The sequence below is a fragment of the Acinetobacter sp. 2JN-4 genome (assembly GCF_003687745.1).
GTDB lineage: Bacteria > Pseudomonadota > Gammaproteobacteria > Pseudomonadales > Moraxellaceae > Acinetobacter > Acinetobacter halotolerans.
The window spans coordinates 1-57671 of the sequence record NZ_RDNY01000010.1 but is presented as its reverse complement, the minus strand read 5'-3'; the positions used below and the strand labels follow the sequence as shown (position 1 = coordinate 57671).

The window sequence follows — 57671 nt, the reverse complement described above, 5'->3', positions numbered from 1 at the left end:
TTCCTTAATACTCGCATTATCGAACATTGCGCCATCAGCTCCTGCATAGAGTTTTTTTGAATATTCTGCGTGATAACTTGCCTTCCAATTTTGTAAAATATTCGGCAAATTAAAGGCATAGAAATACGTTCTCGACTCATTCGGTTGATAAACATTTACTGTTTCATCATTTAAACAATAATCCGATTCTGTTGTTTTTGGCGTTTTTGTACCTGTAAGCTGGAAAGCAGCCTTACAACTATTGATATATTCATAGACTGGTGATGAAGTGGTATTTTTAACAATAATTTGAAGCTTAAATCTTGTCGGGCTTGAATCCTTCATACCAAATAGATCTACCCGATCTCCCATTATCATTGGAATATGAGGAGAATAATGGCGTACAAACTGAATGGTACGTTCTATTTCATTACAGTTTTGAGTGATAGGATTCGGATAAGCAACCGCATATAGCAATCCATCCTCTTCCATTCGATCAGGCTTGACATCAGGTTGAGGTTTTGGGACTGGGCTTTCGGTACCTACAGATAATCCGCCTGTCCCTGTTCCGCCTAAGCTTACCCCAACATTAAAATTTCCATTTTCATCTTTACACCCAGTAAAAACAAAAGTCCCTATTAAAACCAAGCAAAGTTTGGAATGTATAGATGTCATGCATATTGCCCCAATAAGCATTGTTATAGATATGTGGCAGATGACGTCCTATCATCTGTTTCCCCACCAACATTTTAGCAGAAACCGTGGTATATCATATAACTAAGATATATCAACAGCTCCTAAATTAATTCAATATACGCATTAAAAAAAGGCTGTCTTCATGCTGGAAAAGACAACCCAAGAGGAGCTTCAATAACAGAGAATTTGAGTAGACATATAGCCAATCAGTAAAACTCAAATTCTCATATTTTTAATCTTCATTTAGATCATGATAAATCTAAAATGCATAACTCAAACCAACACGTCCTCCAACTTCATTTCCACCAGCGAAGCCAACAGCACCGCTCAAAGAAACTCGATTCGAAATAAATGAAGTTACAACACCAACAGAACCAGCAGTTTCACCCTCGAAATGACCTACACCAGCAAACAATGCCACTTGACCAGAACGAATGTTTGGAACCGCTTGTTGGGCTGCCAGTGCAATAGCTACACCACGATAAGCAGTTTTCTCGATATCATCCAAACGACGACTCGCATGATCAATACGACCATCTAAACGCTTGACTTCAGCAGTACGTGTCGCTGCCTCTAGATCAATACGCTGACTTAATGCAAGGTCAGCATCTGCACGAGCTTGTGCTTCGGCTGCATCACCTGCGATACGGGCTTGTGCTTCTGCATTGATCGCGGCTGTACGAGCTGCGGCTTCTGCTGCATCACCTGCGATACGGGCTTCAGCTAAAGCTTGATCTCCTAAAATACGTGCAGCTTTTTCAGTTTCATCAGCAGCAGCACGAAGTTGTGCTTCGTTATCAATTGCCGCTGTACGCGCTGCGGTCTGATCCGCATCAGCAGCAGCACGAAGTTGTGCTTCGTTATCAATTGCAGCTTGCAAATCAGTATCAGCAGCAATTCGTTGATTTTTTTCTGTCGTAAGTTGCGCATCTGCATGAGCAATCAGTTCTGCACCAGAAGTTAAACCAGCAATTGCATCATTAAGTTGTGAGACATTGATTGCATCGTGGTCATTTATACCATCAGCTACTTGACTGATCGTACGAACAGCCCCAGTAAAGAAACCACCAAAACTCACAGTGTCCTCAGTACTGCCACCACCGCCGTTGTGAGTATCAGCATTATAACCAATGGCAACAGAGTTTTTATCATCTGCCCATGGCTGTCCCGCCTTCGTTGGATCATTCGAACCGATTACAATCGTGTTTTCTGCGCTGCCTGTTGTATTGTGACCAATATGAATCGCATCCAACCCACCGCCATGCGCATCATGACCGATATTCAGTGCATTTTCACCACTTGTTTCTGCGTTATAACCTAAAGTCGTTGCATTCGTAGCATTTGACCATGTTTGGCTACCAATCGCCGTTGCTCCATCTGCACTAGTCCCTGCAAAATCACCAAAAGAGCTCGATTGATTACCATGTACAACACTATGTCCACCAACCGCAGTCGCATTTTCATCATGGACACGTTGGCTATTACCCACAGCGATACCGTTGGCTTCGTCTGCTTGCACGGATGCGCCTACTGCAATACTATTATCGCCTTTGGCGTAAGTTGAACGACCAATTGAAATCGTAGAATCTCCGCCACCTGTCGTACCCTCCCAGTTATTGAGTGAACCAGAAGCATAACTTTTTTCTCCCGTGGCTTGACTATCGTAACCGATTCCAACACTGGTATTAGCGACATCATTAAGTTGACCAATCAGAACACCATTGGCTGAGGGGTCAACATTATTATAATTCGTTTCCCCGCCCATCGAGTTACTAAAACCTGAGCCCGTTCCTGTCGGCCCTTCCCATACAGGTGCTGCATACGCACTACTTGCCACCAAGGCAGTTGCGATTATTGATAATTGAAAAGTTTTTTTCATTACATCATCCTTTTATTGTGACTAAATTTGACTCAGTTTTGATATAACCAAGCCCAACTTAGTTCCCTCCGATGACATAAGCGACGCCCGCACGACCGCCAAACTTGCCGCCTTCTGCAACACCTACTGCACCACTTCCAGATAAACGATCGCTAAATGATGTCACGACACCAAATGCGCCTGCAGCTTCACCTTCGTAATACCCCATACCGCCAAATACAGCGACTTGCCCTGATTGAAGACTTGGAATGGCTTGTTGTGTTGCTAGAGAAATAGCGATACCGCGATTTGCAGTGGTTTCTACACGGTCTAAACGTTGATTTAATTGATCAACACGTCGATCTAAACGGTTTACTTCAGTGATACGCGTTGCTGTTTCGTTATCGATACGTTTTCCTAACGCAATGTCAGCATTTGTACGTGCTAAAGCTTCCGCTTCATCACCCGCGATACGTGCTGCTTTTTCAGTATTAATTGCAGTGATACGTGCTGCTTTTTCAGCCTCATCACCTGCGATACGTGCTGCTGTTTCTGCTTCATCACCTGCAATACGTGCTGCTGTTTCTGCTGCATCTGCATTTGCACGGATTTGAGCTTCATTATTAATTGCTTGAGTACGTGCAGCTGTTTCAGCTGCATCTGCATCTGCACGGATTTGAGCTTCATTATCAATTTTGGCTTGTAAGTCCGTATCTCCAGCAATGCGTTCTGCTTTTTCAACAGCAATTTTATCGTTAATGGCATCGAGATCAGCTTGGCTCGGTGCTGTATCAATATCAGCAAGTGCCGCATTTAACTGTCCAAGATTTACCGCATCATGATTGTTAATACCATCTGCAACATAAACCACACGACGATCACCCATTGCGACGGTATTGTCTTCATCTGCAACGGTATTTGCTCCAATCGCGACAGAATTTGCACCCGTTACTTTTGCACCTGCACCTATTGCAACTCCCCCCTCAGAAATTGCTTCTGCACCACTACCAATTGCAATCGAATTTTCCCCACTTGCGACAGCATTACTGCCTGTTGCAATGGCATTATCTGCTGTTGCTTTTGCACCAAAACCAAGACTTGTTGCATACTCGCCCGTTGCTTCTGATGTAGAACCAATAGCTGTTGCACCTGTACCATTTACAGTAACTGAGTCACCGAAAGCACTCGCTTGCGCACCTGTAAGGTCAATATTTCCACCGACTGCAGTACCGTTATTATCGGCAATGGTAATGTTATTCCCGACTGCTGTATTACCAAGTCCTTTGGTCGTGATATCACTCCCCACAGCCACAGCATTATGTGTTTCAGTGGTGTTGTTATTCCCGATCACAGCAGAAGCATTCCCATCTACAGTGTTTCCTGTACCACCGATGAACCCTTCTACACCAGCCCCCTTGTTGTCTGTACCTACTACAGTTGTATTTGCAGCAGCATTATTGGTACCAACAACTGTCGTATCTGGCCCAGTCGCAGTATTTCCTGTACCAATATTTGTTACAGCAGCATAAGCATTTGCAGTCAACAACGCAGTGGCAATCACCGATAATTGAAAAGTTTTTTTCATTACGCATCCCTTTATAAAGACTAATTAGTATTGATAAATATAGATTTTAAAAGTTTTAAACCTCGATTTTAAACATTCTGTGGAATGAATCATTAAAACCAATATTTAATGTGTAATATGCACATAACAAAAAACTAACATATTGATCGCCCCTGCGCAATAGTCGTAAAAACATTCAAAAAACCAACACAAAATAATATTAAGCGATTGATTTAAATTAATATATAAACAAAACAGAAAGAAAGAAACGGAGAGGAGATGGTAAAAAATATTTTTAATTATGTGCAATATGTACATTATTTAATTTTAATGATACATTCCGTGCAGTAAAGTTCGGATGCGTCAGTTAAAGCCTCAACGAACAATGGTTTGAAAGGAATTTAAATTATTTTTTGATTCTTCAAAGTCATAAGTACCAAGATAGGAAACAACAAGTAACTTCTATGCGAGCATATTCGTTAGATCTTCGAAAAAAAGTGATGGCGGCTTACCGTCAGACAAAACATAAATCTAATGTTTGCAAACAGTTCAATATTGCAAGATCTACTTTAGACAATTGGATTTTATTGGAGCAAACAACACAACAGCTAAACCCCTTCCCTGCAATTTGCAATGGGAGAGCATTTACAATCAAAGATTTAAAAAGTTTTGAAACGTTCGTAATGAAAACACCTTATAATAAAATCAAAGACTTACTTGATCCTTTTGAACAAAATTTTGGTTATCGAATATCGTATTCAATTTTATGGAGAGGATTAGAAAAAATTGGAAAAGTAAAAAAACGAAATTTATAATATTTTTTAATTATCTATTCATCATATTGATAGACACCAAGTCTAAAGCGCTTGTTAGCATCAGTATCACCTTCATCATTCTTACAATAATCTATTGCTGCTGATACAATCGCTTTGGACATTAGATTCCATAAATCAACACTTAATTGATTGAGTTTCTCTACAGAGTCTTGACTCAACTCATCTGCAAATATCGCTTGCTCTAAAAAATTGCTATTTTTAGTCAAGTTGCTTATACCTGCAGATAAATGATCAGAAATATTTTGCGTAAATAACTGTTTACTTTCATCCGCTTGAGGATCTGGTGTAAAGCTTGAGTTTTGCAACACGATTTTATCTTTATCCTCAACCACAATTCCTAAGCGTTTTAGTTCTAACAAAATCGACTTTGGATGTTTTTCTGAGGAAATCTGCTTAACTAAGCTTTCGAAACTATCTTGATTACCATGAAAAGGAATCTGCTGAGGCAGTTTTTGATTAATCCACATCCCCACTACACGCGCAGGAACACTGATTGGTAGTTGTAGGCCGAACTGATCTACAAGTTGATATTCACCATAAGATTGACAGAAATTTCTAACATCACGGCGGTTTAGTCCAGATAACAAACTAATCGCAGAATCAGTTTTCTTTTGTTTAATCACATCTAATTCTTTTATTGCTTCATTATAAAACAATGCTTTTAATGCAGTAGAAAACTCATTATAGCCAACACCAGATTTTATCAGCCAATGTATTAATTGAGGCATAATACTGACAACATGCTCTAAAGTCGTTTCCGTATCATGAGACAACATCGTGTCCTCAGAAACAGCCAAAGCTGAGGTGTCTTTACTCATGCAATCTCCACATTTGACCCAACATCAATAGCAAATAGACTCTTCTTTATTCTAACTGAATTCAACCCTTGTTAGGATTATGATTGTAGTGTTTTTTTCAAAAAAAAGAGGGGAATTTATCCAAAAGCAAATTAAATAAATATAAAATATTTAAAATTCAACAATATAAAAACTTAAAGGGTTTTAAGATTAGGTCCGAATTAGGTTTTTATAAATCTAGACTCTCATTAAATGACCTATATATTATTTAGATGCCAACTATACACAGCTCTAAGACTGAACACCGACGGATTATGTTTACTTAAAGCCCAATTACCAAGCGTATTAAAAATATGAATCAGACATACTTGATTTAGAACATAAGATTTACATGAAACTTTTGATCAAAATTACAGCTTGACAGCAAACCAATACCTATTTAATATGTGCAAAACACACATTTTTATCAAAAAATATATCTCGCTCCACATAATGATTGAAAAATGAATAGGTGTAACTATGAACATGAAAAAAGAAATAATTTTTGGAGTTTCCTTCATATCTTTATTGTCCCTCTTCACTATCGTATTAATACTCATTGAGTAAACCAATATTTATCAAACAATTAATCTAAAATTATTAAATTTTAAACATTTGATTTTCATTACTTTTTCAATGAATTCGTTTTATCTTCAAATACAACGATCCAAATAAGCGGCTTTAGCTCATCCAGTGATTGAGTTAGGATGAATATCTTTCGATGGACAAATCCAACCTTTTCCGCCGCTATAAGAGTAAAAATATGTCACAACAAGATTTTGAAAATGGATTAAAAGTTCGTACTGAAGTCATGGGCGAAGCATTTGTGAAACGCGCACAGGACAATACTGTGCCGTTCACGCAACCCCTACAGGACTGGATTAATGAACATGCTTGGGGTTCAACTTGGCAACGTGAAGGTGTATTGCCACGTAAATATCGCTCATTGATTACCATCGCGTTTCTAACTGCACTCAAAAGCCCAACTGAGCTGAAAGGCCATATTCGTGGCGCTTTAAACAATGGGGCGAGTATTGAAGAAATTCAAGAAGTCTTACTACATAGTCTACCGTACTGTGGTGCACCTGCAACTCAGGAAGCATTTCGAGCGGCACTTGAGGTGATCAATGAATATCAGGGTGAACCATAAATTAAATCCTCATACATGATCGAAATCGCTAAAATAAATGAGTACATAACATATTTGAACGCCGAATGATTTTTCATTTGGCGTTTTGCATTTAATTTCTAGTCAAATGATGCACCCCAAGATTATTCAAACAATAACACTGGCCCAAAACAACAGCCAAATGCCCTATTTACGTTATTTTGTGCCCACCTCTTTAGATTTATGCTTAAAAAAATAATTAGTTAAGTCCTAAGTCTTATATTGATTTCGATCCAGCACTTAGAAAAAGCTGAAATGATATTTGAAAGTGATCTAATTTTTTCATGTTTATTCTCTGACTAAATTACTTCCAATATCAATCTAATAAAGATTAGGCACGATTAGTACACTTTTTGCCATCATCTTTAGCGCATGGAGTGACTAAGATGTGATAGATGATGAATGAAATTTGAATAAAATGGAGCAATCAATTGAGCAGAAAAATACAATCCAATCCTGATGGCATACAATTCCCAATACCGTCTGGTAAAAAGTCCCCCAGCACGACACATACCGCAAAACAAATTTTAAAGTCAGCACTGCAAAGCGTAGACTCCCCTTTCGTCTCACAACTCGCCAATGAAAAAAACTGGAGAAAAAATTATCCTGTTTACTTTCAAGAGTTAGTCAAAACAGGTATTGAATCTGTAGATCATCCTGCACGTATCGCACAGCAAGGATTAGATACTGCTAAAGCATTATTTAACTTTAATCGAGCTGAAAAAAGTAACACTTTAAGCCAGGCAATGGTCAATATTAAAGATCAACCTTTTGAAAAATTCATATTAAAAGGCACAGGTAGCTCGACGATTGAACCTTGGTTTATTCCCTATAATGGTAAGAAATTACAAGGTGCTGCGTTACTGCAACAAATTGACCTTTGGGAGCAACAACAGGTTATCGAACCCTGTCATGCCAAAGCATTACGCTTACTGCATGAACACCCTGAATGGTTTGATTTATCTGCTCGCACCATGGTGTTATTTGGTGCTGCCTCTGAAGCTGGGCCTCTCAGTTGGCTAGCGAAGTGGCGTGCCAATATTGTCGCGATTGATTTACCCAATCCTGCAATATGGGAAAAAATTACCAATACCGTCAAACAAGGCAATGCAACCTTGATCGCCCCACAAATCAGAACGGCAAACAACGAGCAACAACTCGGCGCAAACTTACTCACCCAAACACCGGAAATTGCCAATTGGTTAAACACCTTTACTGAAACTTTAGATTTGGCAGGGATCGCTTATTTAGATGGCGAAAAACATGTCCGTGTTTCTATCGCGATGATTAGTATTATGGAACAAGTCAGCCGTCTAAAAACAGATAGCAGCATTATGTTTATGCTGACACCGACGGATATTTATGCGATTCCGAAAGCGGTGGTACAGTCTGTCCAACAAAACATCAAACAACGGCCAATGTTGGAAAAATTACTGACCAAGTCCATTCACGGTATCTCTTTGACTAATTTTTTCAAACCTAATATTGATCAGTTAATCACGTCAGATAATGGTCAACAATACGGCATTTCAGATTGTATGGTGATTGAACAAGGTCCTAACTATGCCTTGGCTAAACGACTGCAACAGTGGTTTGCGATTTCTGCACGTGCGCGTGGTCAAAAGACAGTGATCAATATTGCACCATCTACAACCACTCATTCTGTAGTTAAAAACCCGATTTTGAAAGCTGCTTTTTCTGGCGCAGATTTATTTAAGGTCGAAACCTTTAGTCCTGAAACCACCAATGCGATTATGGCGGCACTGTGGGTTCATGATCTGAACAATCCTGAGAGTGCAACTAACCCTGAAAAAGTGTTAGCTCATCCACTCGAACTGATTATGGAAAATGCCAACCACGGTGGCCTATGGCATGTACCGTACTTGGCCAGAACTGCACTGCCTTTTGCCGCAGCTTATGGCTGGGTAAGAGAAAAGTTTTGAGCGCATAAAATCTAAATAAGGAGTAAATCCGTTTTATACAGATTTACTCCTTAGCCGATTAATCTTGGCAAAACTGATTATTTTTATCATATTAAGATTAGATATAACCTTGGTAAATAAGGTTATATCTAATCTATAGAAATGAGCTTAAAAGAGCTATTCAACCATTAGTTTACTGCTTCAGGCGCATCTTCTACACCACTATTTATGACATGTGAACAGACTAAATTTCCTTGTTCACGCGCAGATCTCCATGCCGCATACGGCCCTTCAATTTCAGCCTTAGTATGTTTTTGTAAAGCTAAAACAGAATCACCAATTGCCAATAACTGACTACGCATCAAGCTAAAATCAATCGCCTCCTTGCCAAAGAATGGTGCCCACAATGACCACGGCCCTGAAATCGTTGCCATTGTTGGAATCAGCGTCTGATGCGATGCATTTCCGATCCCACCAAAATCACACTGTTTAGGTGATCTTTCAGGATGAGGTACATCCTGACCTGTAGTCACAAGTAGAGTCGGCAAATTCCGTCTTTTTGCCGCTTCGATTGCAACCGTTTGCATTAATTGATGGTCTTCTGGAACGAACCAAGCTTGCGGCTCCGCTTTTCCAGAGAATGCTAAAGTACGCCCAAAACCACCATCCTCTCTAGGTTTTGCGATTATTTCTTTCGTCCCCAGATGCTCTACGGCAAAAACGAAACTTACTTTGTCTTCTTCATATTCTTCATTGAGTTTTTCCATATATCTAAAAGTTCCTTCTTTAGACATATGAAGATGACCAGTATTAAATGCAAACTCATAGGTTTTAGGACGACAGTTCAATGGTAATTTAGCAAAGTACTGCGCCAAAGCCATTACCCCACCTACACCATTTTCCTGTATCCAACTATTACCATCTGTATTCACAACAAATACGATTTTTTCATTACTTAAGCCAGGTAAAGTGGCAATCACATTTCTAGTTGTCGCAGCATCTCTTTCAGCTTGAACAACGATCCGAGCTTGGCTCTTATTTTCTGCCAAAGCTTTTATTTCAGCAAATTCATCTGACCCAACAAAAACAGCTGGAAGTCGATAATGCAGACCTTCGTGCGGATCAAAGTAATCTTTGACTTGATCTTGAGGTACATCAAAACCAAGAATAAGACCTGCCGCGCCTACTTTTCCAGCATCAACTAAATCTTTATTCATTAATTTTGCAGCTAAAAACGGTCGATCATATCTTTGCGTTTTAAGCTCATTCATTGATGCAGTTAAATATTTTGCAAACTGAAATAAAAATGCATAAGGTGGTGCAACGACATTTGCGTAAATCGGATCTTGAGAAGTTGGTATTTGGCGTACAATAATTTTGCCTTTATGTTCTGCTGTAATTGCTTGATCACTGGCTAAATAAACCAATTGCCCAGTGTGACCAGCCAATGATGTACCTAATGAATAAGGAACAGCCCCAGCAATTGCAATATCGTTACCATCCACAGACAGCTGCCCCGAACGAAATAAACTACGTCCTTTGCCATTTTCAGCCGCAATCATCGGTTGCCAACGCTGAATTTCATAACTATCTGATTGTACTTGCATGCCGGGTATTTTCTTTGCTTCAAGCTCAATCCATTTCACCAATTGCTGATGTGCCTCACTACCAGTAGAACGCAATTGAGCTAAATCAGGACCAACTTGAACAAGTTTTTCTAAAGTGCTCGCATCGGCAAATAATTTCTCATCAACTATGGTTGGGCAAGAATCCCCTGTAACAGGAGGACTAATTGAAACTCGATCATTGTCACTTCCACAACCTGAAATTGAAAACCCAAGTACGATTACACCGATTGATTGCTTATATATCTGCTTTACTTTCATATTCACTCCCTTCACTCACTCAAATCAAGCACATTTTTGCGATGAGAAATCGACAATTTAAATGCCATTTTGAGTGATAATATCCATATCAATTGCTTACTTCGGTCTTTGCTCAAATTCGTGGTTCAACCAAAACTAGATCAAAGACAATAATTGAATGACTCCAATAAGTAAGCGTTTAAATAGTTTATAAAGTCACATTTCAATCATATGATTAACCAATAAGTGAAAAATAACGCTTCTGAGTCATATGATTTCTAAAATAGGACAAAGCTATAAAAAATGTTATAGGCCTGTTAAAAATTAACCATTAATTGCTTGGTTGTTCGTATTTTTTCGATATTGGATGGGGGTTAAATTTGTTTGCAATTTGAACCATGAGATAAAAGAATGGCTGGTATAAAAGCCAAGTGCTTTCGAAATAAAAACAACCGAGTGTTGATAACTCTCTAAATAATTGACAGCCAACTCCAATCTCACTTGATCCAACAATTGACTATATGAACTATTTTCTTGATGTAGTTTTCGACTTAATGTTCGGACATTTACGCCTAACTGCCCCGCAACATTTTCACGAGATAAACGATTATGGTGGAGGAGTAAATAAATTTGTGCTCGAACCTGCTGGACAAAAGTTTGCTCGACTCTTTGTTGCTCTAATAGTTTTGAAGCGAATAATCGCACACTATCATATAAACCTGCATTTCCTGTTTTCAAGCTCATATTTAAAGATTTAGGCAATAACAACAAAGCCGTTTCTTTTTGATCAAAATGAACAGGGCAGCCAAAAAACTCATCATAATAATTTTGTAAGTCAGGTTTTGCTAAGCTATGCGTGAAATGAACCGCTTTCAGTATAGCGAAATCCTCATTTCGAACGAGACGAATTAAGCTCAACCACCACGATAAATTGTATTCATTGGCACAACGCGTAAATAATGGATCATTAGATCTACATTTCCATTTCCAATAGACAACCTCTGATTCAACTTGAAGGGAAATCTCCCCAATACATCCTATAAGAGGCTGGAATTCTTTTAATGTCTCAATGGCATGATTCAAACTTGACGCTAAAGGGACTAAATGTCCTAAAACACCATAAGCTGTAGAGTCCATTTTTTGGAAAAAACTTAAAGCAATTAATGGATCTTTTTGGCTACTATAACTATAGATGTAGGCAATAATTTTTTCAAAATGGCTGAGCGGAATACATTGATTCGAATCACCTAATTGTTCTTCTGTCAGACCGCCTTGCAATAACAGCGCTTCTCTATTGATTCCAAAAAAACTGGCATGCTCTAAAATATGGTTTACAAGACCCACCAGCACCTTGCTTCCAATAGTATCATCCATTTTTTTTGGAAAATCAGTGGTCATCCTTGCCATCCTAAATCATCTTTTCTTAAATCCTGAGTAGCCACTCATAACCTCGATACAATTTATTTTTATTTCAGTATTTATATGTGACCATTTATCTAAGTTTAGTTGAAACACGGATTAACACAAAATTAATTCTAATATATCCTTAAAAATTCAACGATAAACATCGCATTCCTCATTGCCAAAAATTGTGATGACCTTTCAAATGATTGTTGTCATGAATTTAGATCATCTAAAACACTTCAAACCTTCTCTCTCCAGCATCTTTGCTTACAAATACGAGGGGAAATTCATCTCAACGTCTCTTTGCTTGATCTAGAAACCACCACGAATAAGTCTGCGTGATTTCAATAGAGATCGTGGTGTGATAAAGGTGGGGAAATATCCGATCAATGAGTAGTATCAACTTTAAAACGTATAGCACCCTCAATGTAATCTTTTAGATACCGACCAATTAATTTATGGTCTTTCACATTTGTCGGCCAAAATTGTTCAAGACCTATATCACTGATAACATTTAGAATTGTGTTGAACGTAAAAAGTACTTTTAGTGAAAGCGCATCAGGTTCGGCTTCTGGCAAAGCAAGTTGTAATAAGCTCACTGCCTTATTTGAGATTGGAACTAAAGTATTGGCAACAATAATCCGCCCTTCATCTCCAGCACTAATCGTTTTAGAGAAAAATTTAAGATAATGTATTCCATTTTCCAGTAAAAGAATTTTCACCATCGGTTTCATTAATGCATCGACAACATCTGAAACTTGCATCTGTTCAGGTTGAATGGCATTTAATAACGCTAAACTATCCACTACATAGGATTTCATAACATGATCTAATGCCGCCTCTACCAATCCCCATTTAGATTTAAAGTGATAGTAAAGTGCTGATTTATTTGCAACGCCAGCAGTTTCATTAATTTTTTGTACTGACAACGTCTCAATATTATTCTGTGAAAAGAGAATGATTGCCGCTTCTATAAGTTTTTCTTTAGTTTGGTTGCTCATTACATTCCACAGAGAAAAAAGATATAAAGATCAAAAGCAGTTTTATATCACAGATGATAAAAATAAACCAATCCTAGTGTTAAGATTGGTTTATTGTTATGAATTAAACAATTAATTATGGACAGCCTTTAGCTTCAAAATCTGCCTTAGTGGTATAACTGATATCTGGTAAATAATCACCCATCACTGTCTTTTCATCGCCCCAAATTTTGGTGTTTTGGATTGCTTGATTAAAGTCTGGATACGGTAATAAGTTTCTCATAATCAGGAAGCCCACATCGTTATGACCTTTTTCAATGGCATCTGGCCCTGTATAACCATCACCACGTTCACTTAAAGGTAAATAGGTAATGCCACATTGCTCTGTTGCATTGGTTGGTCGATCTTCAGGGAGTGATACCACAATGGTATAAAAACCATCTTTGTCTTTTTGCTTAATTTGCTCATCATAAATACAGAAGTTCGTCGCTGTCGTAATAAGTTCATTAGTACATATTGACCAATAACGAATATCGCCTTGAGCTAAAGTGGTTTCATTGCCAGAAGTTGCTGCAATTTGTGGAACTTTACCCTTAAGTACAACAACCTTGCCTAATTTACGGCTAATCACTGAAAAGGTGTATTCATTATCTGGGGTCGCCCATTGATTCAACTCACGTTCTGTTTGAAAACCTTCACACTGATCCAAGTTGTATTTATAAAGGCAACGAAGATTTGCCACACGATTATAAGCGGTATACCACGTTGGAATTACTTGTGCAGGGAAACCTTCATGAGGTTGTTTATCATATAAACTCAGAACAAGTTCCAACGGTGATTTAACATTATCTAAAACTTTTTTCTTCACTTTAAGCACATTACAAACCTCTGTGCCTGTTTTCACTTCACCATTGGCGAGTTGTACTTTAAAACGTGGGAAATCCACTCCACCTTTTACGTTAAAGCCTTTATTCGGCACATAAACACGATAAATTAACGCTACATCGTTACTGTCGGTTTTTGGCGCGTATAGGGTATTTTCTTTAGGAGATGTTGGTAAATCGCCTAAAACTAGCTCAGCTTTATATCCTCTTTCTTTATTCAATCGATTATTGCCTACAATAAAAGGATTGGTCACACCTTGATTGGGTTGAATATTCACATCGACCAAAGAATTGACTCGTTCGCCCTGAGCAGTATAACTGACAAGTGATGTATGTCGGGCATAGGGATAATCTCCATCAATCAAGACTTTTGCACCTTCTGGTACTGAAAATTCACTCGACCAATAGCTTACATTAGAATCAGGTAGCGCGTAATTCATTGGATTTTCACCACCTGTTCCATCTTGACTCGAAACAGCATCTTGCCACATACAATCTGTCAACTCTGATTGTGCCTGATTGCTCCCTGTTTTGATGTTATCCGAACCGTCGCTATTACAAGCACTTAAACCCACCGAACCAATAACAGTCAGTAGTATGCCAATTTTTAATTGACTGAATTTTTCCATATCTCATCTTCCTTCTGAACCAATATCGATTGGTTACATCATTATGTTTATTGATCTCAAACTGTCCTTTTGAGATTTAATCCATGTAGATTAAAATAATAATCCATTCGGATTAAATTTCAAGCAATTTTATTAAAAGAATTATCAATCTTGCAATTTAAAATAACAACAAATTGATATTTATCAGTATTATTTAGAATAAAACTTATAAGCATCCAATAACTGGACCAAATGATATCCAACGAAACATCTGCACAAATAACGCCATCTTTTGTGCAGATCCATTCAATAAACATCCTAAATTGATCATTTTGGGGGATAAGTTAAGCAGATGAGTCACTGAGCTCATCTCATTTTTCTTCTAAGATGCGGCTACTGAATAGCAACCTTAGAGTTTTAGCTTACAATGACTCAATTGCCGAAAGTTAGACAACGTTTACTTCACTCCAAAACTGCACAAAAAATGCTGAATAGTTCTACGAGTCAGCAAACACGTCATATTGTTTCCAATGCAGCGGATCGCTTGTTACGCGGACATCAACTTGCCTTATCAGGTAAAACACCATTTGACGTTGTTTATCAACGTGAAATCATTAGCTTACGTTATTACGCAGCAGACGCAGGCGCAGCGCAAAAACACCGAATTCCATTGGTTATTGTGCCGCCTTTAGCTGCAAATATGCTGATTTACGATTTATTTCCTTCACGCAGTTTAGTCCGTTATTTTCAATCACAAGGTTTTGAGCTGTACTTGATCGATTGGGGTACACCGAGTTTGCGCCAAGCCAAATACAATTTAGGCACTTACGTAAAAACGTTTATGCCTGACTTTATCGAACAAATCAGAGAACATAGTGGTCAGAAACAACTGTCACTGTATGGTTGGAGTTTAGGCGGTGCCCTTTCACTCTGCTACACCTCGCTATTTAAAGATAAAAATATAAAAAACTTAGTCATCTTGGCCTCACCGATCAACACTCACCAATCGGGTTATATGGGCAAGCTATACCAACGCTTAACCATTCCTGCGCAATGGATTCGCAACAACACCAATTTTCGTATTAAACAAATCCCAAGCCGTGTCTTTCATATTCATGGCTGGCAGAACACCCTTGGTTTTAAACTAACAGACCCTATCGGGAACTTTAAAAATTATTGGGAATTGGTCAGAAATCTGAATGATCGCCAATTTGTGATTAACCATGCGACCTCAAGTTCTTTCGTCGATAATATGCTGGCCTATCCAGGTGGTGTTATGCGAGATATTATTTTACGCTTCTGGATCGATAATGAGTTATCGACAGGTTCAGTTCAATTCGGTGAACAGACTGCAAACTTAAAAGATATCGACTGCTCAGTACTCGCGGTCGGTGGTAATACCGATATCATCGTTACCACTGAAGCGATACGCCCTTTAATGGACCTCATTAGCAGTGAAGATAAGCAGTTTAAAATCGTTGCAGGCGGACATATGGGACTGGTCTCAGGCAATCAAGCACCTCAAACCGTTTGGCCTGTAGTGACTGATTGGTTAGCCAAACGCTCTCTTTGATCATTTGCATACGTCGGTAAGGTTGCGATCCTTTAAAATCGCAACCTTGCCTTCAGCCTAATCGAAAAATGCTTGGGCCGCTAAGCCAAGCTTTGCTGACGATGCAATACCAAACTTTCAATATTAACGGGTGTTCCCAATAAATACCCTTGTAACTGATGGCAGCCCAGCTTGGTTAAAATATCAGCTTGCTGTTGAGTTTCTACCCCTTCTGCTGTTACCGTCAACCCGAGTTTCGCAGCAAGATGAATAATACTTTCTAAAATGGCTTCTTCTTTAGAGTTAGGTTGTAAATCGATGATAAAACCCCGATCTATTTTCAACTCATCTACAGGTAAGTCTTTTAAATACAAGAAGCTTGAATAACCTGTACCAAAATCATCGATAGCAATACGGATACCCAGCTGACGTAAACGCTCCAAGGTACGAATGCTCGAATCAATATGATGCATTGCAGTTGACTCAGTGATTTCTAAAATCAGATGCTGAGGTTGAATAGCATATTGTTCGATCAGTTGTTCTAAGACACCAAAGAGTTTTTTATTTTCAAATTGAAGCGCCGATAAATTGACTGCAATGGGATAAAATGGACTATTTTCTTGTTCCCATTTCTGAATTTGCTGACAAGCCTGTTCCAAAGCCCAATACCCCATGGGAATAATTAAACCAGTTTTCTCCGCCCCATCAATAAACATGTGTGGCGTTAGCAATCCTAAACTTGGGTGATTCCAACGAATCAGTGCCTCAACACCACATACCTCATAATTTGCCGTAAATTTAGGTTGATAAAATAAAATGAACTGCTGCTCATCAACTGCTTTATACAAATCATTGATCAATTTTGATTGACTACGGACATCTTGTTGATCGGTCATCGCATGAAACATGGTGTAGGTATTACGTCCCTGATCTTTAGACATTAACATGGCAATATCTGCATTAATCAATAGATCTTGCACATTGGTTCCATGCTCAGGATACATCGCAATTCCAAGACTCGCAGAGATATTAATATCTTTACCTGCAATCAAATAAGTTTCCTGAATGAAGTACAAAATACTTTCTGCAAGTTGCATCGCACCATTGTTGTCGGTATTTTCTGAAATCAAGACAAACTCATCACCACCAATACGGAATAATCTTTGATTGGCATTGAGTTGATTATGCAAGCGATTTGCCATTTGAATCAGTAATTGATCACCAACATGGTGACCAAAAGCATCATTGACTGATTTAAAGCGGTCTAAATCGATATATAAAAAAGCAACTTTTTGTTCACGCAACCGATGATGAGTAAAAACAACCTCAGCATAATCCGTTAAATACAACCGATTTGGCAATTTGGTTAATGCATCATGTAAAGACTGTGTCGCAAGTTCTTTATTGATCAATGTGAGTTGTTGATTGCGTTGCTCTAAACGAGCTTCCAATATGGCTACCGCGAAACCAGCGACAAAAACTAAACTGGTAATGACAATAATCGTGAATAATAAAACGCTTTGTTCAGTTTGTGCAGGAGTAATCACTTTAACGAGATTTTCATTAAAGTACGTTGCAGCCATGCCGATATAGTGCATGCCAACGATACTCAATGCCATTAACACAGCGACAATTACTTTTAAACTAATTCTGTAGCTCACCGCAGCTTTATATTTAAAAATAAAAAAGAAACTTAAGCCAGAACCACTAATTGCGATCAAAATCGAGCAGATCACAAGCAATGGATCATAATACATCTGATGATATTCAACGGTGAGCGCCATCATCCCCGTATAATGCATGCCAGATATCCCAAGCCCCATAAACACAGCGCCGAGAATCAAACGAGCAAGAGGTAAAGTTTGACGTGAAGTCAACCATACCGCAAAGACAGAGGCGACCGCTCCAATAAGATAAGAGAGAACCGTCAAACCAACATCAAAATGATACCCTTCTGGCAAATGGCTAGCCAGCATCCCCACAAAATGCATCGACCATATCGCTAGGCCTAAGATTAGACCACTCGTTACTAAAATGCTTTTTTCAAACTTTTTATAAGCAGCTTTAAAAACGAGCTCTTCCATTGAAACTGCAGCGTAACAAATCACAACTGCAACCAGAATGGAAACGATGACCAATGTGCTATCGTAATCAACGTGAACCATAAAGGACTTCCATGATTATTCAGTACTTTTTTTTATTTACTGAGCAAATTGCTCAAAATCAGAACGATCCTTCACACTCAAAAAAATATGAAGTTTATCTTCATAAACTTTTCCTAACAATAACATCATCTAGCATAAGGTCAAGTCTTTTTCACTTTATAAATCAATAGAATAAAAACATAAAATACAGTTTATTCCTATAAAAAATATTGTTTCCCCCGTTCCATTTTTTATCTAAAGACTTACTTTATTTTTTACTCAATTATTTTAAAGTTTAAGTGATTACTCTTTTGATGTTGTGAATCGTGCAGATACCCCAAAGTATGCAACGATATTGCCTCGACCAGATACGAAATATACGCATTAAATCGATTAAAACATAAACAATATTAAGCCTATTTTTTATTTATATTGTTATAACTCTGTTATCAACAGCTAATAAAAAACCCTTGTATCAAAACAAGGGTTTTTTAAAGATGGAACTAAAATTTAGTTCTGTTCTTTATCAACGATTTTATTCGCTTGAATCCAAGGCATGAAAAAAAATGGGAAGCAACGCTTCCCATTTTTTTGCGGCACGTAACCTTAGTTTTTCTCTTTATCTACGATCTTGTTCGCTTGAATCCAAGGCATCATCGCACGTAACTTGTTACCTGTTACTTCGATACCATGTGCAGCGTTTTGACGACGACGAGCAGTCATAGATGGGTAGTTTAACGCACCTTCTTGGATGAACATTTTTGCATATTCACCTGACTGGATACGCTTCAATGCATTACGCATTGCTTCACGAGACTGTTCGTTGATAACTTCAGTACCCGTTACGTATTCGCCATATTCAGCATTGTTTGATACTGAATAGTTCATGTCCGCGATACCGCCTTCAAACATCAAGTCAACGATTAACTTAAGTTCGTGTAAGCATTCGAAATACGCCATTTCTGGTGAATAACCCGCTTCAACCAAAGTTTCGAAGCCCATTTTCACCAATTCAACCGCACCACCACAAAGAACTGCTTGCTCACCGAATAAGTCAGTTTCAGTTTCTTCACGGAAAGAAGTTTCGATGATACCGGTACGACCACCGCCTACGCCAGAAGCATAAGAAAGTGCAACGTTACGTGCATTTCCAGAAGCGTCTTGGTGAATCGCGATTAAATCAGGAACACCTGAACCACGTTGGAATTCTGAACGTACAGTATGACCTGGTGCTTTTGGTGCAACCATAATCACGTCTAAGTCTTTACGTGGAACAACTTGGTTATAAAGAATAGAGAAACCATGAGCAAAGGCTAAAGTCGCACCTTCTTTGATATTTGGTTCAATCACATCACGATAAAGCTGAGCTTGGAACTCATCTGGAGTCAAAATCATGACTAAGTCAGCTTGAGCAACAGCAGCTGGAACTTCAGAAACTTTAAGACCTGAATTTTCAGCTTTTTTCCAAGAAGTAGAACCTGCACGTAAACCGACAGTGACATCTACGCCAGAGTCTTTTAAGTTAAGTGCATGAGCATGACCTTGTGAACCATAACCAATAATTGCAACTTTCTTGCCTTGGATGATTGATAAGTCACAGTCTTTATCGTAAAAAATTTGCATCTGTTTTCTCCGCTAAAATTTTTGTCATTTCCCTTGTTGTACAAGGACAGATTTGGTCGCTCCCGATTTTGGCATTGCTTTGGCCAAAATTGGGAGAAATATATACTAAATTGTTAAAACCTTTTCACCACGTGCAATGCCCGATACGCCAGAACGCACCACTTCAAGAATGGTGTTTTCTGCGAGTGCATCGATAAAACCATCGATTTTATCTGTGGTACCTGCGATCTGAATGGTATAAGTCGTTGGCGTTACATCAACGATTTGAGCACGGAAGATATCAGCAGTACGTTTGATTTCAGCACGCGCTGCTCCCAACGCTTTTACTTTAATCAACATCAACTCACGTTCAATGTGTGCACCTTCAGATAGGTCAACCACTTTCACGACTTCAACCAGTTTGTTCAACTGCTTGGTAATTTGTTCAATTTTATGGTCATCACCATAAGTCGTTAAGGTCAGACGAGATAAGGTTTCATCTTCAGTCGGTGCAACATTTAAAGTTTCAATGTTGTAGTTACGTTGGCTGAATAAACCCACCAAACGAGAAAGCGCACCAGCTTCGTTTTCAACGAGTACCGAAATAATATGTCTCATTAGGTACGCTCCCCTTTTCCTAACCACATGTCTTGCATCGACTGACCTGCGATCAACATTGGATAAACATGCTCAGTCCGATCGACCATGACATTAATGAATACACATTTATCATTAATCGCCATCGCTTCAGCGAGTTTAGACTCAAGCTCATCTGCATGATCGATTTGGATACCGACATGACCATAAGCTTCCATTAACTTAGCGAAATCAGGCAATGAATCGACATAAGAACTTGAATGACGTCCTTCGTAGTTCATATCTTGCCACTGTTTCACCATGCCTAAAGCTTGGTTATTTAAGCAAAGAATTTTCACATTTAAGCCATATTGCTTACATGTTGATAACTCTTGGATACACATCTGAATCGATGCTTCACCTGTAATACACACCACTTGCTGATCAGGGAATGCAAGCTTCGCTGCCATTGCATATGGCAAGCCAACACCCATGGTGCCTAAGCCACCAGAGTTAATCCATTGGCGTGGACGTTTATATTTATAGTAGTTCGCACCAAACATTTGATGCTGACCAACGTCAGAGGTAATGATCGCCTCACCATTGGTAACACGGTCCAGTGCTTCAACCACTTGCTGTGGTTTCATTTCACCATTTTTAGCCGCCTCATAACGCAAACCATGCACTTTACGCCACTCATTAATTTGAGACCACCATGCCGCAATCGCTTCAGGGTTTGGCTTAGAGACATTCATTTGCTTGAGTTGTGCCAACATTTCTTGCAACACAGGCTCTACCGCACCCACGATCGGGATGTGCGCCATAATAGTTTTTGAAATGGTTGCTGGATCTACATCAATGTGTATCACTTTAGCATTGAGACAGAATTTAGCAGGGTTGTTGGTTACACGGTCATCGAAACGCGCACCAATCGCTAAAATCACATCTGCATTGTGCATCGCCATATTGGCTTCATAGGTTCCATGCATCCCCAACATACCCACGAACTGTGGATCATTTCCAGGGAAAGCACCTAAGCCCATCAAAGTATTAGTAACTGGATAACCCAATAAGTGTGCAAGTTCAGTCAACAACCCAGACGCATTACCTTGAACAACACCACCACCTGTATAGATCATTGGGCGTTTCGCGGTAATCAGCTCATCAATTGCTTTACGAATCTGACCTGAGTGACCACGTGATGGCGGTTGATAAGAACGCATCTTCACTTTTTCAGGATATTCGTAGGCAAATTTATCTGCTGGATTGGTTGCATCTTTAGGAATATCGATCACAACTGGACCTGGACGACCAGAAGACGCGATATAAAATGCTTTTTTAATAATGGCAGGAATTTCGCTGGCATGACGCACTTGGAAACTGTGTTTTACGATTGGGCGAGAAATCCCAACCATATCTGTTTCCTGAAAGGCATCTTCACCAATTAAATGACTCGCAACCTGACCAGACAAAATCACCATTGGGATTGAGTCCATATATGCAGTTGCGATTGGAGTTACAGTATTTGTTGCACCTGGACCAGAAGTAACAAGAACAACACCTGTCTTCCCTGTTACACGTGAATAAGCGTCTGCCATATGACCAGCAGCTTGTTCATGACGTACAAGGTAATGATTGATTTTGTCTTGTTGAAAAAGCGCGTCATAAATATGTAAAACTGCGCCGCCTGGATAACCAAAAACATGCTCTACGCCTTCGTCCGCGAGGGCACGAACGAGCATTTCACCACCAGATAAAAGTTCCAACGTGATTCACCCTATATTTACACAATCTATGGGAGGCATAAATTGTGTTTCATTCATTAACTTATGCACTTTTTGTATGTGTGCGTATTCTACTCGTTTTTGCTGCAATAGGAAAAATTTTCTGACTCATCAGCCGTATAAGCTGTTATTACATCTCGAATCAAAACATGTTGGGATAAACATATTTCAAAAAATCATTCTCTCGGCTAGAAAGAATGTCCATTGCAAGCCATGACATTTATTCGAAGGGTGATCAAATAAGCGCATATAAAACTAAAGCAAGCATTTTTGTAGCTTTCTTAAGCAAAGTCAAGAATAAAGCAACAGTTTTTATATAATATTTCTTGGCTGTTGTTTTTTTATTCAAAATACACAAAATAATTTGATCATTTTAAATGCCCATTTGTCCAAAATTGATTTTCTTTTGATCGAAAACGAGGCATGTTACTTTTTTGATTTATCGCTGTTAATCGAATTTAAATAGCATTCTCTTGGGGAGAAAAATATGAGTGTATCTTATTTTAAAACAAGTTTATACACAGCTACAGCAACCCTGCTATTACTGTGTACCAATCAAGTTCATGCACAACAATATTATAAATGGGTGGATGCAAATGGCTCGACTCATTACACCACCACAGCTCCGCCTAAAGGTGCGAAACGTTTGGATAAAGTCGCAACCTACACCACCAACAATACGCAGAAACCAGCTCCAAAAACACAGGATACAGCGAAAGAAACGCATGATGCATCGCATCACCAAGCAGCAACGACAGAGTCATCACCAACACCAGCCCCATCTGAGGCTTCAACCACCTCTGAGCGTTAATCAAAACATTCACAAAGATTGTAACTCGATCATCAAGGCATTGGCATGATAGCAGCGCCTTGATGATAAAATCCTCATCGAATCACTGACATTTCACCCAGTTTTGCGCTATGCTGTGCAGCAATTATTTTCCACTTATTTTGTTGTATCGCATATCCCTATGACGACTTCTCACATTGACGCCGAATATCAAGCAAGTGCCATTGAGCCTCAAGTTCAACAAGACTGGGACAATCGCAAAGTTTTTAAAGTTGCAGACACTGTAGAGGGTAAACATCGCTATATCCTATCGATGTTCCCCTACCCAAGTGGCAAACTGCATATGGGCCATGTGCGCAACTACACGATTGGCGATGTGATTAGCCGTTTTTACCGCCTAAAAGGTGAAACCGTTCTACAACCAATGGGTTGGGATGCATTCGGTTTACCTGCGGAAAATGCAGCGATTGCCCATCAAGTTGCACCAGCAAAATGGACCTTTGAAAACATCGCTTATATGCGTGACCAATTAAAAAAATTGGGTTTATCTGTCGATTGGGATCGTGAATTTGCAACCTGTACCCCTGAGTACTATCACTGGGAACAATGGTTATTCGTTCAGCTTTATAAGAAAGGCTTGATCTATCGTAAGCTTTCAACTGTGAACTGGGATCCTGTAGACCAAACCGTTTTAGCTAATGAACAAGTCGAAAATGGTCGTGGTTGGCGTTCAGGTGCATTGGTTGAAAAACGCGATATTCCAATGTACTACTTCCGCATTACGGACTATGCACAAGAATTACTAGACGATTTAGATACCTTAAAGGATGGCTGGCCTCAACAAGTCTTGACCATGCAGCGTAACTGGATTGGTCGTTCAACAGGGATGGAAATCACTTTCCCTTCTGCAAGTCCTGACGTGTATGCAGATAGCTTAACTGTCTATACCACGCGTGCAGATACCCTGATGGGTGCAACTTATGTCGCGGTTGCTGCTGAACACCCAATGGCTCTGAAAGCAGCGGAAAGCAACCCTGTACTTGCTGCATTTATTGAAGAATGTCGCATGGGGTCAGTGGCTGAAGCTGATTTAGCCACTGCTGAAAAGAAAGGCATGGCAACGGGCTTATTTGTGAAGCATCCAGTCACTGGTGAAGAGTTACCAGTGTGGATCGCAAACTACGTGTTGATGTCATACGGTTCGGGTGCGGTAATGGCTGTGCCTGCACATGACGAACGTGATTTTGAATTTGCCAATAAATTCAACCTACCAATCAAGCAAGTCATCGATGCGAAAGGCGCTGATGATGCTGAATACACTGCAACTGAATGGCAGGAATGGTATGGCTCTAAAGAAGGCAAACTGGTCAATTCTAGCGAATTTGATGGCTTAACCCTCCAAGCCGCTTTTGATGCATTCCTTGCTAAATTAGAACCACAAGGTTTAGCGAACGCGAAGGTTCAATTCCGTTTACGTGACTGGGGTGTATCTCGTCAGCGTTATTGGGGTTGTCCAATTCCAATGATCAACTGTAATACATGTGGTCAAGTCCCTGTTCCAGAAGATCAATTACCAGTGGTATTACCGACTGATGTGGTTCCAGATGGTTCTGGCAATCCATTGAACAAGATGCCAGAGTTCTATGAAACCAAATGTCCAAACTGCGGTGGCGATGCACGTCGTGAAACCGATACATTGGATACTTTCGTAGAATCATCTTGGTACTATGCACGTTACGCATCTCCTGACTTTACGGGCGGTCTAGTTAAACCTGAAGCTGCGCAAAACTGGCTTCCAGTCAACCAATACATTGGTGGCGTTGAGCACGCGATTCTGCATTTACTCTATGCACGTTTCTTCCATAAATTAATGCGTGATGAAGGTGTAGTACAAGGCAATGAACCATTTACCAACTTGTTGACGCAAGGCATGGTCTTGGCAGATACCTTCTATCGCGAAGCTGAGAATGGTAAGAAGACTTGGTTTAACCCTGCTGATATCGAGTTAGAACGTGATGAGAAAGGTCGTATCCTTTCAGCTAAATATTCAGGTGATGGTCAAGAAGTTGTGATCGGCGGACAAGAGAAAATGTCCAAATCGAAAAACAATGGTATCGACCCACAAGCGATTATTGATCAATACGGCGCAGATACTGCACGTGTATTTATGATGTTCGCTGCACCACCAGATCAATCATTAGAATGGTCTGATGCAGGTGTTGAGGGTTCAAACCGCTTCTTGAAACGCGTATGGCGTTTAACGTCTGGTTTCTTGGAAAAAGGCAATCAAGCAACGGCGATTGATCACAGCAAACTTTCAAAAGATGCGCAAGACTTACGTCGTAAAACCCACGAAACCATTCAAAAAGTGGGTGATGACATCGAACGTCGTCATGCTTTTAATACTGCAATTGCAGCGTTGATGGAATTACTCAATGCCAGCAATAAGTTTGAAATCAAAGATGACAATGACGTTGCCGTTGCGCGTGAAGCCATTACGACATTGTTGACTTTACTTGCGCCATTTGCACCGCACTTGAGTCAAACCTTGTTAACTCAGTTTGGAATGGATTTAACCACAGTTGAATTCCCACAAGTGGATGAGTCTGCGTTAACCCGTAATACACAAACGATTGTTGTACAAGTGAATGGTAAACTTCGTGCTAAGTTAGACGTCGCTGTCGATATCTCTAAAGAAGACTTATTGGCTCAGGCAAAAGCGTTACCAGAAGTTCAACAATTCTTAACCGGTCCAACCAAAAAAGAAATCGTTGTCCCGAATAAATTGGTGAATTTAGTCGTTTAAACTGTAGGGGCGTATTATATACGCCCTCATTGTCTATGAGGAATGGATATGCACTTAGCACAACGTTTAGCTGCTATTGTTTTAACCTTAGGTCTAAGTGCAGGCTTAGTCGGCTGTGGCTTTCACTTAAAAGGCAACAATCCAGCAGCGACACCACTGGTCTATAACAAATTGACTTTAGTCTTGCCTGACAATACCGATGAACTTGAAAACCGTCTGAGTATTTATCTGAGTGCAACAGGTGTACAACTGAGCAATTCAAACGATGCTTATGTACTGCGCATTTTGGACTACACTCCTCGCCGCCAATTACTGAATGGTAAATTGACCGAGGTACTGCTTCGTTTAACAGTGACATTCCAAATTGAAGACCGTCAAGGCAATAAAATTACTGAACCGCGTACTTTAACTGCATCACGCACTTACCAATACGATGTGGCAACAGTCAACACGGATAATCAACAAGAGGTTTATCTGAATCGTATTGTGATTGATGATGTGGCTCAGCAAGTGACGCGTCAGATCGCAGCAAATCGCCTACCTAAAGCTCAATCATAATCGGTATCTATGAAACTAGATTATGTTCAGGCGTTAAAAAGGGTTAAAGATGCTCGTGGTGCATGGATCATTCATGGTCAAGAACCTCTACTCGAGCAGAATCTGCTCGACACCTTTCGTAAGAGCTGGCAGCAACAAGATGTTGAACGCCAGCGTTATGATATTAGCAGTGTCAATGATTGGAAAAATGTCTTTAATGCCCTGAATAGTTTGTCATTATTTTCTCAACAACTGGCAATCGAAGTTCATGGCAATATCAAACCCGATGCCAGCGCTTTAAAACAACTCAAAAATTATATTCAACACAATGAACATAATTTATTACTGATCGTTTTACCTAAACAAGACAGTGGCAATCTCAAATCTGCATTTTTCCAAGTAGTCGAAGCCAATGGTGTGGTGGTACCGCTCACTGCGACATACCCTCAAGATCGACAACGTATTTTGAATATTGAAGCAGAAAAACTGGGTATCCAGTTGGATCAAGCGGCATGGCAATGGCTGATGCAGCATCATGAACATAACTTATTGGCTGCTAAAAATAGCTTGATGCGTGTTGCTGACACCTTCCCTGATATCCAACACATTCAGACTGAACAATTGTATGCCTGTTTACAGGATCAGTCGCGTTATAGCACTTATGATTTAAGTGATGCCTTACTGGCAGGGAATTTAGCGCAATCCGTTAAAATTTATCAGTATCTGCTTGCCGCAGGTGAACCTGATAGTCTGATTTTATGGACGCTGAGCAAAGAAATGCGTTTATTGATGCAACTGTTTGAGCAACCTCAGAATGCCCTGCAACTCGGTATCTGGAAAACCAAAGTTTCACAATATCAACAAGCCTTACGTCGCCTGAATCCACAACAGTTCCTCACATGGCCTGATTTATTGTTGCAGATTGACGCAGCCATCAAAGGCATGTCCACGCAAAATACCAACCACTTAATGTTGCAAGCGATTAGCAAACTTTGTGGCACAACTTTATTTATCCAATCTTCGTAAATACATGCGTAACATGCGATAAAAACCAGAAATAAAGAGAATAATTCTCATTATAGATTAAAAATATTCACGCTTTATCCTTATTTCACTTTTATACTAAACAAAATTTTTAATTACGCGCTTGTACCATGCCAAAAATGATTTCTAAAAAAGTTAGTCCTGTAAAAACAATCATCATTGTGGTCAGCATTCTAGTGATCGCCTTACTCAGTTGGCTGATGTTAAAGCCTAAAGAAACTTCACCGCAGTACATTACTGCTGAAGTAAGTCGTGGTGATATCGAAAGTTCAGTTTTAGCGACAGGCGTATTAGAAGCGACGAAGATGGTCAGTGTCGGCGCGCAAGTTTCAGGTCAAGTTAAAAAGATGTATGTGCAACTTGGTGATCAAGTTAAACAAGGACAACTGATTGCTCAAATTGATTCTGTTCGCCAAGAAAATGAATTGAAAACAGCCGAAGCCAGCATTAAAAATCAACAAGCGCAATTGGCAGTTCAACAAGCCAATCTTGCTAAAGTTGAGGCGGAATACAAACGTCAACAAACAATGTTTAGTCAAGATGCCACCTCACGTGCTGAGCTAGAATCTGCATTAGCGAGTTACAAAACGGCTCAAGCACAAATCGCGGCCATCAATGCGCAGATTGAACAATCGCGCTTAACCCTTGCAACAACAAAAGAAGACTTGGGATATACTCAAATTGTCGCGCCGATGGATGGTACGATCGTGGCAATTGTGACCGAAGAAGGTCAAACGGTGAATGCCAATCAAACGGCACCGACCATTGTGAAACTTGCAACACTAGATACCATGACGGTTAAAGCGCAGATTTCTGAAGCAGATGTGATGCGCGTTGAAAAAGGTCAAACGGTTTATTTCACAACTTTAGGCAATAGTGAGAAAAAACATTACGCAAAATTACGCCAAGTCGAACCTGCACCCAATTCAATTAATACAGAAAATACCAACACCAGTTCGTCATCTACCAGCTCTGCTGTGTACTACAATGCGCTGTTTGATGTGCCAAATGAAGATGGCAAATTACGTATTGATATGACAGCGCAAGTTTATATTGTCTTGGCTGAGGCAAAAAATGTACTGACTGTACCTGCTGCTGCATTACAAACAAGCAAACGTCCGAATCGAAAAGACCGCGGAACAGATAAAACAGAAACCAAGGATGGCGCAAAATCGCAACAACCGAAACGCCTTGATTTGACGGCGGATGAACAAGCATTAATTAAGCAAGGCAAAGCATCAACCAGCATGATTCGTGTACTACAAGCAGATGGCAGCATCCAACCACAACCTGTGTTAATTGGTCTCAATAATCGTGTCACAGCGCAAGTCATCAAAGGCCTGAAACAAGGTGATCAGGTGGTGATTGCCGATGCTTCAGATAGCTCAAATGAAGCGGCAAAACGTAGTAGCCAACGTGCGATGAGAATGTAATATGACTCAAGATCAAATACATTCAGTTCAGCCCCTCCTCGAGGTCACTGACCTCACGCGAGAATTTCCTGCGGGCGAAGGAACAGTACAGATCCTCAAAGGCATTAATTTAAAAATTTATGCCGGTGAATTGGTCGCGATCGTCGGTCAGTCGGGTTCAGGCAAATCAACCCTAATGAATATTTTAGGATGTTTGGATAAGCCGAGCGCTGGAAGTTATCTGGTGAGTGGACGAGAAACACGTCAGCTCGAACCCGATGAACTGGCGCAGTTACGTCGAGAATATTTTGGTTTTATTTTCCAACGCTATCATTTGCTAGGTGATCTTAGCGCTTCAGGAAATGTAGAAGTTCCAGCCATTTACGCAGGTGTAGAGAGTCATGTACGCCAACAACGTTCTGCTGAATTATTATCCGAGCTTGGGCTTGAAGAGCGTCTAGATCATCGACCAAGTCAGCTTTCAGGCGGGCAACAACAACGTGTTTCAATTGCTCGTGCCCTGATGAATGGCGGCGATGTGATCTTGGCAGATGAACCTACAGGTGCATTGGATAAGAACAGTGGCGTTGAGGTGATGCGTATTTTACGTGAACTGAATGCCAAAGGTCATACCATTATTCTGGTGACCCATGATATGAATGTCGCTAAAAATGCGACACGAATTATTGAAATCAGTGATGGTAATATTATTTCAGACCGCGCAAATACGCCTGAAAACCATCATGGAAATCAGGATCCTGATTTAGAGCATCACTCCTTACAACGCAATCCGCAAAAGAAAACCTCCGCATGGCGATCTTTCTTTGATCGTTTAGGTGAAGCATTCCGTATGGCACTTTTGGCCATGAATGCACACCGAATGCGTACTTTTTTGACCATGCTCGGCATTATCATCGGGATTGCATCGGTCGTGTCCGTTGTTGCGTTGGGGAATGGTTCGCAAAAACAAATTCTAGAAAATATTAGCAGTCTCGGCACCAATACCATTACCGTTTATCAAGGACGGGGTTTTGGTGATACCTCCAGAGCGTCACAAGTCAAAACCCTCGTCCCTGCCGATGCAGATGCACTGGCGGAACAGCCTTATGTCGATGGTGTCAGTCCATCTGCCAACACCAGTGTGACACTACGTTTTAAAGACACCGAAGCATCAGCAACCGTAAATGGTGTTAGTGAAGACTTTTTCTATGTCCGAGGCATGACCTTTAAATCAGGTCAACCTTTTGACAAAGGTGGTGTCACCCAACGTGCGCAGGATGTGGTGATTGATACCAATACTGAGAAAACCTTTTTTGCGGATGGGACCAATCCTGTCGGTCAAGTGATTCTTCTGGGCAGTGTGCCGAGTCGAATTATTGGTGTGATTGATGCTCAGCAAGGTTTTATGGGCAATTCAGACAGCCTCAATGTCTATCTGCCATACTCGACAGTTATGAGTCGTATGCTAGGCCAATCCAACGTTCGCAGCATCATCGTGCGAATTAAAGATGAATACCCAAGTAGCGCAGCTGAAAATGCCATCCTGACACTGCTTGAACAGCGTCATGGCGCACAGGATGTATTTACTCAGAACTCAGACAGCATCCGTGAAACCATCCAGCAAACCACAGCAACCATGACTTTGTTGATTTCAGCCATTGCTGTTATTTCATTGGTGGTGGGTGGTATCGGCGTCATGAATATCATGCTGGTTTCTGTAACTGAGCGTACCCAAGAAATCGGGGTACGTATGGCGGTCGGTGCTCGACAAAGCGATATTTTGCAACAATTTCTAATCGAAGCGATTCTAGTCTGCTTATTGGGTGGCGTACTCGGTGTACTGCTTTCTTTGGGCATTGGACAGATTATTGAGCATTTCGCCAAAGGTATTATTGAAATGAGTTACTCAACCACGTCAATCGTCGCAGCCTTTGTCTGTTCAAGTCTCATTGGTATTGTTTTTGGCTTCTTACCAGCACGAAATGCCGCTCAACTCGATCCTGTTGCTGCTTTAGCGAGAGAATAATAGCGAAAAAACTATCCCAGAAATATGATACACGTGAACGTCATCCGCAACCTGCGTGGTATCAACAGAATACTGTTTCTGCGATAGATTAAGATAATTGAAAGAATATGACAGGTTTTGCGGATGACTATGCCTTTGCTTACTTTGGGCGAAACCAAAGTAAGTCTAGCTGAAAGCTTATCCTAAAGTTGGATGAGAACTCGGTAAGACACCGTTACAGCCTTATTAAGGATACAAAAATGAAGAAGCTTAGCCTTGCTTTATGCTTGAGTACAACACTTGTAGGTTGTACCGCTATCGTCAAAACACCTTATAACGCACCCACTGTACAAGTACCACAACAGTTCCAATACGATGCCCAAAAAAATAAAAATGTGAATCTGACCGATCAATGGTGGACACTGTTCAATGATGCCCAGCTCAACCAACTGGTTGATCAGGTTTTGGCTAAAAACAGTGATCTTATCGTTGCGGGTATCACCTTAAAACAAGCCCGTTTACAAGCTGGATTGGCAGAAAACAGACAAGGACTGCGTACCAGCTCCAGTGTGTCTACAGGTTATAACTATGACCTACGCTCAGGTGATGGCAGTGATCGCGGCCTATCAACCAGTTTGGGTGTGAGCTATGAGTTAGATTTATTTGGGAAATTGGCAAATCAAACTGAAGCCAGTCGTTGGGAGGCCCAAGCCAGTGAACAAGATTTACAAGCCACTGCACAAAGTCTTGTTGGTACAACAGCAAAGTTATACTGGCAACTCGGCTATCTGAATGAACGCTACAGAACGGTTCAACAAAACTTAGCTTCCACGCAGAAAATCTACGCTTTGGTGCAATCGCAATATAAAGCAGGTGCGGTATCAGGTCTGGATTTGACCCAAGCGGAACAATCGGTACAAAGCCAAAAAGCCAGTCTCAGCCAAATTGAACAACAACGTGTAGAAGCGCGTACAGCGATTGCGGTACTGTTACATCAGCCTGTACAACAGCTAAATATTCAAGAGCCAGCTCAGCTACCAAGGAATGCTTTGCCTAATATCGGGGTGGGTTTGCCTGCGGAAATCTTATCTCGTCGTCCAGATCTGCAAGCTTCGGAATTACGTTTACGAAAAACCCTTGCCAATAAAGATGCGACCAAAGCGAGTTATTATCCATCGATTAATCTGACAGGCAACTTAGGTGCTTCGAGTACCTCATTGACTCAACTACTACAAAATCCAGCGCTAACCTTGGGTGCAAGTTTAAGCCTACCCTTCCTTCAATATAATGATATGAAGAAAGATATTGCGATTAGTGATCTTGAATATGAAAAAGCAATTACCCAATATCGTCAAGGTCTGTATCAAGCCTTTGCCGATGTCGAAAATGCTTTATCCAATCGAATGCAGTTAGATCAGCAAGTTCAACTTCAACAACGCAATGTAGAACTTGCAGAAAAAACTGAACATTTAACGGAAGTACGATATCGCAATGGTGCAATTGCCTTGAAAAACTTACTCGATGCTCAAGCAACTACCCGTAACGCACGACTCAGTTTGGTTGAAACCAAGCAAAATCAATACAATGCTTATGTCACTTTGATGCAGGCACTAGGTGGAAGCCCGATCAAACAATAGTCTATCTAGGCTATTGTTTTAATTCTGCTTGATCATTTACATTGGTATGAATCAACTGAGAGGATTTCACTTTATCTTGTATATCAAATACAACCTCATATGAGAGTTTTTGACCATTAAAGTAGATCTCAGTTGGTGAACCAATAATTTCCCATAGACCAATCGTGGCGATATCCGCAGTCGTGTGCCATAGCGTACGGCTGATTCTTGCTGCTTTTGAATATCCTTGTTGGAAGGTATAAATTTCTTTTCGCTCGCCATTCACTGTTTCTGATACTACAGGAGCACCTAGTTCAGAAATCACGTGATTACGATGTTTTCCGACCTCTAAAACGGTTAAGTTCTTTTTATGAGGTTGGTTACTTGCCATAACCGCTGCACAACCTTGTAGCGAAAGTAGCATGGCTAAGCCCAATACAATTACAATTTTCTTCACGTTATGATGACCTTCCCCGAAGCGTTAAAATGATATGTTTATCGACACTTTATTTAAAATTTTCGATTAAACAAAAAACCAGCATTAACTATCATATAAAGTATGAGATGACAAATGGTTAATTATACTTATTGATATATTTTCAATAGATCGCTCATTGTCGAATTAAATATAAGATCAAAGCTTATGAAATGATGTTATTCATAGTTTTGTGTTGACGTAAATATAGCTGTTTTATATGTTGGTCTAAATAAGATAGAAAATCTAATTGGTTATTCTGTATTTTCATTCCTAATGAGTGACAGGTCTCATCGCATAATTATTAAGCCTAATAAAATAAACAAGGATATTCCCATGAAATTATCTGCATTACTGATCTCAAATTTTAAAGGCATTAAGGATGAAATTAAAATACTAATTGATAACATCGTCGTCTTAGTTGGTCCTAATAATAGTTGTAAGTCGACAATCTTAGATGCGTACGAAGCCTACGTTTCAATGGGAAACTCATTAAGTCTGGATCACTTTTATGGGCGAAATTCAAATATTCCAGTGATTATTACCGGTATATTTAATGATGTTACGCAGGATGACATTGCAAGTTTAGGTCAGGAGTGGTATCTGCAAGATGATCCTGAATTTGGTGAATGTGCCAAATTTCAAATTCGTTGGGAATCACCTGATGAAAATGGTGTTAAATATAGTTTTAGTAATAAGACCAATGACTGGAAGAGAGGCGGTGCAGGTGGATGGAATACTTTATTACAGAGTAGACTACCAACCCCTATAAGATTAAATCCAAATGATGGCTACGATGCTTTGGAAAAAGTTGTAAAGGACTTGGCATCAAAGAATGCTGCTCAAAAATTAAAAGACGATAAAAGTAAAGTTGCCAGTATTGTCGCAGAAATTGAAAAACTTGCGAAAGAAGTAGATGAAGAGCTTTCCGAGAGTATAGGGCAATTAAACAGTAAAATAGAATTAGAGTTAAATAAACTTTTTCAGGGTGCCACTGTCAGTTTTGAGACTGGTGTAGGTAAATTCAAAGCAGAAGATGCCATTAAAGATGGGAGTAAGTTTTTTATTAAAACTAGCAATCACCCCTCATCCTTGGAGCATCAAGGAACCGGATTAAAAAGGGCTTTTTTATGGTCAGCTGTAAATGCTTTATGTAGCGAAGGAATGTATAAAAAGGGCACAAAAACAATTCAAAATGAAACGCCAAAAGTACTATTAATTGATGAGCCTGAAATAAACCTCCACCCCTCAATAATAAGAGCCGCTAGAAAAGCAATTTATGCACTAGCAGACCTAGATGGATGGCAAGTTATCTGTACAACTCACTCACCAGTATTCATCGATCTTACACAAGATCACACGACACTGATTAAAGTTTCTAATAACCAACAAGGTGTTTTTTACTTTCAAACAGATAAAGCGCATTTTGATAATGATGAAAGAGACAATCTAAAGATGCTCAATCGTTGCTGCCCGACGGTTAATGAATTCTTTTTTTACCCTAACGCTATATTGGTTGAAGGTGATACCGAGTACTTAGCTTATCAGTACATAATAGAGAAAAGTGGAATGGAGGGAAGTTATTGTGTTATCAATTGTCGAGGAAAAGCCAATATCCCAACGTTCATTAAGATATTTAACCAATTCAATGCAAACGCCATTGCGGTTCATGATTTAGATACAAAACTCAGGAAAGATGGAACTACTAACTCTATGTGGACAATTAATATAAATATTAGGAAATTAGCTGATGCAACAAATGGACGAGTTAAAACAGTTGTTCATAACCCAGATTTTGAAGGTTTCTACCTCAACGAAGCACCAACTAAAGATAAGCCCTATAACCTTTTCACTCATTTAACATCAGCAGATTTTGAAGCGAACATAAGATATAAAGAGTTAAGAGAATCCTTGAATTCAATTATTGATGGAACTCATAAGGGCTTATACAGCACATCGGCGGAGCTAGATGATATGGTCTGTGAAGACAGAATAAAAATTGACAACTAATAATTAAATATAGTTTTAAAACTCACAAACTCTAAAAAAACAAAGCCGCTATTAAAGCGGCTTTATCAAATAAATTAGATTAATCTAATTATTCATCATCCATCATTGACTGGCTCATACCTACAGTATTGAAACCACCATCAACATACATGATTTCACCAGTAATACCCGAAGCCCACGGTGAGCAAAGGAATAATGCAGCATTGCCCACTTCTTCAATGGTCACATTACGTTTTAAAGGTGCAATCTTTTCATTCGCATCGAGCATTTTACGGAAAGACTTAATACCAGATGCCGCCAAAGTACGGATTGGACCAGCAGAAATTGCATTCACACGAATACCATCAGCACCCAAGCTAGATGCTAGATAACGAACACCTGCTTCTAAAGATGCTTTCGCCATACCCATCACGTTGTAATTCGGCATCACACGCTCAGAACCTTGATAAGTTAAGGTCAATAAGCAACCTTGACGCGCTTGTAATAATGGCTTTGCTGCACGAGCCATCGCAACAAAGCTATAAGCACTGATGTCATGCGCAATTTTAAAACCGTCACGGTCTGTCACGTCTGTAAAATCACCATCTAATGTATGTGCTGGTGCGAAACCAATTGAATGCACTACACCATCCAAACCATCCCAATGTTTTGCTAACTCAATAAAGGTATTGTCAATTTCTGCGTCAACAGCAACATCACAAGGGAAAACCAAGTCTGAACCAAATTGTGCGGCAAAATCATCAACACGTTTTTTCAGCTTATCATTTGGATAAGTAAACGCCAGCTCTGCACCTTCACGGTGTAAAGCTGCCGCAATGCCATAAGCAATCGACAACTTACTTGCAACACCTGCGATTAAAAAACGCTTACCAGTTAAAAGTCCTTGTGACATCTTATTCTCACTCGAAAAATTTTCACCCATAATGCCAATATTCAGCATTTTCCGAAATTGCATAATGCATCTTTTTTACAATCTTGCATAAAAAAACGCCCTCAATTGAAGGCGTTTGGTATTTTTACTGACTTAATACAGGCTCATTACTTTTGGATCAGGCTCAATAAACGCATAAATGAGTAATACATCCAGACCAAAGTCGCCAATAACGCAATACCACACACCCACTCAAATGTTTTAGGTGCGCCCTGCGCCGTGGCACGTTCAATCAAATCAAAATCCAAGATCAGGTTCAACGATGCAATCACCGCGACAAAAGCCGCAAAACCAATGCCTAACCAATTACTTTCAAACAGATAAGGAATGCTAGAACCCAATGCCAAACTTAAAAAGATCTGCACCACAAAAACCAAAGCAATCGCAATCGAAGCTGAAATCACAACTGCTTTAAACTTCTCAGTTGCACGAATCACTTGGAACTTATACAAGGCAAATAATACCAATGTGGTGACAAAGGTCGCCAGTAATGCTTGTAACGGTACACCTGGAAATTTCACTTGGAAAATGAAAGAAACACCACCTAAAAATGCGCCTTCAAATAAAGCAAAGGGAATCGCCAATACAGGTGCAGTATTCGGTTTAAAAGTTGTGATCAACCCAAGAATAAGGCTGCCAACAATCCCTACGATGGTTGCAGCATAAGCAATTGAAAAATTAGCAGTGAAGGCACAATATAAAAACAGTCCGATCCCAAGCGTTGCTGCGATCACAGTTAACAGGACTGATTTCTGAATAGCCCCTTGGATCGTCATCGGCTCGGCCAAATCACTATAGGTTTCAACTCGGGTCAAAATAGGATTATCGCTTTGCATGTCTGCTCTCTTTTTATAGTTAACGAAAATAAAATGTGAGTTTAAGCGATTTTAGCATCGCCCCCAAATATTTTTTTACGTTCGATAAAAAAAGAGGCTTTCGCCCCTTTATTTAAATTCTTCGAGAAAGCTTATTTATTCATAATAAAAAAGTATTCACGATAATATTTCAATTCTGCAATCGAATCACGAATATCATCCATCGCTAGATGTGATGCATTTTTCTTTAAACCACTCATAATTTCAGGTCTCCAGCGTTTAGCCAGTTCTTTCACTGAAGAGACATCTAAATTACGATAATGGAAAAATTGTTCCAACTCTGGCATTAAACGGTGTAGGAAACGGCGATCTTGGCAAATAGAATTACCGCACATCGGTGAAGTCTTTGCATTAACCCATTTCATTAAAAATTCTAAGGTTTGCTGCTCCGCATCCTCAGCAGTCAGTTTACTGCGACGCACACGTTCAATCAGCCCCGATTGACCATGCTGTTTGGTATTCCACTCATCCATTGCGTTGAGCAAGCGATCTGATTGATGGATCGCTAACACAGGGCCTTCAGCCAAAATATTTAAATGATCATCTGTAATAATTGTTGCAATTTCAATAATCTGGTCATTATCCGTATCTAAACCCGTCATTTCGAGGTCAATCCAGATTAATCGTGTATCAGGGGTGCTGCTCATGGATAATATTTCTAATAGGTGTGAAAAACATCAATAGTAGCAAATTAATGCGAACTTGACTGTAACTCTCTCATCACTTCATGCTATTTTTGCGGTCTTATACATGTGGATTTTTGGGATATGAATGGCTTTAATTCGTAAGCGTCGTTTAACTGACCAGCAGCAACGTCGTATTGAAAAACAACACAAATCGCGTCAAGACGACATTGATACGTCGCAAGACCTTGATGGATTGGTTGTTCAACATTATGGTCGTCAACTCGAAGTACAAGCTTTATCTGTGCCTGAACAGCACCCAGAATCCCCACAAGTGAACGCAGGTGAGCCTGCACCATTTTGGAAATCGATTGAACTGGATAGTGTGTGGCGCTGCCATACTCGTACCAACCTCGAATTATTGGTCACAGGTGATCGTGTAAAGTGGCAAGCGGATCCCAATACAGGCCTTGGTATTATCACGGCGATCTATCCAAGACAGTCATTATTGACACGTCCAGATCGTTATCACAAAGTAAAACCCGTTGCTGCCAATATCAGCCTGATTGTGATTGTATTTTCACCGTTACCAGAACCTGCGCCAACACTGATTGATCGCTATCTCGTGGCTTGTGCCGATGCCAATATTCCCGCCTTATTGGTGCTAAACAAATCCGACTTACTCAAAGAAAATGATCCGATTCTGACCCTGTTAAGTGAATATGAGACTTTGGGCTATGAAACGCTTATCTGCCACTCATATGGTGATTTATCTGCGCTTTCAGCTCGCATAGACAATGAAACGGTCGCTTTCGTTGGGCAGTCAGGTGTCGGCAAAAGCTCACTGATTAATACCATCGTTCCTGACGCTGCGCAAAAAACCAATATCATTTCTGAAAACTCTGCACTGGGACAACATACCACCACTTCAACCCGTTTGATTAAATTTGGAACAAACGGCGCATTGATCGACTCACCGGGAATTCGTGAGTTTGGGCTGTGGCATTTAAGCTTAGAAAAAGTACGTACGGGTTTTCCTGAGATTGAGGCACATTTAGGACTTTGCCAGTTCCGTAATTGCACCCATACTCATGAGAAAAATTGTGCTTTGAAACAAGCAGTTGTTGCAGGGGAAATTTTACCGCGTCGTTTAGACAGTTATTTACGACTGTTGGATGAGATTCAAGAAGCACAGCAAAAAAATTAGCATAAATTCAAATGAGCCCTTGAACTAAAATTTTTGATCACCATACAGATAAGTTATACTCAGTGGCAGTTTTGATTTTAACTTTAGGTGACTTGTGGAACGTTGGTTTGAGTTTATGGGGAATCACCCCTTCTTATTTGGTACGCTTGCGGTACTCATCGTATTGTTCTTTGTTTTAGAAGGACAACGCAATGGTCGTAAAATTTCACCTCAATCTCTCGGTATTTTGGTCAAAGCGAAAAATGCGATCTTGATCGACTTACGTGATGCGAAAGATTTCCGTGAAGGCCACATCAGTGGTAGCCGTAACATTTCATATAGCCAGATCACAAGCCACCTTGATGAACTCAAAGCAAGTGACCGTCCATTGGTTTTTATATGTAACTTAGGACAAGTGGCCGGCACTGCATTACAAAAAGTGGGGCATGCTGACAGCTACCGCTTAGACGGCGGCATTAGCAACTGGAAAGCTCAAGGCTTACCTTTAGTCAAAAGTAAAACCAAAGCTTAAGGAGAGATGAAATGACATCCAATGTCACTATTTATTCAACACTTTCTTGCCCATATTGCGTACGCGCCAAACAATTGCTTGAGCGCAAAGGTGTTGCTTATAAAGAAATTAATCTTTCTAATGAAGCACCTGAGGTTCGTATTGAGTTAATGCAACGTACCAATCACCGTACAGTGCCTCAAATTTTTATCAACGACCAGTTTATTGGCGGTTTTGATCAACTTTATGCCTTAGAGCGTGAAGGAAAACTCGATCCATTATTGGCTTAATTAACAACAGTTCCATAATTTAAGGAAAAACGATGAGCGAAGAACAAGTTCAACCACAACTCGCGTTAGAACGTATTTACACAAAAGATATTTCATTTGAAGTTCCTGGTGCACACGTCTTCACCAAACAATGGCAACCAGAACTGAATATCAACTTATCTTCTGCCGCAGAAAAAATTGATCCAACACACTATGAAGTGTCTTTAAAAGTTGTGGTTCAAGCAAATAACGAAAATGAAACTGCGTTCATCGTTGATATTACTCAATCAGGTATCTTCTTGATTGATGGTGTAGAAGAAGATCGTCTTCCATACATCTTAGGTGCTTACTGCCCAAATATCCTATTCCCGTTCTTACGTGAATCAGTGAATGATTTAGTGACGAAAGGTAGCTTCCCACAATTGCTACTTACGCCAATCAACTTTGATGCTGAGTTTGAAGCAAATATGCAACGCCTACAAACTGAAGGTGCTGCACAAGGTCAAGCATAATCGTTATAACGATTGCTTCGATATAAAAAAGGACTGATTTTTCAGTCCTTTTTTAATGTTAGTTAATAATCGTTCTAAAGGTCAGATTGACGCGTGCCGTACTCACTTTTTTGGTCGGCGGCAAACGATGCCACCAATAATGTTGCGTGGTATCTTTCATGACCAACAGACTACCATGCTCTAAATACAACTCTACTTTTTCCTTAGTCTGCTTATGTTTAAAAGCGAACTTTCTTTCTGCACCAAAGCTTAACGATGCAATCGCACCTTCTTTTTTAAGATCTGTTTCCGCATCGCTGTGCCATGCCATTCCCTCTTCACCTGTATGGTAAAGATTGAGTAGACAAGAATTGAATGTTTCACCTGTTAATTGTTCGACTAATGCTTTTAGTTCAATCAGCTCAGATGTCCAAGGCAAAGCATATTTGTTGATATTGGAATAAGTATATTCAAACGCTTGATCGCCGTACCACGCTACTTTTCTTTTGGTGGTGATCTGCCGACCAAAAATGATGGCCTGATCATTTTGCCATGCGATGTTGTGCATCAGCTTTTCAAAATAATCATCCGCACTCAAACCTTCAACAACTTTGCCATAATACTGTACCGTGCCATCATAAGGTAAATGGTTATGATTGGGATCAGCTTCGATATCAAACAGTTGCATGCGCTCTCACTCCCTCCCAACCAATCATTGCCATTTTTCGGGTTGCTCCCCATTCATAGCCACCAAACGCTCCAGTGGACTGAATCACCCGATGACAAGGAATCAAAAAAGCCACAGGATTATTGCCGATTGCGGTACCCACTGCTCGCGCTGCTTTGGGATGTTCAATCGCTTTGGCCAATTCGCCATAAGTGGAAAGTTGCCCCATTGGGATTTTGAGCAAACTTTGCCAAACTTTCAATTGGAAGTCTGTGCCTTTCAAATGCAATTTAATATCAGCCAATCGACGCTGATCTTTTTGAAAAAGAACTAAAGCACTTTGCTGAAACTGATCAGCTTGCTGTTTAAAAATGGCTTGGGGAAATTGAGATTTTAATTGTTCTAGCGCATCGGCTTGATGTTGCACAAAGGTGAGCGCACAAATCCCTTTATGCGTTGAGGCGATCAGCACCTCGCCAAAAAGTGTCTCTGCAAACTGATAATGGATGCTTAAGTTCTGCCCTCCATGTTTATATTCGGCTGGTGTCATACCTTCGATTTGAATAAAGAGATCATGCAACCGACTGGTGCTGGAAAGCCCTGTTGCAAAAGTTGCATCAAAGATACTGCCCTGTTGCTTTAAAATATTTTTGGCATATTCCACACTGATATATTGCAGAAACTTTTTCGGACTGGTTCCCACCCATTCACTGAATAAACGCTGAAAATGGGCTGGGCTTAGATGAATATGAGCCGCGACTTCATCAAGTTGCGGCTGTTGCTGGAAGTTTTGCTGTATATAGGCAATCGCTTGAGCAATACGATCATAATTCCGTTGCTGTTGCATCTGTCTGCCCTCTTATTGCTATTTCTCCACATTAACAAGCTTGCAGTAAGAAGAAAATCCGAAAGATGCTAACAATGATAAATTACAAACGGCGACGTAATGCATCGGCAATCGATTCAACCAATTGCTGCGAAATTTCCTGTTTAGAGGCTTTCTCTAATTCACGTTTTTTCATGTGATAAGACTGAGCAAAGAATACCGTCATGGCATTTTCATCAGAAGCAAAACCAATATCAGGACGAGAGACGTCATTACACGCAATCATATCCAGCTTCTTCGCAACCAATTTACCCGCAGCATATTCTTCAACATTTTGCGTTTCGGCCGCAAAGCCGACCATAAATGGACGTTCTTGCTGCTGCGCGATGGTCGCCACAATATCTGGATTTTTCACTAAGGCAACCGCAAGTTCATCGCCTGCTTTCTTAATTTTATGTTCTGCCACTTGCGCCACACGATAGTCAGCAACGGCAGCGGTAGCGATAAAAATGTCACACCCGTCTTTCAGTTGATTCATACTGACATCTAACATTTGCATAGCAGAACTGACATTAATTCGTTGCACACCATTGGGGGTATCTAAACTCACAGGACCTGCGACCAAGGTGACTTTCGCACCTGCTGCATAGCAAGCGGCTGCGAGCGCAAAGCCCATTTTACCTGTGCTGTGGTTTGAAATATAACGGACAGGATCAATTGCTTCACGGGTTGGACCTGCCGTAATCGTGACGCGTTTGCCAGCCAATAAACCAAATTTCTCTGCGATCGCACGTTGTGCTTTATGAAAGTAAGCTGCAACTTGACGGGCTAAATCTTCCGGCTCAGGCATACGCCCCAAACCAACATCACCACACGCTTGCTCACCTACGTCAGGCATAATCACATGCACCCCATCTTCAACCAAGGTTTGCAAATTACGCTGAGTCGCTTTTGCAGCCCACATTTGTTGATTCATGGCTGGTGCAACCCAAACAGGCGCTTTGGTGGCTAAATACAAGGTACTGAGCAGATCATCGGCCAAACCATTGGCAAACTTGGCAATACTGTCACAGCTTGCAGGTGCAACTAAAATCAAATCAGCCCAACGCGCCAACTCGATATGTCCCATACCAGCTTCGGCCTCTGGATTTAACAATTCAGTATGAACTGGATTTCCAGAAAGTGCTTGGAAGGTCAAAGGCGTAATAAAAGCTTGTGCGCCATGTGTCATGACCACGCGGACATCAAAACCAAAGTCTTTTAAACGACGTACTAAAATGGCACTTTTATAGGCTGCAATGCCACCCGTGACCGCTAATATAATGTTTTTGTGGGGAATAACACTTAGATCGAAGCTCACAAACAGGATACCTTACTGTTGCAGTGGCGCTCACAATAGCATTAAATACGACCAGACCCAAGTGATGGGTTTTTAAAAAAGTCATAAACACAATAAAATCAAAGTGAACTGAACAATGAATCAATCGATTAAACAGTCCATCAAAGCATGGCCTGAACAAGAACGACCAAGAGAACGCTTATTACTTCAAGGGGCACAGAGTTTATCCGATGCAGAACTGTTGGCCATTTTTCTGCGCTCAGGCTCGAAGCAACATTCTGCAGTCGAATTATCTCGTATTTTGATACAACATTTTGGCGGCTTAAACCCAATTTTTGATGCTTCACTTGAAGACTTATCCCAGTTTAATGGCATCGCCTCAACCAAATATGCACAGCTTATGGCAGTCAAAGAGCTTGGACGGCGTTATCTGAATAATCATTTTCATCAACAAAGACTTTGTTTAGATCACTCAAACCTGGTACTTGATTATTTACGTTATGAACTGCAAGGTGAAAAACAGGAAGTATTTGCGGTGCTGTGTTTAGATGCGGAGTTAAGAAAATTACATTTCAAAAAATTATTTTTTGGCTCGCAACATTCATGTAGTGTTTCATTGAATCAAACCTTACGTTATGCCTTACAACAGCAAGCATGCCAAATCGTGGTTGCCCATAATCATCCCTATGGTATCGCTCAACCTTCTCAAGAAGATATTTACCTGACACAGCAACTCAAGCAAGCGTGTAAATTACTTGAAATTAACCTCATTGATCACTTTATTATTGCATCAGATGGCTATTTTTCATTTTCTGAACAACAACTACTCAACCCTATTAAAATCAAACAATCTCGTCTTGACAAAGGCTGAAGCAAGCCTGAACATCAACAGATAAAATTAATGATCCAAATAACATGATTGTTCGTGACCAGCCGAGTATTTTTAAAGTTTTATTCTCATGGCGTGGGACGATTTTACCCAAAATTTTACCTTCTCTCGGATTTGTTATGCTCATCTCTGCCATCATTGGCGGCATTGAATATATACAATTATTTCGTTTCCCCGAGATTCCTTTAGTTGGCTTCACCTTGATCGGTGTTGTGCTTTCCATTTTCTTAGGCTTTAAGAACAGCGCCTGTTATGAGCGTTGGTGGGAAGCACGTAAACTATGGGGTGTTCTGATTGCCACAGCACGACATTTTGATCGCGATTGTCGCGTTTTAACCCAAGCCCGACGTGAACGAGTCATTCAAAATGTAATTGTATTTGCGAATGTCCTACGTGACCGCTTACGCCACCAAACTGCAAATCCAACAGAATTGACTGAGACCAGCGGCTTAAGCCAACAAGCGCTTACACAGCTTTATCAACAACATAATGCACCTCAATACACGCTGAGCCTGATTCAGTGGGAGCTTTTACAAGCACTTAAAGATGGTGAAATCTCAGATATTATTTACACGCAAATGAACCAGCATGTTGTCGCGTTAAGTGAAATGCAAACAGGCTGTGATCGTATTGCCAATACCCCGATTCCTTTTGCATATTCAGTACTGCTCAATCGTACAGTGTATTTCTTCTGTGTGATGTTACCCTTTAGCTTAGGTTCTTTACTGGGGCTGGTAACGCCACTTTTGGTTGGCATTTTGGCTTATACCTTTTTAGGCTTAGATGCATTGAGTAGCGAAATCGAAGAGCCTTTTGGCACGCAAAGTAACGATCTACCGCTTGATGCCATGGTTCGAAACATAGAAATTGAGTTACTCGGTACACTGGGTCGACCGACACCTCCACCGATTCAGGCACATGATCATAATTTATTATAAAAAATAAATCGCCCCCTTCGCGAAGATGCAATGGGGGCTACATTCTAATCCTGAACTCAGTCATGCTCTACTAAATAAAATGGGATGAAACCAAAGATTTAAAGCGCTCAGTAAATTGTCCATTCCAATAAGGATAATACGGATAAGGTGGATAAATAGCACTCACCTGATCGAGTCTATCCATCTGTTCCTGCGTCAATTGAATATCTTTAGCTTTTAAATTATCTCGTAGCTGTGTTTCATTTCGAGCACCTATCAGTACACTGGACACCGTTGGGCGTTGCAATAACCAATTTAATGCAATCTGTGGAATCGAATGGCCTGTTTCATCTGCGATTTCCCTTAATACATCAATCACACTATAGAGCAGCGCTTCATTCACTGGGGGAGCAAACTGCGCCGTATCATGCAAACGACTCTCAGCAGGAATCGGATGCTCCCGATCAAATTTACCCGTTAGACGTCCCCAACCTAAAGGACTCCAAACCACAGCTCCAATGTGTTGGTCATCATTTAAAGGCATCAGTTCCCACTCATAATCACGCCCAACTAATGAATAATAGACCTGATTTACCACAAATTTTTCATAACCATATTGTTCAGCAATCGCTTGAGCTTTCATGAGTTGCCAACCAGAGAAATTTGACACTCCGATATAACGCACCTTACCACTCCGCACCAGTTCATCGAGGGTTTTCATCAATTGGTGTAAGGAGGTAAAGCTATCAAACTGATGCAGTTGCAATACATCAATATAATCTGTTCCTAATCGCGTCAATGATTGTTCCACTGCATGTTGCAAATAATTTCGGCTAAAACCTGCATCATTGAGTTGATCGGTACTTCGAATTCCCACCTTGGTTGAAATAATATTATGTTTTCGCTCTGAGGTGAGTGCCCGACCCAACATTCGCTCAGACTCACCATCAGAATAAACATCCGCAGTATCAAAGTAGTTAATACCAGCATCTAGACAAAGTCGGATCATGCTATTGGCTTCTACCTGATCGGCTTGTCCCCACGCTGAAAAAATCTGACCTTTCCCACCTAATGTTCCTGCACCAAATCCAAGTTCGGATACCTTTAAACCCGAATTTCCTAAGAAATGATATTTCATCCTACGCCTCTCTCATCAAATTTTATTCGCTTGAGATCACAATAGCGCTATGAGATTTTTTAAAAAACCACGATAATCAAGAAATACTTTTCTGGTTTTATTAATAATGAATACAGAAGATTTCCAATTTTTTATTCGAGTTGCTGATTTAGGTTCAATCAGCAGAGCTGCTCAAGAAGCCAATATTTCTGTTTCTGTGGCCAGTCAGCGAATTCAACGATTAGAACAAAATCTACAACTCCGTTTATTGCATCGTACCACTCGTAAACTGAGTCTGACCGAAGAAGGAAAAACCATGCTTGAACATGGCCGACTTTGGCTTCATGAGTTTTCAAGCCTACAGGCTTCACTAAAAGTTCAAGACAAATGCCTCTCTGGTACGCTTAGAATCACGACCTCTGCCACATTTGGCACAAAAATTCTAATGGCAGTGATCACTGAATTTTCATTATTACATCCTGAACTGAAAATCCACTTAGATTTGAATGACCAAAATATTGATCTGATTCAATATGGGATGGATTTAGCAATACGCATTGGAAAATTAAAAAGTTCAACATTGATTGCCAAAGCACTGACATCAAATCCTCGTTTACTCTGTGCGTCACCCGCATATTTAGAAAAATATGGTCGGCCACAGACGTTGTCAGATCTCAAATTACATCGTTGTATTTTGCAACAACATGAACATGGCTTAACTGATCATTGGAATTTCATAACAAAAATGGGAGAGCTGCAACAAATCCAAGTGGCTGGTTATTTCACAACGAATTCAGGTGAAGGCGTTCGACAAGCATCTTTATCTGGCTTAGGCATATCCAATCATTCGATTTGGCATGTCAGTGATGACTTAAAAGCAGAAAAACTTGTTCAAGTTCTCGCTCAGTACCCAGTTGAACCCACTTCGATTTATGCTGTTTTTCCGAATAGAAATTTAATCCCACCCAAAGTTCAATTATTTTTAGAATACTTACTGGACTATTTTCAGAACCATTACCCATCATATAAGCACAATTTGCTTTAAAAATTTATCTAAAACTTTCCCAAATGCCCCTCTGCCCTTCATTTACTTTCGGCGTGTGTCCAAGCTTGACCCAAGGCATATTGTCACCATGAAAATCACTGCCAATAGAAACACCTAAACCAAACTGTTGAATCATTCGATCCACCATTTGCCGAGTAGAAAGTGGCTCGCTATGTGAGGGTAATTCAACTGCATCGCCGCCAAATCCAGCAAACAATTCGATCAAATAGCGAATATTGGTCGCTGATAAATCATAGCGTGTCGGATGTGCCAGAACGGCAAAGCCTTGGCTGGCATGAATCACCTCAATGGTTTCTTTTAAACCCACCCCATCAAATTTCACAAAAGCCTTCTTGCCTTCTTTTAGAAAACGATCAAATGCTTGCTGTGGGCGACTCACGATATTCTTTTCGACCAGTGTTTTTGCAATATGGGTTCGAGTCACTCGATCCGCATGACCATCTACTTTGGCGACCACATCTGGGTAAATATCAAAATTGATACATTTCTCTAATAAACAACAGATCGCCTTTGCTCGCTCAGCGCGTATTTTTTTCTGCTTCTCGAGCATGATCTTTATCGGTGTTTCGTCTTGCATATTTAACGCAACAATATGTACACCATAACTCTTTTTGGTATTTTCTCTCGCCCATTGACTAGAAACTTCAACACCCGAAACAATCTGAATATCATGGTCTTGAGCATACATTCGAGCCTGCGCCAAGCCATCCATGGTGTCATGATCGGTTAAAGCCAAAGTATGAATTTTTACATCCACGGCAGCCTGCACCAGTTGCTCTGGAGACAAAGTACCATCTGAGATAAGGCTATGGGTATGTAAATCGACACCGATCATGGTTTGTATTATGCTATCTGACCTATTTCATTGCCGTACTGTAACATGAAAGCGTTGCTCGACTATCTTCCGATTATTATCTTCTTTTATTTTTATAAAACTACCGACCCGAAAGATAATCATCACCCATTATTAGAGTTAGTGGGTAGTGCTGGAAATACGGATCAAAATCATATTCTTGTTGCAACCTGTGCCTTACTCATTTCCACACTGGTGGTTTACGGCTGTTTGTTCATTTTCCAAAAATTTAAACTGGAAAAGATGCAATGGTTTATCGTGGTCATGTCGGTTATTTTTGGTGGGATCACCTTGGTTTTCAGCGACGTCACCTATATCAAAATGAAAGCGGTCATTATCAATGTCGGTATCGGCATTGGCTTTTTGGTTACGCCATTATTTAATAAAGAACGAATGCCAATTATTCAAAAAATGCTCGGTTCAGTATTAGAGTTAAACAAAAAAGAATGGATACGCTTGAACTGGGCGTGGTGTGGTCAGTTCTTTTTATTGGCGGCTTTGCATTTCTTCTTTGGTTTTATGTTCTTACAAGGAAAATATTGGGGAGAATTCACCGCTTTTGGCGATATTATCGTGTCGCTCAGTTACCTTGCTGTTATACTCTTTTGCTTAAGAAAACGTTTTAAAACCACAGACTAAATTCTGAATCATTGAGCAACTGCTATGCCCTATTTTGTACTAACTTGTACTGATCGTGAAGGTACTTTGGAGAAACGTCTAGCGACTCGTCCACAACATGTAGCACGTCTACAGAAACTGGATGATGAAGGGCGTTTAATTGCCGCTGGTGCGCACCCCAAAGACCCTGATGACCTACAAGCTGGTTTTATTGGCAGCACCATCATTGTCGAGTTTGATAGTCGAGAAGCACTTGATGCGTGGATTGAAGAAGAACCTTTTTTAAAAGAAGGGATTTACGCCAAGATTGATGTAAAACCTTTTAACAAAGCGTTTCCAAAAGGGTAAACCATGCGTATTGCATTCCAAAGCTTATTTGCTCTTTGTTTACTCACTTCTAGTGTTTGGGCTGTTGAATCATCAACGGTTCAAACCACTGCAAGCGCAGTAACCAAACCGTTGACAGCAGAACAAATTGCCAAAGCCAAACAGCAACAAGAAGCAAAAAATAAGGCGCTCATTCAAGATCAAGCCAGTCGTTTAAAGCAACTTGAAAATGCCAATCTTGAAGCACTGACTCAAAACCAAGAATTACAGTTAAAAAATGACAGTTTAATTGTGCAAGTCCAAGTATTGCAAAGTGAACGTAGTGCACAAATGTTCCTCTACGGTGCGATGACCATTGCGGTCGGTGTCATTCTTGGCTTTTTTATCGCAAGTTATGTTTATACTAAACGCCGTCGTCAGTGGTAAACCGCAACACACTTATTTATGTCTGAGTCATCAAAACTACAAACAGCCGCATTAGACTGGGAACTCATCGATGGTATTGAAGTTCCCATTTCTAAACAATTTGGCGATGTCTACTTTTCCAAAGACAATGGCTTATTAGAAACACGCCATGTCTTTTTAAATGGCAATGATCTCACTGAGCGTCTTTCCCACCTCAACGATTATCAATATTTTTGCGTTGGCGAAACAGGCTTTGGTACAGGCTTAAATATTTTAGCGTTATGGCAACTTTGGCGACAAGTTCGTCCTGATAACCACAGCCATTTACATGCCATCAGCGTAGAAAAGTTTCCGCTTAGCAAAGCCGATCTCATCCGTGCCCTTAACGTTTGGACTGAGCTACAACCGCTGGCCGAAAAACTATTAGAACAATACCCTTTACCAATTGCTGGCTGTCATCGTCTTGATTTTCCTGAAGAGCGCTTTAGTCTCGATTTGTGGCTAGGCGATGCACAAGATATTTTTCCAAGTATTCCTAAAACCCAAGCTGTAAATGCTTGGTTTCTGGATGGCTTTGCCCCTTCGTGTAATCCAGATATGTGGCAAGAAAATGTACTCAATCATATTGTTCGTTTATCTGACTTGGGTACAACCTTTGCATCATTTAGCGTTGCAGGTGTACTGAAACGTGGACTCAAACAGCATGGTATTCAAATCAGTCGCCCACGTGGTTTTGGTCATAAACGAGAAATGCTTAAAGCCATTTGGCTTGATGCTGCTGCACCACCTGAAATAGCATCGCGAAATGCCGAAGAAAATGTGGTAACGCAACAACAGCCGGAATCCAAAACAATAACAAAGCAGCGAAACATCGCCATCATTGGCGCAGGGATCGCGGGTTTAAGTAGTGCATGGGCATTTGCTCAACGCGGGCATCAAGTCACGATCTACGAGCAAAATGAGCCACTCTCAGGGGCATCAGGCAACCCTCTGGCATTACTCAACCCAAAGCTATGTCCAATTGAACAAGCGCATGATCACTTGATGACTTTGAGCTGGCAACATGCTTTAATTTTTTATCCACGTTTTAAAGCGTTTAGACCGATTCAGGTTCAACAAATTGCTTTAAAAAATCCAGATGAGCTTTTAGGATTGGTTGAACAATACCCTGATCATGTTTTATCTGCTCACTGTTCGAATCAGATCAAACCTGAAACAGCGTTTTCCAGTTTAAAGTTACGACAAGCAGGCGCAGTTTCCCCGCATCAACTTCGTGATGAGATTTTGCAACATCCCAATATCACGGTAAAAAAAGCCAAGATCTCAGATTTAAAGCAAGTAGAAAAGCAAACTGAGCTATGGCAAGATCAAGAACGACTTACAACGGCTGATCATGTGATTGTCTGTTGTGCCAAGCAAAGTGCAGAACTGTTTAAAAACTATCCGATACTGAAACCGATTCGTGGACAAGTCAGTTGGGTAAATAACAGCAATCAACCGCTTCCGCTTGATCAAGCTTACAGCTATGGGGGTTATTGTATGCAGCTTGATGCAACTCAACTGATCTTAGGCGCTTCATTTTATCCAAATCGAGACGATACCGAAGTATTACCAGAAGACCATGTGCATAACCATGAACTTATCCACAGTGTCTTTCCCGAATACGCGCAACAGCTCCCATCGACAGACTCATGGCAAGGTCGAGCATCTGTGCGCGCACAAAGCTTAGATTACTTCCCTTTAGTCGGCAAAATGCAAAATACAAATGAGTGCTATACCTTTGCAGGTTTAGGTTCTAAAGGTTTCTTGTTTGCGCCGCTGTGCAGTGAAGTATTAGCTGCATTGGTTTTAGGTGAGCTTTGTCCAATTCCACAAAGCTTATTAGATAAACTCAATCCTCAACGTTTCCAAAAGAAAGTTAAAGTAAAAAAACCTTATTATTCTGGCTAAACCATCGTTTTAAGAAAAATTATTTTAATCAGATTCTTATTTTTTTAAATTTGCCAAAATACCGAAGTATTTTGGCAAATTTTCTTAGCGATTAAGCACCTTGCTCTAAAGCTAAGCCTGCATCACGTGCTGCACGTGTGCCACCCATCAAGACAACATATTCACGAGAACCATCAATACCTTCTAAAAGTTCTGCTGCTCGAGGTGCTTTACTGCCACCCCCGCATAGAATATAAATCGGCTGATCCGCTGCAACCTGAGTCAAACTATCCGCAGATAATTCAGCAATTGGGCGATTTACTGCCCCTTTGACATGAGCCTCTGTATACGCTTTGGTATCTCGGACATCCCAAATGACAGCGTCTTTTGGGAACTCAAATGTTGTAATTTCTTGTTTACGGATCATTGCGCACTCCTTTGATGTAAACAACACTTGGCAAATGAAGAAAACCCCCTTAGCATCTCAAATATTCTTTCCCTTTGTAAAGGTCTAACTATGCCTTCTTTTGATATTGTTTCTGAATTAGAGTTATTTGAAGTCAATCATGCCGTACAAAACACTCAAAAAGAGATTGCGACACGTTTTGACTTCCGCGGACAGGATGTTTCTATTGAGCTAAATGAAAAAAATAAGGAAATCAAAATCTCAACTGAAAGTGATTTCCAATGTGAACAAGTGTATAGCATGCTCGAAAACCATTTTTATAAACGCAAGATTGACGTACAAGCATTAGATCCTCAAAAAGCCACGGCATCTGGTAAAAATGTGGTTCAAGTCGTCAAGCTTAAAGATGGACTTGACTCAGATACCGCAAAAAAAATTAATAAAGCCATTAAAGAAAGCGGCATCAAAGCGCAATCTTCTATCCAAGGCGACAAAATTCGTGTCACGGATAAAAAACGCGATACTTTGCAACAAGTCATGAACTTTTTACGTGAACAACAATTTGGTCTGCCACTCCAATTTAATAATTTCAAAGACTAAGCAATAGGTTCACTATGGCAAAAGATAACCGTCTTTATACGCTGGTTAAGACCACGTCTAAGTTTCCTAAAGGCATCCGTAGCACATTATGGAGCAAAGCTTTTGGTCGCGTTGTTCCAATGGTGGGGACAGCCAATATCCGCTATTTAGAAGTGGATAAAGACCATGTGACTGTGCGTATTGAAAACCAACGTAATATGCAAAACCATATTAAAGGTGTTCATGCCGCAGCAATGGCACTATTGGCTGAAACAGCAACGGGGTTTTTAACTGGTCTACATATTCCAGATAGTCGCATTTTGTTGATCAAATCTTTACATGTCGATTATTTAAAAGTTGCTCAGGGTGGCTTAACAGCGACAGCAACATTATCAGCCGATCAACAAAAGTTTATTGCTGAAAATGAAAAAGGCGAGTTATTGATTCCTGTCAATGTCATTGATGATGCTGGCAATCAACCAATCCAATGTCAAATGCTTTGGGCTTGGCTGCCAAAACGCAAAAAATAATTTTTTGAATGATAAAATAAAGCCCAAATGATTTGGGCTTTATTTTTGCAGTGTCCTGCCCTAAATGAACTTTTCAATGATTAAAATTAGCTGCTGAAGATACGCCGCATCGACGTCATCAAATTGATCCAGTTCATCACTATCAATATCTAAAACCCCGAGACACACACCATTTTTCATAATCGGCAATACAATCTCAGACTTAGAAGCCGAACTACATGCGATATGTCCAGGGAATTGATCTACATCGGACACAATCATCACTTGCTGTTGTTGCCATGCGGTTCCACAGACACCACGGCCTTTTGCAATACGTGTACAAGCAATCGGCCCTTGAAAGGGTCCTAACACCAATTCATCGTCTTTCACAAGATAAAAGCCAATCCATAGCCAATCAAATTGCTGTTTTAATGCTGCACAAATATTCGAGAGATTGGCGATCACATCAGATTCACCCTCAACAATTGCTTGAATCTGCGGCATTAGATTTTGATATTGTTCAGCTTTAGGACCTTGTTGCAAAACGAGATCTTCAGCCATGATCTACACTCCAAATGCCAATATGAAATAAAACAAAAAGGATAGAGCATACATAATCAAGCTCATATCCGTTTGCGTTATATTTTACAAGTTCGCTAAATAAGCTTGTTTAACCTCATCAGCGATCACACGTTTATTGCCATTCACATCAACAGCAACAAATGTAAAGACCCCTTCCGTAATTCGCACAGGGTCACGAGAGTCATCGTGACTATTCCAAACTTCAATTTGTACCTGCACTGAACTATTTCCGATTTTCAGAATTTTGGTGTAGCAGCTAATTACATTTCCGACTTTGACTGGAACCAAAAAAGTCATCTGATTAATCGCGATCGTGGCACAACGACCTTTACTCAGACGTTCAACATGAATCGCACCCGCTAAATCCATTTGGGAGACAATCCATCCGCCAAAAACATCACCACTCCAGTTGGTATCTGCTGGCATCGCAATATTTTGCAGTGATAAAATACCTTCTGGATGATTCAAGCGTTCCGTCATAATTATTCTCTTAATGTTGCTGTAATTGCTGATCTAACCATTGCTGTAATTCAGGTGTACGCAATGCACCGCTGATTCTTGCTAACTCGGTGGTTTTATTCATCAAGACCAAGGTCGGAATACTTCGGACATTAAATGCAGCACTTAAGCGTGGATTTGCCTCAGTATCAATCTTCGCAAAGATCACATATGGATTCTGCTTAGCAACTTGAGCAAAATGTGGCGCCATCATCTTACATGGACCACACCACTCAGCCCATAAATCAATCAAAACCGGTAAATCGGTATTACTAATAAAGTGACTAAAATTTTGTTCATTTAATTCAATTGGGGATAGAGGTAACAATGCCTGATGACATTGGCCACAATTGGGGTGAACAGCTAATTTTTCTTCAGGAACACGATTTTTTGCACCACAAGATGCACAGACGATCATCATTTACATCACTCCAATATGTTGATGTAAAAATTCTAATTGGGTTGTAACGGCTTTTTCAAACCAAGCACCGTGATAAACATCAAAATGCTTCATATCCCACTCATGATAGCTCACAAAAGGAGCAATATTGGTTGCGGCTTCACGACTCGACTCAATCGGAATCAATGTATCATGCTTCGCTGCAATAAATAAAACAGGAATATTAATCTTACGTACGAACTGAATTGGGCGATAACGCATCAAATTGAAAAATACCCGTGCTGGGACTTCACCACTCCAGTAATAGTCAGGATTTATAATCGAATGATAACCATAATAACTATCCGATGTCGGTAAGAAACACAGTCTATATTGATCAACAACAGGTAGAGTCTTAGGTACCAACCCCATCTTAGACCCCATGTAGTCCTGACTGGAACGCTTTAAAGCCTCAGGGTAGCGCTGAAGTGGGTAATGCTTGGCCGTCTCTGCACCATCCACATAGGGCACCTGTACCATCACTGCTTGGATGTTTTTGAGATCACTTGCCAAACTCAGTGCATAACCACCACTCAAGGATGTTCCCCAAAGAATAATCCGTCGGCTATCGATCAACTTACAGTTAGATGCATGTTGAATCATGGTTTTCCAATCATCTAATTGAGCAGTTAAGGAAACCAATTCTCGTGGTTTTCCCGTACTCCCCCCCCAAAAACGATAGTCGAATAGAATGACGGCATAACCCGCTTGAGCAAAACGTTGTGCATATTGCACTAATTTAAATTGACGCAATCCTGCAAAGCCATGTGCCATTAAAATTACAGCAGGTTTAATATTTGTCTTAGGAAGATAAAAATCAGCAGCGATCGTTTCATCACCACTTGGAACATACAACGGCTCAACAGTGTAGGTGTGCATGCGCGCTCCATTACGTTATCTTTTTTAGGTTCATCGTTTATTTACTATAGACATTTAAACTCAACATTAAGCTTAATGCTATGATAGAGCATAAAATGTTTTGTTTGTTTTTGGAGTGACAAGATGTCAGAGAATATTGGTTTTGCAGGTCAAATCGGGCCAGAGCACGTCGAGCAAGTGGTTGAGAAAGGTTTCAAATCTATTATTAATAATCGCCCTGATATGGAAGGCGGTCCTGAACAACCGACGAGTGCTCAAATCGAGGAGTCTGCACGTAATGCGGGGCTAGATTATGTCTATCAACCTGTCGTTGCAGGTCAAATTAGCGAATTAGATGTTCGTACTTTTGCAAATCACTACAACGAACTACCAAAACCTATTTTAATGTTTTGTCGAACTGGTAATCGCTCAAACAATTTATACCAATTAGCGAAACAAATGGATTTGTTGGATGATTGACATCTAAAATCAATAAATAAACTTAAAAAAAACCAGCTTAATTATTCTTAAGCTGGTTTAAACTAGAATAATACTTTATTTAATTTCTAAGAAAATAGTTTGAGATTTACCTCCAGGAACATTCGTTGCTATTTTCACATCATCTCCTGCTGCACATTTTAACAAGCGAACCGTATAACTAACAACTTCATTGCCAACACTGCCGAATGTATTTGGCGTAAATAATGGCATTGTATTTGGTACTGGTAAAGAACCACTAATAATGTCAGCTTCACATGAACTATTATTTTCAGTGTTATCTTTTACAGTAACGGATACTCCTGTTCCTGATGGCATTGGTACAGTTTTTTGAGTATTACCGAAAATCTGAAACTTAAAACTTCCATTTCCAGATAAAATTCGTCCAGTATCTTGTTCAATACCACTACCCCAAACATAGGTAGGTGTATCATGAGAAAAAGCAAACAAAAGCTGCTGACGTAAAATGGCACTCAAACCATTATTACAAGTGTTTGGAACATTAGGTTGTGAAATTGATGAAGCTGCACAAGCTAAAGCACCTGATGCTTTCGTATAAATAAACTCACCCACATTATGAATATTATCTTCATTATCATCGCGGAAGAGACTACCAATATTATGGGTTAGTTGGTCAACACCTTCTGTGTATAGCTGATCGCCATTGACATCAATATAATCTTTATCGCCTTCCACATAGGCTAATACGGTAACACGATTGTTTAAAGGTCTAGGATTTTGAGTAATTAATCTAACCGAACACTCTCCTCTAACTGAAGCACAACTCGGTTCAATTCGCCCACCTTCTGAAACAAAGCTAATTACCGTACCATCTGGTACTGGATTACCCAGACGATCCGCCATACGGGCTACAATTGTCGAAACATCACCATCAATATCTGTTCGTAAAGCTTGCTTTGTTAATGACAGACTTAACCCATTTTGAGTAACTCGCCCACTTGAAACAGAAACATCTTTAGATCGAACAAAAACATTTTTATCAGATACTAACGTTGCTTGAATCTCTACTGGACCAGGGATATTGCCTGGGTACAAATTCACACGTACTTTGCCTGAAGAATCACTTTTTACAATTTTAGAAGCGCGATTCCCTAATGACACGAATTCTAAATCTATTGGGGCATCAATGATTTTAAGTTCAACTTCTTTATCTTTTGCAGGAGAACCATTTGCATAAAGCGTAAATTCAATTTGTCCAGATGCAGCAGAGCCACTACTCTTAATACCCAGATTAACAGGACTAGTCGTTGTATAAACTAATGAGTCAGGCTTAATTTGCGCAATCTGTACAGGTATTTCTAAACGTAGGATATTCTGTCCACTAACACCAATTGTTTGCGAGCTTTCACAAAGTTCACCATTAGCTGCAATCGCTTTATAAGAAGTCACAATATTCCCTTGATTAGAAGAAACTACTGTAGCTGGTTCAAATGTACCGCAAGTTGCATCAAAAGTTACACTTACATTATTCTGTGGTGAAAGGGTCGTAGCATTTAGTGATCTCAAAGTAACATTCGTTGTACCACCAACCTCCAGATTATTTTCTGCTACTTGTAACTCACTTAAAATAATATTTGCGGCTTGTAAAGAAAAGTTTTTTGGCGATGCCGCTACTGTAAGACCATTGTAATCAGCAGACGCTGAAATTTGATAAGCACCCGTTATATTAATATTTTCTGGACGAACAGAAATAATTGCATATCCATCTGCATTTGTTAAAACAGCACCATTTGAACTACCTAGTATCACGCCTCCAGTTGCAGAAAAAGTGACTAAAGCACCTGAAATACCATTGTTTGATTGATCTGATACTTTTACTTTTGCAATCACACCTTCACTTGTTATTGCCACTGTTGGAATATTATTCTGATCTAATAACTCAAGTGAACCAATATTAACTGCTTTTACCTCTTCGCCTGTACCAGGATTAGTCGGGTTAGTAGAAGAATCACCTCCTTGGTTATTATAGTACCCTTTACTACCACCACCACCACAGCTTGCAAGTAAAATTGCCATACTGATCACAGACAACTTGAGTGTAAGTTGTTTTTTGTTCATCATCATTCCTTTACATCCCCAATCAAAGCCCATTATGGAATAAGATTTTTTCCATTATAAAAATATGCCTAATGTAACCATACTATTAATTTTCTGTAAATATGCTTTATTAATGAGTAAAAAAAATTAAAGAGAAATAGATCAAGCTTTAGATTAAAATTGATAATTGTAGATTAATTTTTTCTTTTTTTTCAGACATACAATAAATTAAATAGATTCAAAAAAGTTTTATCTATAGATAGATTAATCTAGGTAAAATACAATCAATCACCGTTCCAAATAACCGCTTATTAGCTCACGTTGCCCGGATGATATTCCTGAGTTTAATGCAGCAGTTTTAAGAGAACTCAATCTTTAATTTATATTTCTCTCTTTCCCCGCCAATAAAAACACCCCAACCTCTTACGAGACTGGGGTGTTTAGAATTTAAA

General features: G+C 40.0%; 53 protein-coding genes (1 of these 53 running past the window's edge). 26 read left to right on the top strand and 27 right to left on the bottom strand.

Translation table 11 applies throughout. From position 1 onward, the window contains the following. From EAH57_RS13465 to EAH57_RS13455, 3 genes are all read right to left on the bottom strand, one after another. Positions 1-654 carry the 5' portion of a hypothetical protein gene (locus EAH57_RS13465; protein WP_171407470.1) on the bottom strand. The gene continues 222 nt to the left of window position 1, outside the view, so only the first 654 of its 876 coding nucleotides appear in the window; the start codon lies at positions 652-654; the stop codon falls past the left edge of the window. 280 nt (positions 655-934) lie between these two features. After that, the gene (locus EAH57_RS13460) at positions 935-2554 is read right to left on the bottom strand and encodes a YadA-like family protein (RefSeq protein WP_121930499.1); all 1620 of its coding nucleotides are present in this window, start codon (positions 2552-2554) and stop codon (positions 935-937) included. Positions 2555-2612: 58 nt separating this feature from the next. Then, positions 2613-4118, bottom strand: a complete 1506-nt coding sequence (locus EAH57_RS13455; protein WP_121930498.1) for a YadA-like family protein — start codon at positions 4116-4118, stop codon at positions 2613-2615. A gap of 443 nt (positions 4119-4561) precedes the next feature. Here EAH57_RS13455 and EAH57_RS13450 point away from each other — a divergent pair, with 443 nt between their 5' ends. Continuing rightward, positions 4562-4912, top strand: coding sequence for a helix-turn-helix domain-containing protein (locus EAH57_RS13450; RefSeq protein ID WP_121930497.1), 351 nt, complete (start codon positions 4562-4564; stop codon positions 4910-4912). A gap of 14 nt (positions 4913-4926) precedes the next feature. Here EAH57_RS13450 and EAH57_RS13445 read toward each other — a convergent pair whose 3' ends face one another. Further along, positions 4927-5751, bottom strand: coding sequence for a hypothetical protein (locus EAH57_RS13445; protein ID WP_121930496.1), 825 nt, complete (start codon positions 5749-5751; stop codon positions 4927-4929). A gap of 781 nt (positions 5752-6532) precedes the next feature. On the opposite strand from EAH57_RS13445, the gene EAH57_RS13435 reads away from it, so the two are divergent. After that, complete coding sequence (locus EAH57_RS13435; RefSeq protein ID WP_121930494.1) at positions 6533-6919, top strand: carboxymuconolactone decarboxylase family protein; 387 nt, start codon at positions 6533-6535, stop codon at positions 6917-6919. Between the two features lie 449 nt (positions 6920-7368). Next, the gene (locus tag EAH57_RS13430; RefSeq protein WP_121930493.1) at positions 7369-8880 is read left to right on the top strand and encodes a hypothetical protein; all 1512 of its coding nucleotides are present in this window, start codon (positions 7369-7371) and stop codon (positions 8878-8880) included. Between the two features lie 167 nt (positions 8881-9047). Here the strand turns inward: EAH57_RS13430 and EAH57_RS13425 are convergent, their stop codons facing one another. The 4 genes from EAH57_RS13425 to EAH57_RS13410 all read right to left on the bottom strand — a co-directional run bounded on the left by EAH57_RS13425 (position 9048) and on the right by EAH57_RS13410 (position 14621). Continuing rightward, the gene (locus tag EAH57_RS13425; protein WP_121930492.1) at positions 9048-10745 is read right to left on the bottom strand and encodes a hypothetical protein; all 1698 of its coding nucleotides are present in this window, start codon (positions 10743-10745) and stop codon (positions 9048-9050) included. Between the two features lie 303 nt (positions 10746-11048). Beyond that, on the bottom strand, positions 11049-12122 hold the full coding sequence (locus EAH57_RS13420; protein ID WP_121930491.1) for an AraC family transcriptional regulator: 1074 nt from the start codon (positions 12120-12122) through the stop codon (positions 11049-11051). A gap of 392 nt (positions 12123-12514) precedes the next feature. After that, on the bottom strand, positions 12515-13129 hold the full coding sequence (locus tag EAH57_RS13415; RefSeq protein WP_121930490.1) for a TetR/AcrR family transcriptional regulator: 615 nt from the start codon (positions 13127-13129) through the stop codon (positions 12515-12517). Positions 13130-13244: 115 nt separating this feature from the next. Continuing rightward, positions 13245-14621, bottom strand: coding sequence for a hypothetical protein (locus EAH57_RS13410; RefSeq protein ID WP_121930489.1), 1377 nt, complete (start codon positions 14619-14621; stop codon positions 13245-13247). 406 nt (positions 14622-15027) lie between these two features. Here EAH57_RS13410 and EAH57_RS13405 point away from each other — a divergent pair, with 406 nt between their 5' ends. Continuing rightward, positions 15028-16173 (top strand): alpha/beta fold hydrolase, encoded by a 1146-nt coding sequence (locus tag EAH57_RS13405; protein ID WP_121930488.1) that lies wholly within the window; start codon positions 15028-15030, stop codon positions 16171-16173. Positions 16174-16253: 80 nt separating this feature from the next. On the opposite strand, the gene EAH57_RS13400 is transcribed toward EAH57_RS13405, so the two are convergent. The 4 genes from EAH57_RS13400 to EAH57_RS13385 all read right to left on the bottom strand — a co-directional run bounded on the left by EAH57_RS13400 (position 16254) and on the right by EAH57_RS13385 (position 22240). Continuing rightward, the gene (locus tag EAH57_RS13400) at positions 16254-18317 is read right to left on the bottom strand and encodes a putative bifunctional diguanylate cyclase/phosphodiesterase (RefSeq protein WP_121930487.1); all 2064 of its coding nucleotides are present in this window, start codon (positions 18315-18317) and stop codon (positions 16254-16256) included. A 585-nt stretch (positions 18318-18902) separates the two neighbouring features. Then, positions 18903-19919 (bottom strand): ketol-acid reductoisomerase, encoded by a 1017-nt coding sequence (gene ilvC, locus EAH57_RS13395; protein WP_121930486.1) that lies wholly within the window; start codon positions 19917-19919, stop codon positions 18903-18905. 105 nt (positions 19920-20024) lie between these two features. Beyond that, positions 20025-20516: an acetolactate synthase small subunit gene (gene ilvN / locus EAH57_RS13390; protein WP_004672684.1), complete on the bottom strand. Its 492-nt coding sequence runs from the start codon at positions 20514-20516 to the stop codon at positions 20025-20027. After that, entirely contained in the window at positions 20516-22240 is a 1725-nt protein-coding gene (locus EAH57_RS13385; protein ID WP_121930485.1) for an acetolactate synthase 3 large subunit, read from the bottom strand. Before EAH57_RS13385 ends, ilvN begins: the two co-directional genes overlap by 1 nt. A 505-nt stretch (positions 22241-22745) precedes the next feature. On the opposite strand from EAH57_RS13385, the gene EAH57_RS13380 reads away from it, so the two are divergent. The 7 genes from EAH57_RS13380 to EAH57_RS13350 all read left to right on the top strand — a co-directional run bounded on the left by EAH57_RS13380 (position 22746) and on the right by EAH57_RS13350 (position 32489). Beyond that, a complete protein-coding gene (locus tag EAH57_RS13380; protein WP_121930484.1) occupies positions 22746-23069 on the top strand; it encodes a DUF4124 domain-containing protein in 324 nt (107 codons plus the stop codon). A gap of 160 nt (positions 23070-23229) precedes the next feature. Then, a complete protein-coding gene (leuS, locus tag EAH57_RS13375) occupies positions 23230-25854 on the top strand; it encodes a leucine--tRNA ligase (RefSeq protein WP_121930571.1) in 2625 nt (874 codons plus the stop codon). Between the two features lie 48 nt (positions 25855-25902). Then, positions 25903-26412 carry an LPS assembly lipoprotein LptE gene (lptE, locus tag EAH57_RS13370; protein WP_121930483.1) on the top strand — a complete coding sequence of 170 codons (510 nt, stop codon included), beginning with the start codon at positions 25903-25905 and terminating at the stop codon, positions 26410-26412. A gap of 9 nt (positions 26413-26421) precedes the next feature. Continuing rightward, positions 26422-27417, top strand: a complete 996-nt coding sequence (gene holA / locus EAH57_RS13365) for a DNA polymerase III subunit delta (protein ID WP_121930482.1) — start codon at positions 26422-26424, stop codon at positions 27415-27417. Between the two features lie 128 nt (positions 27418-27545). Next, positions 27546-28868 (top strand): MacA family efflux pump subunit, encoded by a 1323-nt coding sequence (locus EAH57_RS13360; protein WP_121930481.1) that lies wholly within the window; start codon positions 27546-27548, stop codon positions 28866-28868. 1 nt (position 28869) lies between these two features. Further along, positions 28870-30873: a MacB family efflux pump subunit gene (locus EAH57_RS13355; RefSeq protein WP_121930480.1), complete on the top strand. Its 2004-nt coding sequence runs from the start codon at positions 28870-28872 to the stop codon at positions 30871-30873. A 239-nt stretch (positions 30874-31112) separates the two neighbouring features. Next, positions 31113-32489 (top strand): efflux transporter outer membrane subunit, encoded by a 1377-nt coding sequence (locus tag EAH57_RS13350; RefSeq protein ID WP_121930479.1) that lies wholly within the window; start codon positions 31113-31115, stop codon positions 32487-32489. Positions 32490-32499: 10 nt separating this feature from the next. Here the strand turns inward: EAH57_RS13350 and EAH57_RS13345 are convergent, their stop codons facing one another. Further along, entirely contained in the window at positions 32500-32925 is a 426-nt protein-coding gene (locus tag EAH57_RS13345; protein ID WP_121930478.1) for a hypothetical protein, read from the bottom strand. Between the two features lie 354 nt (positions 32926-33279). Between EAH57_RS13345 and EAH57_RS13340 the strand changes: the two genes are divergently transcribed. Next, positions 33280-34953, top strand: coding sequence for an ATP-dependent nuclease (locus tag EAH57_RS13340; protein WP_121930477.1), 1674 nt, complete (start codon positions 33280-33282; stop codon positions 34951-34953). An 88-nt stretch (positions 34954-35041) separates the two neighbouring features. Here EAH57_RS13340 and EAH57_RS13335 read toward each other — a convergent pair whose 3' ends face one another. The 3 genes from EAH57_RS13335 to orn all read right to left on the bottom strand — a co-directional run bounded on the left by EAH57_RS13335 (position 35042) and on the right by orn (position 37406). Next, positions 35042-35845, bottom strand: a complete 804-nt coding sequence (locus EAH57_RS13335; protein WP_034595711.1) for an enoyl-ACP reductase FabI — start codon at positions 35843-35845, stop codon at positions 35042-35044. Between the two features lie 146 nt (positions 35846-35991). Further along, complete coding sequence (locus EAH57_RS13330; RefSeq protein ID WP_005198644.1) at positions 35992-36720, bottom strand: Bax inhibitor-1/YccA family membrane protein; 729 nt, start codon at positions 36718-36720, stop codon at positions 35992-35994. Positions 36721-36851: 131 nt separating this feature from the next. Further along, on the bottom strand, positions 36852-37406 hold the full coding sequence (gene orn, locus EAH57_RS13325) for an oligoribonuclease (protein WP_004672669.1): 555 nt from the start codon (positions 37404-37406) through the stop codon (positions 36852-36854). A gap of 124 nt (positions 37407-37530) precedes the next feature. On the opposite strand from orn, the gene rsgA reads away from it, so the two are divergent. From rsgA to secB, 4 genes are all read left to right on the top strand, one after another. Next, positions 37531-38589, top strand: coding sequence for a ribosome small subunit-dependent GTPase A (gene rsgA, locus EAH57_RS13320; protein ID WP_121930476.1), 1059 nt, complete (start codon positions 37531-37533; stop codon positions 38587-38589). A gap of 94 nt (positions 38590-38683) precedes the next feature. After that, complete coding sequence (locus EAH57_RS13315) at positions 38684-39100, top strand: rhodanese-like domain-containing protein (RefSeq protein WP_004672665.1); 417 nt, start codon at positions 38684-38686, stop codon at positions 39098-39100. 11 nt (positions 39101-39111) lie between these two features. Then, positions 39112-39369, top strand: coding sequence for a glutaredoxin 3 (gene grxC / locus EAH57_RS13310; protein WP_121930475.1), 258 nt, complete (start codon positions 39112-39114; stop codon positions 39367-39369). Positions 39370-39401: 32 nt separating this feature from the next. Continuing rightward, complete coding sequence (gene secB / locus EAH57_RS13305; protein WP_004672663.1) at positions 39402-39860, top strand: protein-export chaperone SecB; 459 nt, start codon at positions 39402-39404, stop codon at positions 39858-39860. A 58-nt stretch (positions 39861-39918) separates the two neighbouring features. On the opposite strand, the gene EAH57_RS13300 is transcribed toward secB, so the two are convergent. The 3 genes from EAH57_RS13300 to coaBC form a co-directional block, all read right to left on the bottom strand. Beyond that, the gene (locus EAH57_RS13300; protein WP_005198651.1) at positions 39919-40527 is read right to left on the bottom strand and encodes an alpha-ketoglutarate-dependent dioxygenase AlkB family protein; all 609 of its coding nucleotides are present in this window, start codon (positions 40525-40527) and stop codon (positions 39919-39921) included. Beyond that, the gene (locus EAH57_RS13295) at positions 40514-41353 is read right to left on the bottom strand and encodes a methylated-DNA--[protein]-cysteine S-methyltransferase (RefSeq protein ID WP_121930474.1); all 840 of its coding nucleotides are present in this window, start codon (positions 41351-41353) and stop codon (positions 40514-40516) included. The genes EAH57_RS13300 and EAH57_RS13295 overlap by 14 nt, the downstream gene beginning before the upstream one ends. Before the next feature lie 82 nt (positions 41354-41435). Next, positions 41436-42692, bottom strand: coding sequence for a bifunctional phosphopantothenoylcysteine decarboxylase/phosphopantothenate--cysteine ligase CoaBC (coaBC, locus tag EAH57_RS13290; protein WP_121930473.1), 1257 nt, complete (start codon positions 42690-42692; stop codon positions 41436-41438). A gap of 115 nt (positions 42693-42807) precedes the next feature. Here coaBC and radC point away from each other — a divergent pair, with 115 nt between their 5' ends. Continuing rightward, positions 42808-43542 carry a RadC family protein gene (gene radC, locus EAH57_RS13285; RefSeq protein WP_004672658.1) on the top strand — a complete coding sequence of 245 codons (735 nt, stop codon included), beginning with the start codon at positions 42808-42810 and terminating at the stop codon, positions 43540-43542. A 44-nt stretch (positions 43543-43586) separates the two neighbouring features. Further along, positions 43587-44498: a bestrophin family protein gene (locus EAH57_RS13280; RefSeq protein WP_004672657.1), complete on the top strand. Its 912-nt coding sequence runs from the start codon at positions 43587-43589 to the stop codon at positions 44496-44498. A gap of 70 nt (positions 44499-44568) precedes the next feature. On the opposite strand, the gene EAH57_RS13275 is transcribed toward EAH57_RS13280, so the two are convergent. Then, on the bottom strand, positions 44569-45615 hold the full coding sequence (locus tag EAH57_RS13275; protein WP_121930472.1) for an aldo/keto reductase: 1047 nt from the start codon (positions 45613-45615) through the stop codon (positions 44569-44571). Positions 45616-45721: 106 nt separating this feature from the next. On the opposite strand from EAH57_RS13275, the gene EAH57_RS13270 reads away from it, so the two are divergent. Further along, positions 45722-46639 carry a LysR family transcriptional regulator gene (locus EAH57_RS13270; RefSeq protein WP_121930471.1) on the top strand — a complete coding sequence of 306 codons (918 nt, stop codon included), beginning with the start codon at positions 45722-45724 and terminating at the stop codon, positions 46637-46639. Positions 46640-46643: 4 nt separating this feature from the next. Here EAH57_RS13270 and EAH57_RS13265 read toward each other — a convergent pair whose 3' ends face one another. After that, a complete protein-coding gene (locus EAH57_RS13265) occupies positions 46644-47495 on the bottom strand; it encodes a PHP domain-containing protein (protein WP_121930470.1) in 852 nt (283 codons plus the stop codon). Between the two features lie 45 nt (positions 47496-47540). Here EAH57_RS13265 and EAH57_RS13260 point away from each other — a divergent pair, with 45 nt between their 5' ends. Genes EAH57_RS13260 through mnmC form a run of 4 tightly spaced genes read left to right on the top strand, consistent with a single transcriptional unit; the run spans position 47541 to position 50813 of the window. Further along, on the top strand, positions 47541-48152 hold the full coding sequence (locus EAH57_RS13260; RefSeq protein ID WP_004672652.1) for a septation protein IspZ: 612 nt from the start codon (positions 47541-47543) through the stop codon (positions 48150-48152). A 24-nt stretch (positions 48153-48176) separates the two neighbouring features. Continuing rightward, positions 48177-48479 carry a YciI family protein gene (locus EAH57_RS13255; protein WP_121930469.1) on the top strand — a complete coding sequence of 101 codons (303 nt, stop codon included), beginning with the start codon at positions 48177-48179 and terminating at the stop codon, positions 48477-48479. Positions 48480-48482: 3 nt separating this feature from the next. Next, a complete protein-coding gene (locus EAH57_RS13250) occupies positions 48483-48884 on the top strand; it encodes a hypothetical protein (RefSeq protein ID WP_004672649.1) in 402 nt (133 codons plus the stop codon). A gap of 18 nt (positions 48885-48902) precedes the next feature. Further along, the gene (gene mnmC, locus EAH57_RS13245) at positions 48903-50813 is read left to right on the top strand and encodes an FAD-dependent 5-carboxymethylaminomethyl-2-thiouridine(34) oxidoreductase MnmC (RefSeq protein ID WP_121930468.1); all 1911 of its coding nucleotides are present in this window, start codon (positions 48903-48905) and stop codon (positions 50811-50813) included. Between the two features lie 91 nt (positions 50814-50904). On the opposite strand, the gene EAH57_RS13240 is transcribed toward mnmC, so the two are convergent. Then, positions 50905-51219, bottom strand: coding sequence for a rhodanese-like domain-containing protein (locus tag EAH57_RS13240; RefSeq protein ID WP_121930467.1), 315 nt, complete (start codon positions 51217-51219; stop codon positions 50905-50907). Positions 51220-51309: 90 nt separating this feature from the next. Between EAH57_RS13240 and EAH57_RS13235 the strand changes: the two genes are divergently transcribed. Both EAH57_RS13235 and EAH57_RS13230 read left to right on the top strand, forming a co-directional pair. Then, on the top strand, positions 51310-51798 hold the full coding sequence (locus EAH57_RS13235; RefSeq protein WP_004672646.1) for a YajQ family cyclic di-GMP-binding protein: 489 nt from the start codon (positions 51310-51312) through the stop codon (positions 51796-51798). 14 nt (positions 51799-51812) lie between these two features. Then, a complete protein-coding gene (locus EAH57_RS13230) occupies positions 51813-52307 on the top strand; it encodes a DUF4442 domain-containing protein (RefSeq protein WP_121930466.1) in 495 nt (164 codons plus the stop codon). Between the two features lie 60 nt (positions 52308-52367). Here EAH57_RS13230 and EAH57_RS13225 read toward each other — a convergent pair whose 3' ends face one another. From EAH57_RS13225 to EAH57_RS13210, 4 genes are all read right to left on the bottom strand, one after another. Next, positions 52368-52847 (bottom strand): GAF domain-containing protein, encoded by a 480-nt coding sequence (locus tag EAH57_RS13225; protein ID WP_121930465.1) that lies wholly within the window; start codon positions 52845-52847, stop codon positions 52368-52370. An 84-nt stretch (positions 52848-52931) separates the two neighbouring features. Then, positions 52932-53348: an acyl-CoA thioesterase gene (locus EAH57_RS13220; RefSeq protein WP_121930464.1), complete on the bottom strand. Its 417-nt coding sequence runs from the start codon at positions 53346-53348 to the stop codon at positions 52932-52934. A 10-nt stretch (positions 53349-53358) separates the two neighbouring features. Continuing rightward, positions 53359-53787 carry a thioredoxin TrxC gene (gene trxC / locus EAH57_RS13215; protein WP_121930463.1) on the bottom strand — a complete coding sequence of 143 codons (429 nt, stop codon included), beginning with the start codon at positions 53785-53787 and terminating at the stop codon, positions 53359-53361. Beyond that, positions 53788-54684, bottom strand: coding sequence for an alpha/beta hydrolase (locus EAH57_RS13210; RefSeq protein ID WP_121930462.1), 897 nt, complete (start codon positions 54682-54684; stop codon positions 53788-53790). It abuts the gene before it with no gap. A 123-nt stretch (positions 54685-54807) separates the two neighbouring features. Here EAH57_RS13210 and EAH57_RS13205 point away from each other — a divergent pair, with 123 nt between their 5' ends. Beyond that, the gene (locus EAH57_RS13205) at positions 54808-55143 is read left to right on the top strand and encodes a TIGR01244 family sulfur transferase (protein WP_121930461.1); all 336 of its coding nucleotides are present in this window, start codon (positions 54808-54810) and stop codon (positions 55141-55143) included. Between the two features lie 75 nt (positions 55144-55218). Here EAH57_RS13205 and EAH57_RS13200 read toward each other — a convergent pair whose 3' ends face one another. Further along, positions 55219-57240, bottom strand: a complete 2022-nt coding sequence (locus EAH57_RS13200; protein WP_121930570.1) for a hypothetical protein — start codon at positions 57238-57240, stop codon at positions 55219-55221. Between the last annotated feature and the right edge of the window lie 431 nt (positions 57241-57671).

Bases quoted from the DNA above. Each gene is read 5' to 3' on its own strand.
- EAH57_RS13460 (WP_121930499.1), bottom strand. From the start codon at position 2,554: ATGAAAAAAACTTTTCAATTATCAATAATCGCAACTGCCTTGGTGGCA.
- EAH57_RS13455 (WP_121930498.1), bottom strand. From the start codon at position 4,118: ATGAAAAAAACTTTTCAATTATCGGTGATTGCCACTGCGTTGTTGACT.
- EAH57_RS13450 (WP_121930497.1), top strand. From the start codon at position 4,562: ATGCGAGCATATTCGTTAGATCTTCGAAAAAAAGTGATGGCGGCTTAC.
- EAH57_RS13445 (WP_121930496.1), bottom strand. From the start codon at position 5,751: ATGAGTAAAGACACCTCAGCTTTGGCTGTTTCTGAGGACACGATGTTG.
- EAH57_RS13435 (WP_121930494.1), top strand. From the start codon at position 6,533: ATGTCACAACAAGATTTTGAAAATGGATTAAAAGTTCGTACTGAAGTC.
- EAH57_RS13425 (WP_121930492.1), bottom strand. From the start codon at position 10,745: ATGAAAGTAAAGCAGATATATAAGCAATCAATCGGTGTAATCGTACTT.
- EAH57_RS13420 (WP_121930491.1), bottom strand. From the start codon at position 12,122: ATGACCACTGATTTTCCAAAAAAAATGGATGATACTATTGGAAGCAAG.
- EAH57_RS13415 (WP_121930490.1), bottom strand. From the start codon at position 13,129: ATGAGCAACCAAACTAAAGAAAAACTTATAGAAGCGGCAATCATTCTC.
- EAH57_RS13410 (WP_121930489.1), bottom strand. From the start codon at position 14,621: ATGGAAAAATTCAGTCAATTAAAAATTGGCATACTACTGACTGTTATT.
- EAH57_RS13405 (WP_121930488.1), top strand. From the start codon at position 15,028: ATGACTCAATTGCCGAAAGTTAGACAACGTTTACTTCACTCCAAAACT.
- EAH57_RS13400 (WP_121930487.1), bottom strand. From the start codon at position 18,317: ATGGTTCACGTTGATTACGATAGCACATTGGTCATCGTTTCCATTCTG.
- ilvC (WP_121930486.1), bottom strand. From the start codon at position 19,919: ATGCAAATTTTTTACGATAAAGACTGTGACTTATCAATCATCCAAGGC.
- ilvN (WP_004672684.1), bottom strand. From the start codon at position 20,516: ATGAGACATATTATTTCGGTACTCGTTGAAAACGAAGCTGGTGCGCTT.
- EAH57_RS13380 (WP_121930484.1), top strand. From the start codon at position 22,746: ATGAGTGTATCTTATTTTAAAACAAGTTTATACACAGCTACAGCAACC.
- leuS (WP_121930571.1), top strand. From the start codon at position 23,230: ATGACGACTTCTCACATTGACGCCGAATATCAAGCAAGTGCCATTGAG.
- lptE (WP_121930483.1), top strand. From the start codon at position 25,903: ATGCACTTAGCACAACGTTTAGCTGCTATTGTTTTAACCTTAGGTCTA.
- holA (WP_121930482.1), top strand. From the start codon at position 26,422: ATGAAACTAGATTATGTTCAGGCGTTAAAAAGGGTTAAAGATGCTCGT.
- EAH57_RS13360 (WP_121930481.1), top strand. From the start codon at position 27,546: ATGCCAAAAATGATTTCTAAAAAAGTTAGTCCTGTAAAAACAATCATC.
- EAH57_RS13355 (WP_121930480.1), top strand. From the start codon at position 28,870: ATGACTCAAGATCAAATACATTCAGTTCAGCCCCTCCTCGAGGTCACT.
- EAH57_RS13350 (WP_121930479.1), top strand. From the start codon at position 31,113: ATGAAGAAGCTTAGCCTTGCTTTATGCTTGAGTACAACACTTGTAGGT.
- EAH57_RS13340 (WP_121930477.1), top strand. From the start codon at position 33,280: ATGAAATTATCTGCATTACTGATCTCAAATTTTAAAGGCATTAAGGAT.
- EAH57_RS13335 (WP_034595711.1), bottom strand. From the start codon at position 35,845: ATGTCACAAGGACTTTTAACTGGTAAGCGTTTTTTAATCGCAGGTGTT.
- EAH57_RS13330 (WP_005198644.1), bottom strand. From the start codon at position 36,720: ATGCAAAGCGATAATCCTATTTTGACCCGAGTTGAAACCTATAGTGAT.
- orn (WP_004672669.1), bottom strand. From the start codon at position 37,406: ATGAGCAGCACCCCTGATACACGATTAATCTGGATTGACCTCGAAATG.
- rsgA (WP_121930476.1), top strand. From the start codon at position 37,531: ATGGCTTTAATTCGTAAGCGTCGTTTAACTGACCAGCAGCAACGTCGT.
- grxC (WP_121930475.1), top strand. From the start codon at position 39,112: ATGACATCCAATGTCACTATTTATTCAACACTTTCTTGCCCATATTGC.
- secB (WP_004672663.1), top strand. From the start codon at position 39,402: ATGAGCGAAGAACAAGTTCAACCACAACTCGCGTTAGAACGTATTTAC.
- EAH57_RS13300 (WP_005198651.1), bottom strand. From the start codon at position 40,527: ATGCAACTGTTTGATATCGAAGCTGATCCCAATCATAACCATTTACCT.
- EAH57_RS13295 (WP_121930474.1), bottom strand. From the start codon at position 41,353: ATGCAACAGCAACGGAATTATGATCGTATTGCTCAAGCGATTGCCTAT.
- radC (WP_004672658.1), top strand. From the start codon at position 42,808: ATGAATCAATCGATTAAACAGTCCATCAAAGCATGGCCTGAACAAGAA.
- EAH57_RS13280 (WP_004672657.1), top strand. From the start codon at position 43,587: ATGATTGTTCGTGACCAGCCGAGTATTTTTAAAGTTTTATTCTCATGG.
- EAH57_RS13275 (WP_121930472.1), bottom strand. From the start codon at position 45,615: ATGAAATATCATTTCTTAGGAAATTCGGGTTTAAAGGTATCCGAACTT.
- EAH57_RS13270 (WP_121930471.1), top strand. From the start codon at position 45,722: ATGAATACAGAAGATTTCCAATTTTTTATTCGAGTTGCTGATTTAGGT.
- EAH57_RS13265 (WP_121930470.1), bottom strand. From the start codon at position 47,495: ATGATCGGTGTCGATTTACATACCCATAGCCTTATCTCAGATGGTACT.
- EAH57_RS13260 (WP_004672652.1), top strand. From the start codon at position 47,541: ATGAAAGCGTTGCTCGACTATCTTCCGATTATTATCTTCTTTTATTTT.
- EAH57_RS13255 (WP_121930469.1), top strand. From the start codon at position 48,177: ATGCCCTATTTTGTACTAACTTGTACTGATCGTGAAGGTACTTTGGAG.
- EAH57_RS13250 (WP_004672649.1), top strand. From the start codon at position 48,483: ATGCGTATTGCATTCCAAAGCTTATTTGCTCTTTGTTTACTCACTTCT.
- mnmC (WP_121930468.1), top strand. From the start codon at position 48,903: ATGTCTGAGTCATCAAAACTACAAACAGCCGCATTAGACTGGGAACTC.
- EAH57_RS13240 (WP_121930467.1), bottom strand. From the start codon at position 51,219: ATGATCCGTAAACAAGAAATTACAACATTTGAGTTCCCAAAAGACGCT.
- EAH57_RS13235 (WP_004672646.1), top strand. From the start codon at position 51,310: ATGCCTTCTTTTGATATTGTTTCTGAATTAGAGTTATTTGAAGTCAAT.
- EAH57_RS13230 (WP_121930466.1), top strand. From the start codon at position 51,813: ATGGCAAAAGATAACCGTCTTTATACGCTGGTTAAGACCACGTCTAAG.
- EAH57_RS13225 (WP_121930465.1), bottom strand. From the start codon at position 52,847: ATGGCTGAAGATCTCGTTTTGCAACAAGGTCCTAAAGCTGAACAATAT.
- EAH57_RS13220 (WP_121930464.1), bottom strand. From the start codon at position 53,348: ATGACGGAACGCTTGAATCATCCAGAAGGTATTTTATCACTGCAAAAT.
- trxC (WP_121930463.1), bottom strand. From the start codon at position 53,787: ATGATGATCGTCTGTGCATCTTGTGGTGCAAAAAATCGTGTTCCTGAA.
- EAH57_RS13210 (WP_121930462.1), bottom strand. From the start codon at position 54,684: ATGCACACCTACACTGTTGAGCCGTTGTATGTTCCAAGTGGTGATGAA.
- EAH57_RS13205 (WP_121930461.1), top strand. From the start codon at position 54,808: ATGTCAGAGAATATTGGTTTTGCAGGTCAAATCGGGCCAGAGCACGTC.
- EAH57_RS13200 (WP_121930570.1), bottom strand. From the start codon at position 57,240: ATGAACAAAAAACAACTTACACTCAAGTTGTCTGTGATCAGTATGGCA.